The following is a 43,113-nucleotide window of genomic DNA, read 5'->3' on the forward strand; positions in this document are numbered from 1 at the left end:
CCGCCTTGTCCGGCTCGCCCCCCACCTGGCGGGTGATGATGCGCGTGATCAGCGTGCCGATCAGCACCGCCAGTACGAACCCGGCAATGATGAGGCCGATCATCACCCGCTTGATCTGCTCGACGATACGCGTCGATTCGCGGTTCACCTCATCGGCGACCTTCGTGTTGATCTCGACCAGCCCCGATGCCGCCGCCGCCAGCGATTCGAAGAGCGGCTTGGTCTGTGCTCTCACCAGATTATCGGCTTCATCCTTCTTGCCCTCCTGCAAAAGCTTCAGGACCTGGCTTGCCGAATCACGATAAGCCGGCGACGCCTTGTCGTACGCCGCCAGCAATCGCTTTTCCTCGTCAACGAGCTCGGTCTGCTTGTAAGCCGCCATCTCCTCGTCGATGGCCTTCTCCGACCCCCTGTTCTTCTCAATCTGCGAGGTGATTTCCTCGGGGGTATTGATCGCCAGACTGACGTAGATACGCCGATAGTGCTGGACCAGCTCGGTCTCGATATGACTCAGGTCGCGGATCGGCACCAGCCGGTCGGTGTACATGCTGCTCATCATCGCGTCGACCTGGCGCAATTGGTAGACGGCCACAACGCCGACCACGACGGTGACCAGGGCCACCATGAGAAAAGCAATGGTCAGTTTTGTGCCCAACCGCAGGCTCTTGAACCCATTCATCCTGTATCTCCGCTAGGTTATTCGCGACCGCCTTCCAGCTTAGAGCCTGTTTACGATCTTTTCACCGCAGCGCCGGGGGCGGGAAAGGGTCAGGCACCCGGCTTGGGACCCAAGCGATAACGGGTATTGCCAGCGAGTACGGCGCGGTGGATGGCCCTATCCGACTCGGCACCATGGGTGCGCTGTCGCGAAAAGAGCGTAAACAGGCACTTGGTAGAGCGGGGCGGACCCGCCTTGTCATCCACGCCCAAGCCCGGCACCGTGCATTACACTGGCGCCAAATTCACCGAGGAGCATCGCCATGATCATCCAGAGCCAGCACGTCGACCTTGCCACCGCGACCGGCCCCATGCGCACCTACGTGCATCGCCCGGCTGGTGATGGCCGCTATCCGGCTGTGTTGTTCTATTCGGAAATCTTCCAGCAGACCGGGCCGATCGAACGCGCGGCGCGCTTCCTGGCCGGTCATGGCTACGCCGTGCTGGTGCCGGAAATCTTCCACGAGCTCAATCCGGCGGGCACCGTGCTCGCCTACGACAATGCCGGCCGCGACAAGGGCAATGCCGACAAGGCCGCCAAATCGGTCGAGGGCTACGACAGCGACAACCGCGCCATGATCGACTGGCTGGCCAGCCAGCCCTGGTACTCGGGCCAGTTGGGTGCGATGGGTTTCTGCATCGGCGGGCATCTCGCGTTCCGCGCCGCGCTGCAACCGGAAGTGCGTGGCACCGCCTGCTTCTATGCCACCGATCTGCACACCGAGGTCATTCCCAACCAGCCCGGCCAGCACAGCATGGAACGGGCGAATGAGATCAAGGGTGAGCTCTTGATGATCTGGGGCAAGCAGGATCCGCACATCCCGGCCACCGCCCGCGCAGACGTCTATGCCCGGTTGGCCGCATTGGGGCTGACCTTCACCTGGCACGAATTCAATGGCCAGCACGCCTTCATGCGCGACGAGGGCGAGCGCTACGATGCGCAGTTGGCACGGCTCGGCTTTGAGCTCAGCTTCGATCTGTTTGCACGCACGCTGCGTTGAACGTCACCCGGCAGCGGCCACCCTGAGTCGCCGCGCCAACGCCAGGTAGCCCAGGGCGTGCGCCGTCTGCGCGGCCTCGCCCAGCGACACGGTCCGCGCGGCCCCCGCCACGGTGAGCCGGGACAGCGGCAGATAGGGCCGCACCCAGGCCAGATCGCTCCGGGTATCGGCCAGCACGGTGGCCTGACGGGCGACCAGCGTCCAATCGGCCTCGCGCAGGCCCAGCTCGATCAACCTGGCGTGATACTGCAGCCGGTTGTGGTACATGCTGTCCGCCAGCGTGTCTGCCGCCCGCGTCAACAGCACCGCGCGCTCGGCCACTGGGGAGAACGCGGCGCAGGTCGCCAGCGCCCATGGCCCCACGTAGAGGTGCAGCTGGCCGGCATCGACCGCCGAACAGGCGGCGCGTGCATGCGTCAGTGCGCCGGCCGCATCGCCCAGCTCGTATGCGGCGCGCGCGGCGGCTTCGTCGAACATCGGCAGGAAACGGCTTAGCCCCGCGCCCTCGGCGACCTGCCGCCCCTGCCGCAGGTACACGCCGGCTGCGTCGGCCTCGTCCATATCCAGCAATACCCAACCTGCCACCAGCGTGGAGAATGCCTCTGCCCGGCGGTGACCGATGCGCCGGGCAATATCGAGCGAATACAGCGCTTCTTCCAGGCAAGCGGTGACCTCGCCGAGGTAAAACAGCACCGAAGCCAACGCTGCGCGATTGGCCGCCTGTTCGGGCAGCAGGCCATAGCTGCCGCACAAGGCAAGGCAAGACTGGAACTGCGCTTGCGCGCCGGCGAAATCGCCTTGCGCATAGGCCGCATCACCCAGTCCCGAACGCGCGCGCGCCTGCAGCGCAAAGTCGCCAGCGGTGCGCGCGTATTCCAGCGCTTGCTGCTGCGCGGCCGCGCTCTCGGCTATCCGGTTGCGCGGAAAATAAGCTCGGCCACGCAACACATGCAGCCGGGCCCGCAACAGCGGTTCCGCCACCGCGCCGAGCTCCTCTTCCATCTGCGCCAGCGCCGCCAGCGCCTCGTCGAGCCGATCGAGCTGCAGCAGTGCCTCGATGCCGATCAGTCTCGCCTGCCAGGCTGGCGCACCCACCGCCTGCTCGACCGCCAGCTTGCCATGCATGATCGCAAGCGAGGGTTTGCCACGGCGCAGCTGCAATTCGGCCAGCAGCGTATACAGCACGCTGCTTTGGCGCGCATTCGCCGGCAGCGCGCGTGCCATGTCCAAGAGGCCAAGCGCACGCTCGTCGCGCAGCGTGTCGCACTCGATCCGGGCTGCCGCCAGCAATTCATCCAGCGCCCGTGGCTCGCCTCCCAGCGCCAGATGGCGCGCGCAGGCCACCGCATCGCGTTCGCGATACCAGTCGGCGAGACGCCGGTGCAGCGCGACACGCGTTGCCGCCGTCATCTGCTGGTACAACACTTCGCGCACCAATGCGCTGGAAAAGCGCCAGACTTCGCCGTACCGCACCGCAAGCAGCGGCCACGACCCGGCGGCGACGCCCCCCACCTGTTGCACCAGATCCGCCGGACAACCCTCGCCCGCAACCGCCATGACGCCCAGCGCGTAGCGTTCCGTCGGCGCAAGCCGCGCCAGTTCCGCCTGGACGGCAGCGCGTAACGACGCCGGCAAGTCGCCCTCCCCTGCTGGCTGCTGCGGCAAGAGGCAGGCCAGGAACAAGGGGTTGCCGGCGGACCGCACAATACATTGCTCCAGTTGCGGGTGCTCGGCATATCCCAGCTGGGCAGCCAGTATCCGGGCGTCGCCAGTCGAGAGCGGGGACAGATCCTGCGTCAGGCAAGGTACACACGCAGTCGCGGCGCGCGCCGCCACTTCGGCCGCCAGCGCGCCGCCATGGCGCAAGGTGGCCACCACCAGCACCGGATACGCGGCCAAGGCCGCCAGCGCACCGATAAGACTGCTCCAGAAATCTTCGCTGGCCCCGTGCGCGTCCTCGATCACCAGCAACTGCGGCCGTACGGCAGCATGCTGTTTGAAAAGGCCGATCAGCAGCTCATCGAGCAATTGCTGCACCCGCGCCGGATTCATCGCATTACGCATGCCCTGCATCAACGGCGAGAGCGCTTCACCTCGCAAGCTATGCAGCAGCGCCTGATGCTCCAGACTCCAGCCGTGGGTAGCCCGGTTCGGGCCGGCCCCGGCGAGCCGCAGCACCAGCCGCTGCGACAAGGTATCGTCGCCGCCGCGCGTCAGCCCGGCATGCAGGACATGGCAGGCGTAGCCCGTTGCCTGAGCATGACGCACACACTCGCCGGCGAGGCGGGACTTACCCACGCCGATTCCGCCACGCAACAACACCAGCGACGCTACCCCACCCGCGCCGGCTTCGATGCCAGCGCTGAGCCGCTGCCATTCAAGCGCACGCCCGACGAGGCGCGGCGACTGCGGCAACTGACTGGGCACGCAGCCGAGTACACGCCAGTCCTCGCCGCAGCACTCGAACAACAGCGTGTCACTCAATACCGCATGCACCGCAGAACTGGTCCGGATTTCGCCGGCAACCGCCACGGCGGCGTGCGGCAAGCGAGCCCCCCCGAACCCCTGGGCATCGCAGACGATATCGCCGTAATCGAGCCGGGCGCCCAGGCCCGAATGCTGCGACTGCAAATCGAGCAATACGTGCGCCGCATGAACGGGGGAGTCGCAGCCGGCGACATCGACCCCGAAAACAAAATACAGGCCGGACTCGTCCAGTGGCCGGCCGCCGGCCGCGGCCAGCTGCGCCACAAGCGCCGTCGTCGCCGGCTGGGCGAGGCGCACCAGCGGCAATGTCCGCGTCTCTGACCAGTTCGGCGGAGGCGGCGCAGCCGGCGCGACACCGCCCAGCAGTTCGGGCAAGGTGATCCCGAAGAAGCGCGCCAGATCGCTGGCTGTGCGCAGACTGACGCTGTGCCCGCCTTCGGCCCGCTTCAGCGTGGCGATCGACACGTAGAGCCTGCGCTGCACGCAGGCTTCCACCAGTTGCGATTGCGTCAGCAGCCGCTCACGCCGCAGGGCTGCGATACGCCCGGCGGGCAGGGTGATGGAACGGCCGGAGCCAGATTGGATGTCGGTCATGGCGAGGGGTGGAGACGTCGCTCTGCACGGCAACTGATCCCCAACTGATACGGCGTTGGTGAATCAGCGTATTTAACATGCTTACATGTCTTTGTCATGGATACGGGCTGATAAATCGATCGGCTCGGACGCCTCATGGGCCTGCATACCTTTCAGATCCTGGGTGTCTCCAGCCGGAAATTGCTCGGCCTGCAACAGCGATTGATCCAGTCGGGCTTCGAAGTGAACCCGACCACCACTGGCTTTCACGTTATCGCACCGCAACTGGCCGGCCATCTGTTCTACAACTCCGCCACCTACACGCTGTCGGTAGACCTGCGCGAAGTGCCCGACGGTGCCACGCCCGGCTTTCTGGTCGGTCTGTTCTACGACGAAATCAGCGCGCTGCCGGACAGCTGACCCGCGCCAACCCGATCGGCCGCGCGCGCCTCGCCAGCTGGATCACGCCCCCTTCGCGGTACGGCTCCGCCGCATTACAACCGCGTTCACGCAGCGTCCGTCGAGCAGGCAGACCACATCCTTGGCGCCAGCAACTTTTTGGCGGCGCCCCGCACCTGCCCCGCTTCCACCGCAGTGGCATGCGCCCAGCTGGTGCAGAGCAACAAAGCTGCGATCAACAGCGCTCTCATGTTGCCTCCTTGACATATAATCCGGTGTTTTGCGAACGGTTTCCGGGTCTCTTCATGCACGATCACTATCAGCCACGCGAGATCGAGCTCGCCGCCCAGACGAAATGGAACAAGGACAAGGTGTTTCAGGCCATCGAGGACGCCTCGAAGCCGAAATACTACTGCCTGTCGATGTTCCCCTATCCCAGCGGCAAGCTGCACATGGGCCACGTGCGCAACTACACGATAGGCGACGTGCTCTCGCGCTTCATGAAAATGAACGGCTACAACGTGCTGCAGCCCATGGGCTGGGACGCGTTCGGCATGCCCGCCGAGAACGCGGCGCTGAAGGGCGGCCGCGCGCCAGCCGAGTGGACCTACGCCAATATCGATTACATGAAGATCCAGCTGCAAAGCCTGGGTCTGGCCATCGACTGGGATCGTGAAGTCACCACCTGCAAGCCCGACTACTATCGCTGGGAGCAGTGGCTGTTCACCCGGCTGTTCGAAAAGGGCGTGATCTACAAGAAATCCGGCATCGTGAACTGGGATCCGGTCGACCAGACCGTGCTCGCCAACGAACAGGTGATCGACGGGCGCGGCTGGCGCTCGGGGGCACTGGTCGAGAAGCGCGAGATCCCGATGTATTACTTCGGCATCACCCAGTATGCCGACGAACTGCTCTCCGACCTCGACCAGCTCGAAGGCTGGCCCGAGCAGGTCAAGACCATGCAGCGCAACTGGATCGGCAAGAGCTTCGGCGCCGAGATCGTGTTCGACTATGACGTCGCAACCACCGGCGAGGCCGGGCAGCTCAAGGTCTACACCACCCGCCCCGATACGCTGATGGGCGCCACCTACGTGGCCGTCGCCGCCGAGCACCCGCTCGCCACCCGCGCTGCCGAGGGGAATCCGGCGCTGCAGGCGTTCATCGCCGAGTGCAAGGCCGGCTCGGTCGCCGAGGCCGACGTGGCGACGATGGAAAAGAAGGGCATGGCGACCGGCGAGTTCGTCATCCACCCGCTCACTGGCGACAAGCTGCCGGTGTGGGTCGCCAACTACGTGCTGTGGGGTTACGGCGAAGGCGCAGTGATGGCCGTGCCGGCGCACGACGAGCGCGACTTCGAGTTCGCCAACAAATACAGCCTGCCGATCAAGCAGGTCTACGCCGCCGAGGACCAAAACTTCGACGCGACCACTTGGGCCGAGTGGTACGGCGCCAAGGAAGGGCTGACCACCGTCAACAGCGGCAAGTACGACGGCCTGGATTTTTCTGGCGCGTTCGACGCCATCGTCGCCGACCTGGCCGCCAAGACCCATGGCACCCGCCGCACCCAGTACCGTCTGCGCGACTGGGGCATCTCGCGCCAGCGCTACTGGGGCTGCCCGATCCCCATCATCCACTGCCAAAGCTGCGGCGACGTGCCGGTGCCGGCCGACCAGCTGCCGGTGAAGCTGCCGGAAAACGTGGTGCCGGACGGCCGTGGCAATCCACTGGCGCGGATGCCCGAGTTCCATGAGACCACCTGCCCCAAGTGCGGCGGCGCGGCCCGCCGCGAAACCGACACGATGGATACCTTCGTCGAATCGAGCTGGTACTTCGCCCGCTACGCCTCGCCGCAGTTCGAAGGCGGCATGGTCGACAAGGCGGCGGCCGACTACTGGCTGGGCAATGGCGGTGTCGACCAATACATCGGCGGCATAGAGCATGCGATCCTGCACCTGTTGTACGCGCGCTTCTTCCACAAGCTGATGCGCGACGAGGGCCTGGTCTCTGGCGACGAGCCGTTCAAGAACCTGCTGACGCAAGGCATGGTGGTCGCGGAAACCTTCTACCGCGACGCCGGCGACGGTCACAAGGACTGGATCAACCCAGCCGATGTCGACGTGCAGCGCGACGACAAGGGCCGCACCACCGGCGCCGTGCTGAAGGCCGATGGCCAGCCGGTGATCGTCGGCGGCACCGAGAAGATGTCCAAGTCCAAGAATAACGGCGTCGACCCGCAGGAGCTGATCGAGCACTACGGTGCCGACACCGCGCGCCTCTTTATGATGTTCGCGGCGCCGCCCGAGCAGGGTCTGGAATGGTCCGATGCCGGCGTCCAGGGCGCGTTCCGCTTCCTCAACAAGCTGTGGCGCACCGTGCACGAGCAAGTGTCAGCCGGCGTCGTCGCCAAGTATGAAGGTGGCGAGTTGTCCGCCGAGTTGAAGGGCCTGCGCTTCGCACTGCACAGCGCGATTGCCAAGATCAGCGACGACTACGGCCGCCGCAAGCAGTTCAACACCGCCATCGCCGCGGTGATGGAGTTGCTCAACACCTACGGCAAGGCCAAGACCGACTCCGACGCCAGCCGCGCCGTGGCGCAGGAAGTGCTCGAAGCCGCAGTGCTGCTGCTCTCGCCCATCGTGCCGCACGCCTGCGAAGCACTGTGGTCCAGCCTGCGCCCGGGCACCGAGCTCCTTGCCCAGCCGTGGCCCAAGGCCGACGCCGCCGCGCTGGTGCAGGACGAGATCGAACTCGTGGTACAAGTGAACGGCAAGCTGCGCGCGCAGATCAAGGTGGCCAAGGATGCCAGCCGCGAAGCGATCGAAGCGGCGGCGCTCGCCGACGAGAACGTGCAGAAATTCGTCGAAGGCACGCCGAAGAAGGTGATCGTCGTGCCCGGTCGTCTCGTCAACATCGTCGCCTGAAGCGAAGACCATCCATGCGCCTGCTGACCATCGTCGCCCTTGCCTTCTTCCTCGCTGCCTGCGGCTTTCACTTGCGTGGGCAGGGGCCAGGCGGGCAGTTCCCATACAGCACCGCGTACGTGAACGGCTCGGGCCCGGTGGCGGCACAGTTGCGGCAGAACCTGCAGCTGCTGGGCAATGTCAGCCTGGTTGCTGCCGCCCGTAGCGGCGTCGCTCAGGTCGATGTGAGCAACGAGCGCACCGACCGCAAGGTCGGCGCGCTCAACAGCGACGGCCGGGTCTCCGAGTACCGCATGTTCTATGTGCTGACCTATCGCATCATCGCGCCTGGTGGCGAGGAGTTGGCCGGCAACAGCGAGCTGCGGATGTTCCGTGACTACACCTACGACGAGAACAACGCGCTCGGTAACGAGGCGCAGGAACAGATCCTGATCCGCGACATGCATCAGGCCGCCGCGCAACAGATCCTGCGGCGGACTGCCGCGCTGGCGCGACAGGCGGCAAGCACGCAGCCTACCCCGGTTCCCACGCCGCAGCCCGGGCTGCTGGATGCGCGCTGAAGACCTGCCACGCCAGCTCGCACGCGGGTTGGCGCCGCTCTATACCCTCCACGGCGACGAGGCCTTTCTCGCCATCGAGGCGGCGCAGGTGCTGCGCGATGCCGCGCGCGCAGCCGGCTACGGCGAGCGCGAAGTGCTCACGGTGGAGGCCGGCTTTTCCTGGTCGCAGCTGGGAATGATCGCCAACTCGTTCTCGCTGTTCGCCGAGCAAAAGCTGGTTGAGCTGCGCATTCCCACCGGCAAGCCCGGCGTCGAAGGCGCCAAGGTCATCGAGGCCTATGCCGCGAACCTGCCGCCCGACACCATCACGCTGGTGCAATTACCCAAGCTCGATCGCACCGCGCAGAACGGCAAGTGGTTCCAGGCGCTGGCCAATGCCGGTGAGGTGGTCGAAGCCAAGCCCGTCGAGCGTGCCCAGCTACCGGGCTGGGTCGCCCAGCGCCTGGCGGCGCAAGGTCAACGCATGAGCAGCGAAGCGCTCGATTTCCTCGCCGACCGGGTCGAAGGCAACCTGTTTGCCGCACACCAGGAAGTGCTCAAGCTCGGCCTGCTGCACCCGGCAGGCGAATTGACACTGGACGACGTGCAGCACGCCGTTGCCAATGTGGCGCGTTTCGATGTATTCCAGCTTGGCCATGCGCTGTTGGCGGGCGACGCCGAGCGCTTCGTGCGCATGCTGCAAGGCCTCAAGGCCGAGGGCGAGGCGCCGCACCTGATCCTCTGGGCCATGGCCGAGGAAATCCGTAGCCTGACCCGGATCGGCCAGGGCCGCAGCCGGGGCATACCCATGGCGCAGTTGCTGAAGGAAAACCGCGTCTGGGGTGAGAAGCAGCGCCTCGTCGACGGCGCGCTCTCGCGCGTGAATGCCGGCCGGCTGCGCGCCGCGCAGGCGCTGGCCACACGCATCGACCAGTTGAACAAGGGCATAGGCCAGGGTGAGGTGTGGGACGAGCTGCTGCAACTCGGGCTCATGCTAATGGGCCAGCCGGTCATCCGCAGCAAATAACCATCGCCGTCCAAGGACGGCACTGAGGAAATGTAGAACCCCGCCATGAAAGAACAGATCCTCGTCAATATCACCCCGCAGGAAACCCGCGTCGCCACTGTAGAAGACGGCGTGGTGCAGGATATCCATATCGAGCGCGCCAGCCAGCGCGGGCTGGTGGGCAACATCTACCTCGGCGTGGTCAAGCGCGTGCTGCCGGGCATGCAGAGCGCCTTTATCGAGATCGGGCTGGAACGCGCGGCCTTTTTGCATATCGCCGACGTGATCGAGCAGCGCCAGCACCCGAACGAGGTGCAGCGTATCGAGAAGATCGTGCACGAAGGCCAGCCGTTGCTGGTGCAGGTGGTCAAGGATCCGATCGGCACCAAGGGCGCTCGCCTCTCCACCCAGATCAGCATCGCCGGGCGCTTTTTGGTGTTTCTGCCGCAGGAACACCATATCGGCGTGTCACAACGCATCGAGAGCGGCGAGGAGCGCGAGCACCTGCGCGAGCGGCTGGAAAAACTGCTCACGCAAGACCATCACGGCTACATCATCCGCACCAGCGCCGATCATGCCACCGATGCCGAGTTGCGCGCCGACGTCGATTATCTCGACCTGATCTGGAGCGATATCCGCCAGAAGTCGCAGAAGCTGCCGGCCAAATCGCTGCTGTTCCAGGATCTGTCGCTGCAGCTCAGGGTGCTGCGCGATATGGTGGGCGAAGCCACCGACGATGTGCAGGTCGATTCGCGTGAGAACTTCCAGCGCATGACCGAATTTGCTGCCGCCTTCGTGCCGGACGTGCTGCCGCGTATCCAGCATTACGCCGGCGAGCGACCGCTGCTCGAGCTTTACGGGGTCGAGGCCGAGATCGAGCGCGCACTCAGTCGCCGGGTGAATCTCAAGTTCGGCGGCTACCTGATCATCGATCAGACCGAGGCAATGACCACCATCGACGTGAACACCGGCGGCTTCGTCGGCACGCGCAACTTCGACGACACCATCTTCAAGACCAATCTCGAAGCGACCCACGTGATCGCGCGCCAGCTGCGGCTGCGCAACCTGGGCGGCATCATCATCGTCGACTTCATCGACATGGATAACGACGAACATCAGCGCGCGGTGCTCGACGAATTGCAGAAGGCGCTGTCGCGCGACCGCACCAAGGTCACGGTGTCCGATTTCACCAGCCTCGGGCTCGTCGAAATCACCCGCAAGCGCACCCGCGAATCGCTGGCCCACGTGCTGTGCCAGCCCTGCCCCACCTGTCAGGGCCGCGGCGAGATCAAGACCGCCGAGACCATCTGCTACGACATCCTGCGCGAGATCATGCGCGAGGCGCGGCAGTTCAACGCCCGCGAGTACCGTATCCTCGCCTCGCAGAACGTGATCGACATGTTCCTCGATGAGGAATCGGCGAGCCTGGCGATGCTAGCCGACTTCATCGGCAAACCCATCTATCTGCAGGTGGAAACGGCGTATACGCAGGAACAGTTCGACGTGGTGCTGGTGTAACGGGCGCCTAGGTGCCTGTGCCGCTGGTTTCGCGACCGAGCACAGGCCCTAGCCCCCACCGCCCGCGCGCTTTAACATCCAGCCCATCGCGCCCATTCCGAGCCGGCCCATGATCCAGTTCCAGCAAGTCAGCAAGCGCTATCCCGGCGGTTTCGATGCCGTGAAGAACCTTAGCTTCGAGATCCAGACCGGGGAGCTGGTGTTCCTCGCCGGCCATTCGGGTGCGGGCAAGTCGACGCTACTCAAGCTGATCGCCGGCATCGAGAAGCCCTCGAGCGGCGCCGTGCTGGTGAACAACCAGAACGTGTCCCGGCTGGGCCGCAAGGCGCTGCCTTATGTGCGGCGCCATCTCGGCTTGATCTTCCAGGATCACAAGATCCTGTACGACCGCAGCGTGTACGACAACGTGCGCCTGCCACTCGATATCGTCGGCTTTGACGGTCGCGAGGTGAAGCGGCGGGTGCTCGCAGCGCTCGACAAGGTGGGCCTGTCCGGCAAGGAAAAGCTCAACCCGGTGGCGCTATCGGGCGGCGAGCAGCAACGGCTGTGCATCGCCCGCGCCGTAGTGCACCGGCCGGCCATCCTGCTCGCCGATGAGCCGACGGCCAATCTGGACCGCGACTACGCGCACGATATCCTGGAGCTGTTCAAATCCTTCCACCAGGTGGGCGTCACCTTGGTGATCTCGGCGCACGACGAAACGCTGATGGCCGATTACGGCCGCCGCATCCTGCGCCTGAAGCACGGCGAATTCACCGCGTGAGGCCGCAATGAAACACTGGATACGCCTGAATGCGCTAGCACTGCAGCGCACCGTCGCCGCCATGGTCCGTCACCCGCTCAACCACGGCCTCAACCTGCTGGTGATCGCCATCGCCGCGGCCTTCCCCTTCGGCTTCTACCTGCTGCTGAGCAGCGTGGCCGCCGTGACGGCCCAGCTGCCGGTTGAGCCGCAAATATCGGTCTTCCTCAAGCCTGCCGCCGGAAGCGCCGAAATCGGCGGCATCAAGGAGCTGCTGGCGCAGGACGAACGGGTAGCAAATGCCCGCTTCGTCGCCAAGGATGAAGCGCTCAAGGACCTGCAAGCCAAGGTCGGCAGCGACGACCTGCTGGCAGGGCTGACCGAGAATCCGCTGCCCGATGCCTTTCTCGTCACCACCCGCAGCGACGCCAGCGCTGCAGCACTGGATGCGCTGAAAACCGAACTCGCGGGTCGGCCCGGCGTCGACGAAGTACAACTCGATTCGGCCTGGGCCCAGCGGCTGGAGCGCCTGTTGGCGCTCGGGCGCGGCCTCTTGGAAGTGATCGTGGTGTTGCTGGCGGTGGCACTGGCGCTGATTACCGGCAACGCTATCCGCATGCAGATCCTGACCCGGCGCGATGAAATCGAGGTCGCCAAACTGATCGGCGCCACCGATGCCTTCATCCGCCGGCCGTTCATGTACGCCGCAGCGGTACAGGGGCTGATCGGCGGCCTGCTCGCCTGCGGCATCGTCGTGACGGCGCTGTACTGGCTCAACCCGGCCGTCACCGAACTCGCCAGTGCCTATGGTCAGCGCTTTGCACTGCACCTGCCCGGGCCACTGGAAATCGGCGCCGTCTGCCTCGTGACCACGCTGCTCAATCTCGTCGGCGCCTGGCTGGCCGTGTGGCGCCACCTGCGCCGCTTCTTCTGAAGCCGACGGCAAGGTGAATATGGGCAGTCCGGGCTATCGGCCCGATAGCGATAATTGCGCTACACAGGGCCGCGCAATCGGACTAAAATCAGTTCGAGTTAGTCCTATTAAAAACCGAACGGCAGCGTGAACTTTCCGAACGGCTTAGCACTCGAACCGTCCGAGTGCTAACATCGTTCCGGAACGTGCTACCGTTCAGGTTCAGGTCAAGGAGATACGTATGAGCTACAGTCTCACCCTTCCCGTCATCTCGGGCGGCAACAGCATTGAATCGTACATTCAACGCGTCAATGCCATTCCCATGCTGACCCAGGAAGAAGAGACCAGTCTGGCCACCCGCCTGCGTCGCGACAACGATCTCGAGGCGGCTGGCCGTCTGGTGATGTCGCATCTGCGCGTGGTCGTGTCCATCGCCCGCAGTTATGCCGGTTACGGCCTGCCGCAGGCCGATCTGATCCAGGAAGGCAATATCGGCTTGATGAAGGCGGTGAAACGCTTCGACGGTGATCGTGGCGTGCGGCTGTTCTCTTTCGCTGTGCACTGGATCAAGGCCGAAATCCACGAATACATCCTGCGCAACTGGCGCCTGGTGCGCGTGGCCACCACCAAGGCGCAGCGCAAGCTGTTCTTCAATCTGCGTTCGATGAAATCCAGCCTGTCCGCGCTGACCCACAAGGAGGCGCAAGAGATCGCCGACGATCTGGGCGTGAAGCGCGAGGAAGTGCTGGAGATGGAGCTGCGCATGAGCGGCCAGGACATCGCGCTGATGGCGGACGACGGTGATGACGACAGCTATGCGCCGATCGACTGGCTGGCCGATCACGACAACGAGCCGCTGGCGACGCTGGATCGCCGCGCCTACGATCGCCTGCAGTCCGAAGGCATCGTCGAGGCGCTCGATACGCTGGACGCGCGCAGCCGCCGTATCGTCGAGGCACGCTGGCTGGCCGATGAGGGCGAAGGCAAGACGCTGCACGACCTTGCCGCCGAGTTCAATGTTTCGGCCGAGCGCATCCGCCAGATCGAATCGAAGGCGCTGCAGAAAATGAAGCAGGCGCTGGTTCCGGCCTGAGCGCCCGTTTACGTTTCGTTCACGGCAGCGTCGTATCACTCGCAAAAGCCCGCACGCAGCGGGCTTTTTGTTGTCCGTCCGCGCCGTTCATCCCGCAATCGGCGCCGATAAGGCTACGTTGTTCAAGAAATGGGCTGGGACGCCGATAAAGCTGGGTAATCAACGTACTAACCCAACCATGCGCCTATTCACGCCACGCCAGCTCGGCCCCATCAGCCCCTATAGCGGCACCGATACCGCGTCGTCTCCCGCTCCGCAGCCGGAACGTCAGGAAGCGGTGCCGCCCGCCGCTGCGCCGGCCTGGGATGGCAACGAGCGCCGTAGCGGTGTTGATCGGCGCCAGCAGGGTAGGCGCCAGGCGCAACAGGGCACGCTGCTCGATACCCGTTGCGGGGGAGACCGGCGCCAGCAAGGTCGGCGCGCCAGCGATGCCTCGCCTTGGAGCCGGTTGAAAATCTGAGTTTCAGCCCAGTACCGCCAGCAAGGGCAGCAGTACCGACGCGCCCAGCTGCCGGCTGCGCTCGCCATTCCAGCCCACTTCGGGTCGCGGCCGGTTGGCGGTGTCCTTGAACGGCATTTCGATGGTGAAGGCGAGACAATCGAAGGCATCGCCCACCCAATTGGTCGCCAGCGTCAGCTGCTCCGGGCCGAACTGGTGATCCCCGTAGCCATGCTCCACCTGGAAATCCGGGCTGGCCGCGAGCCAGGCCGCCTTGAATGCATCCTGCAAGGCACGCTGCCTGGGCGAGAATGACGGATTGCCTTCGCAACCGGCGACGAAGTTGTGCGGGATGGACTCGTCGCCGTGCGCATCGAGAAAGGCATCGACGCCAATACGCTGCATCGCCTGGCGCACCAAGAGCACTTCGGGGCTGCGCTCCGGCGTGGGCGCCGCCCACTCCCGATTCAAATTGGCGCCGGCGGCGTTGGTGCGCAGATTGCCGCGCACGCTGCCATCCGGATTCATATTCGGCACGATGTAAAACACCGCTCGCTCGAGCAACGCGCGCGCCGGCGCATGCTCCGGATCAAGCAGCGCCTCGATCAGCCCCTCGGCAAACCATTCGGCCATGCTCTCGCCCGGATGCTGGCGCGCGATCACCCAGATATTGCGCTTGCCCTCGCCGGGCGTGCCTATGGTCAATAGGTCGAGGTCGCGCCCGTCCAGCGTTGCGCCCAGCCGGGTAAGCCGGCACAGGTCTGCGCCCTGCGCGCGACCCAACAGCGCCTGATGCCGCTCCCAGGTATACGGCTCGAAGTAGGCATACCAGACGGTATCGGCTTGCGGCACATGCTCGAACACCAGTTGCTCCTGCTCGATCCGGGTCGGCACGGTGAACCAGCGTTGCCGGTCATGGCTTGCCCGCACCGCGTAGCTCTCCCAGCCGCCGATGTACGCCGTGTCTTCAATGTTCTCGATCACATAACGGCAAGGCAGGCCGCGTACGCCGCTGGCGCGAAAATGGAACCACTGCTTGAAATCGGCGGCATTGTCCGGGCGCAGCGCAAGCCGGATATCGGCCGCATCGCCGGCATCGAGCACCGTGATGGCGCCGGAATCGAACTGGCTGGAAATCACGACCATGGCTTGCTCCAGGAAGGCTACAACCCGAGCACCTTGCCCGGATTCATCAGATTGTCCGGATCGAGCGCGCGCTTGATCGTGCGCATCAGATCGAGCTCGACCTCGGAGCGATAGTGTGTCAGCTCGTCGCGCTTGAGTACGCCGATGCCGTGCTCGGCCGACAGCGTGCCGGCGAGCTCGGCCACCAGCGCATAGACGGCGGCGTTGATCGCCGGTTCGTGTGCATACACACCCTTGCCGCGGTCGGCGAGGAACACGTTGTAGTGCAGGTTGCCATCGCCCACGTGGCCGAAGGCGACGATGTCCGCATCGGCAAACAGGGCCTTCAGTTCGACCTCGGCGCGCGCCAGAAACTCGGGAATGCGCGAGATCGGCACGCCAATGTCGTGCTTGATCGATACGCCGCGCCGGCGCTGCGCCTCGGGAATACCTTCGCGCAGCAACCAGAACGCGCGCGCGTCGCCCTCGGTCTGCGCGATCAGCGCGTCGTCAAAGCCCTGGGCGACCAGCGCCTCCATCAGCCGCTCCAGCAGTGCTTCGCTCTCGCCGGCGTCCGACAGTTCCAGCAACACGCTCCAGTCGGGCAGCGCGGTATAGGGGTGCGGCAACTCCGGGCAATGTTCGTCCAGCAGTTCCCAGCAACGTCGTGAGATCAGCTCGAACGAGGTGACGCGATCGCCTACCTCGTCCTGCAGTCCGCGCAGCAGCTTCACGGCGGCGGCCGGATCAGCGACGGTGACGAGGGCCGTCGCCGTCGCCGACGGCAGCGGGTGCAGCCGGAATACCGCCTGCGTGATCAACCCCAGCGTGCCCTCGGCGCCGATGAACAGCTGCTTGAGGTCATAACCGGTATTGTCCTTGCGCAAGCCGCGCAGGCCACTCCAGACGCGGCTGTCGGGCAGCACCACTTCCAGCCCCAAGGTGAGCTCGCGCATATTGCCGTAGTGCAGCACGTTCACGCCGCCCGCGTTGGTGCCCAACCCGCCGCCGACCCTGGCCGACGCGGCCGCGCCCCATTCCGCCGCGAACAGGCGGCCAGCCGCACGCGCGGCGGCCTGGACTCCGGCGATGGTCACGCCGGCCTCGGCGGTGATGGTGTTGTTGGCGGCATCGACCTCGACGATGCGGTTCATCCGCTCCAGCGACACGATAAGCTGGTGACCCGATTCGTCCGGTGTCGCCGCGCCGCACAGGCTGGTATTGCCGCCCTGCGGCACGATGGCGATGCCATGCTCGCCGCACAGCCGCACCAGCGCCGAGACTTCTTCGGTGCTGCGCGGTCGGGCCACCGCCAGCGCCACGCCCTGCCAGCGCCGGCGCTGATCGAGCGTATAACCGGCGGTGTCGTCGCCCAAGAGCACGCCGCCTTCGCCCAGCAACGCCTGTAATGTGTTCAGAAAATCCATGGTCGTATCTCGCGCCGGCGCGGCTCAGGCCAGGCGGTCGGCATGCAATTGCACAGTAGTGTGGCGCTTACAGCCAGAAATCATTGCGGGCGACGTGATGCGCCAGCACGCGCTGGAAATGGCCGGGGTCCTTGGCGAAGGTCATTTCGCCGGCGGCTGGGCGATGGAAATCGAGCAGGCGCGACGTCCAGAAGCGGATGGCAGCTGCGCGCAGCATGATGGGCCAACCGGCATTTTCCTCGACCGTGAATGGCCGCACCGCCTGATAGGCGGCAAGCAGCGCGCGCGCGCGCGCCGCGTCGATATCGCCATCGGGCAGCACGCACCAGTCATTCAGCGTGATCGCCACGTCGTACAACAGCACATCGTTGCAGGCGTAGTAGAAATCGATGAAGCCACCGACCGCGTCGCCGTTCATCAACGCATTATCACGGAACAGATCGGCGTGGATCACGCCCAGCGGCAGATGATCGAAGCGATGGCGCGACTGCACCGCCAATTGCTCGCGCAGCAGCTGCGCATCCTGCGGCGCCATGAACTGGTACACGTGCGCGGCGGTGTCCATCCACCATTGCGGCCCACGCGGGTTGACCATGCGCCCTGGATAGCTGGCGCCGGCACGATGCATCTGCGCCAGCATTTCACCGACCTGGGCGCACTGCGCCACGTTCGGGTTATCGACCACCGCACCGGGCAGGCAGGTCACCAACAGCGTGGGCTTACCGTTGAGGGTGTCGATGTACGCATCGTTGAGATTGGCGATCGGCGCCGCCACTGCAATGCCGTGGTGCGCGAGGTGCGCGAGCAAGTTCACATAGAACGGCAGCTCGGCGGCCGCCAGCGTCTCGAACAGCGTCAGCACGTAGCGGCCGTGCGTGGTGGTCACGAAGTAATTGGTGTTGGTGACCCCCGCGGCAATACCCTTCAGGTCGACCAGCGTGCCGATTGAATAGCGCGCCAGGAACGGCTTCAGGTCATCGGCGCAGACGGTGGTAAAGACGGACATGGCGGCAGGCTGTGGGGAACGGAGGCCGCCAGTTTACGCAAGCCACGCGTCGCTGACGATGGCGACGCGTCGATGCGGCGGATTTGCCGCTGCGCCCGGTACGCTCACCATTCGAACAGTACCCAGCGCGGCACGGCGATATTGGCGCCACCGGTATCCATGCGATCGAAGCGGCCATCACCCTCGCGATCGATCAGGTAGTACGGCGGGCCGATCTTGGGCGTGACCTTCATCATGTAGAGCTTGCCGTGCATGCGGTATTCGGCGATCGTGGCATCGTCCTTCTCGATGATGCGCACGTCCGGCTCGTCGATGACGGCACCGTCGGTACCTTCCGGTGGCATCGGCGGCGGCGGCGGGTCTTCGGCCGCCTGCACCAGCGGCGGCAGCGACGCGGACAACAGCAAGGCAAGAACCAGGGAACGGAACATCGGTTTTCCTTCGTTCAAAGGCTGAATTGCATTTCGCGCTCGGCCGCGCTCATTTCGAAGCCACGCGTTTCGTAGAAGTCGAAGATGGCCTCGACGATGGCACGTGGCTCGTCGATCATCTTGATCAGGTCCATGTCGCCCGGCGAAATCATCTTCTCGTCGACCAGCGTGGTGCCTATCCATTGCATCAGTCCGGTCCAGAATTCACGGCCCACCAGAATCACCGGGATCTTGCGCGTCTTGCCGGTCTGGATCAGCGTCAGCGCCTCTGACAATTCGTCCAGCGTACCGAAGCCGCCCGGCATCACCACGTAGGCGCTGGCGTGCTTGACGAACATCACCTTGCGCGCAAAGAAGTGGCGGAACGATTGCGAAATATCCTGGTAGGGATTGCCGCTCTGTTCGTGCGGCAGCTGGATATTAAGCCCGACGCTGGGGCTCTTGCCGTAATAGGCGCCCTTGTTGGCCGCTTCCATGATGCCGGGGCCGCCGCCGGAGATCACCGAGAAGCCGGCGTCTGACAGCAGCCGGGCAATCTCTTCGGTGAGCTTATAATACGCGTGGTCGCGCGGGGTTCGCGCCGAGCCGAAGATCGACACCGCAGGCTGGATTTCCTGCAGTCGTTCGGTGGCCTCGACGAATTCCGACATGATCTCGAACACCCGCCAGGCTTCGCGCGCACGGAATCCGTGCTTGTCCGCATTGACCGAGGGGTCGACGAATTCGGGGAGTTTGTCTTTCAGGCTCATCGGTATGCTCCCTATTTCTTACAATTGAGTATAGCAGGCGGCTTCGTGCCCGCTCTTCGCTGTTGCCCATCCGGCGCCGCGATAGCGACCGCCAGCCCCGCCCCAGGTCCGCATTCATGCCCACTTTGCTGTTGATCGACGGCTCGTCCTACCTGTATCGCGCCTTCCACGCCATCCGCGAGCTTTCCGCGCCCGACGGCACGCCGACCAATGCGTTGTATGGCTTCGTGAACATGTTGAAGCGCCTGCAAAAGACCACGCCGGCCGACTATATCGCCTGCGTGTTCGACGCCAAGGGTAAGACCTTCCGTGACGATCTCTACGCCGAGTACAAGGCCAACCGTCCGCCGATGCCGGACGAGTTGCGCGTGCAGGTCGAACCCATCCACACCGCAGTGCGTGCCTTCGGCATCCCGCTATTGTGCGTGAGCGGGGTCGAAGCCGACGACGTGATCGGCACGCTGGCCGTCGCCGCCAGCCGGCAGGGCATCACCACCATCATTTCCACTGGCGACAAGGATATGTCGCAACTGGTCGATGCGCATGTACGTATCGAGAACTCGATGACCGAGGAGGTGCTGGACGAGGCCGGCGTGAAGGAGAAGTTCGGCGTGCGGCCCGACCAGATCGTCGATTACCTCGCACTGATCGGCGATACCGTCGACAACGTGCCGGGCGTGCCCAAGTGCGGCCCCAAGACCGCCGTGAAGTGGCTGGACCAGTACGGCAGCCTGGCGGCCGTCATGGCGAACGCCGCTGAGATCAAGGGCGTGGTCGGCGACAACCTGCGCGCCACGCTGCCCTGGCTGCCGATGGCGCAACAGCTCGTCACCATCAAGCAGAATGTCGACCTGCGCGCCGAATTGCCGGGCGGCCTGCCGGAGCTAGCCACCGCACCCGTGGACTGGGCCACGCTGTTGGCGATGTTCCGCCGCTACAATTTCCGCACCTGGATACGCGAGGCGGAGCAGCAACTGGGCGATGCCGCCGCATCGGCCGCATCGGCCGCACCGGCGCCGGTTCCGACCCCGGCGTTGGGTGAATGCGGCGAGCTCGATTTCGGCGAAGTCACCGGCGGCGCGCCCGCCCAGGCCGAGCCCGCCGCAGTGGGTGCATCCGGCGATATCGACATTCCGCAGGTTGCCGAACGGCGCTATGAAGCGATCCTCACCGAGGCCCAGCTCGACGCTTGGCTCGCCAAGCTGAATACCGCCACAGTCACCGCGCTCGATAGCGAAACCACCAGCCTCGACCCGATGCAGGCACGCATCGTCGGCATGTCGTTCTCGGTCACGGCTGGCGAGGCGGCCTACCTGCCGCTGGCACATCGCGGCACCGAGGCACCGGAGCAGTTGCCGCTCGACGCGACCCTCGCCCGGCTCAAGCCCTGGCTGGAGTCAAACGAGCACAAAAAACTCGGCCAGAACCTCAAGTATGACCAGCATGTGTTCGCCAACCACGGCATCGTGCTCGCCGGCGTGGTCGACGACACGCTGTTGATGAGCTACGTGCTCGCCAGCCACGAGCGCCACAACATGGACGATCAGGCCGCGCGCGAGCTGGGCGAAACCACGATCAAGTACGAGGAAGTCGCGGGCAAGGGCGCCAAGCAGATCGGCTTTGACGAGGTCGGCGTCGATACCGCCACCGCCTATGCCGCCGAGGACGCCGACATCACGCTGCGCCTGGCTCAGGTGCTGACGCAAAAGCTGGCGCGCGCACCGCGCCTTGACACGCTCTATCGCGACATCGAGCTGCCGGTGCGCGACGTGTTGTTCAAGATGGAACGCCACGGCGTGCTGCTCGACGGGAAAAAGCTCGCCCAGCAAAGCCACGATCTTGGTCTGCGACTGATCGAGCTGGAAAAGCAGGCGCACCAGCTCGCCGGCCGCCCGTTCAACCTCGGCTCGCCCAAGCAGATTGGCGAGATCTTCTTCGACGAGCTCAAGCTGCCGGTGGTGAAGAAAACGCCCAAGGGCGCGCCCTCCACCGACGAGGATGTGCTCACCGAGCTCGCCAAGGATTTCCCGCTGCCCAAGGTGCTGCTGGAGCACCGCTCGCTGTCCAAGCTCAAGTCCACCTACACCGACAAGCTGGCATCGATGACCAACCCGGTCACCCGCCGCGTGCATACCAGCTTCAACCAGACCGTGGCGGTGACCGGGCGGCTCTCCAGCACCGATCCCAACCTGCAGAACATCCCTATCCGCACGCCGGAAGGCCGCCGCGTGCGCGAAGCCTTTATCGCCCCGCCCGGCCACAAGCTGATCTCCGCCGATTATTCGCAGATCGAGCTGCGCATCATGGCGCATCTGTCGGAGGACGACGCGCTGCTCAAGGCCTTCGCCGAAGGCCAGGACATCCACCGCGCCACCGCCGCCGAAGTCTTCGGCGTGCCGCTGGATGAGGTGAGCAGCGAGCAGCGCCGCTACGCCAAGACCATCAACTTCGGCCTGATCTACGGCATGAGCGCCTTTGGCCTTGCCACCCAGCTCGAGATCGAGCGCAGCGCCGCGGCGAGCTATATCGAGCGCTACTTCGGCCGCTTCCCTGGCGTGGCGCAGTACATGGAGCGCACCCGCAGCCAGGCGCGCGAAGAGGGCTATGTGGAAACGGTGTTCGGCCGCCGGCTGTGGCTGCCCGAGATCAAATCGGCCAATCCCGCCCGCCGCGCCGGCGCCGAACGCGCCGCGATCAACGCGCCAATGCAAGGCACCGCCGCCGACCTGATCAAGCTGGCCATGCTGGCCGTGGACGCCTGGATCAGTGAATCGGGCATCGCCAGCCGGCTAATCCTGCAGGTGCATGACGAACTGATCCTGGAAGTGCCGGAGACGGAAGTGGAACTGGTGAAGCTGGAGCTGCCCAGGCAGATGGCGAACGTGGCGCAGCTCAAGGTGCCACTATTGGCGGAAGTGGGAGTGGGGATGAATTGGGATGAGGCGCATTGAGCCCGGCGCTACAGCTCGCATTCAGTTAACTTGCTTTTCCTGAAATTTGGAGTCAGCATTAGGTGCTTTATCAGGGGATGCGAATGTTGGCAAAGTTAGCGCTATCGATGATGTTGCTCTTTACCATCGCGGCCGGGGCGCATGCGGAGGTTTTTAAGTGCAAAAACTCATCAGGGGCAATTGTCTATCAGGATGCTCCGTGCCCATCTGACTCATCCTCCAAACGAATAACCGGGCAAGATTGGACTGGCGGAACGGCCTCTTTCCGACCATATGTTCGAGCTGAGCGCAGGGCTTCTGCCGCTCGATGGCAAGAGCAAATGCTTGCTGGTCGGTCTGGCAGCTCCGTAAGTTCTTTAGGCACAGACGATGCCGAGCGCATCCGTGAGTGCAACTCGTTGTCAGCCTATAAGCGCTCGATCCAAAGCCATCAGCGCATCAACCCAAATCAGAATTTTCGTGATGAAAATACTTGGGTTGTAAAGCGCATACAGACGCTGAATTGCCCTACTACGTAGTTTATTGTGCCTTTGAGTCGAGGTCATGCGGCTGCTTCGGCGGGGTAGGCGACTCGTTTGAAGTTGTCTGGCGCTGCCAGAGTGACGAGCCCACTCAGATTCGTTTGATATCTAGCCGCTCTGCCACCAACCCAGGTAGATATTGCAGGGCAGCCAAGCGGCGCACACCGGGCGCGGTGGTGTAGCACTCGCCCTCAGCTGGACGGCCGAAGCCGCATCGGCGGCAGGCAACGCTGGCGTTGTAAGCAACAACAGTGCCATAGTCAGCCTGGCGATCAGGCAGCGCATCGCGGCCACCCCTCGCTTGCGGCAGATGGCAACGGGACGCGACACGCCGCTCCAGGTTGACCTTAGAGGCTTAATCCATGCGCCCGCTGCTTTGCTCCATCCTGCTCGCCTGCCTGGCCTGTGTGCCGTCGCGTGCCGATACCACGCTCAGCACGAGCTACCGCAATTGCATGGAGCAAGCGCGTGGGGTCACCGCCCGCGTGCTCGACTGCATGAACAGGGAATACGCGCAGCAGGATCAACGCGTGAGCGCGGCCTATCAGGTCCTGCTGGCGCAGCAGGGCAGGCCGCGCAAGGTACAACTGCACGATGCGCAGCAAGCGTGGCTCAAATTCCGCCAGGCCAATTGCAACTACTACGCAGATCCGAATGGTGGCAACCTGGCGAGGGTGATAGCCAGCGATTGTCTACTCACCGTCACCGCCGCCCGCGTCGCCGAGCTCGAAGGGCTGCTGCAATAGCGGAACATGTTATCGCGATGGCGCTACGGTTCCCTTGCTGCCCTGGACTCGAAGCTGCCCCGCTCGATCGCCAGCAGGTCGCCCCGGGAGATACCGAGATCAAGCAACTCGCGCGCGCCCATTCCCGCCAATTCCGCCAGTTCGCAGCGCAGGCGCCGCCGCGCGAGGTAGGCAGACCAGCGGGAACGCAACCATTTCGTGCATGCTTGCATGGTGGTTTCCCCAGAGTTCAAACATGGGAAAATATTAGACGCCACCACCCCCAATACCGAATGGGCATTTATTGGAAACGGGGCGCAAAAACGGTCAAATCATCGAAAGATCCGGAGCCTTACCGTGAATTCATCGCCCGAGCTCGATAACAAGGACTGGAAGATCCTCGAAGCGCTGCAACAGGACGCCAGGCAGAGCCTGTCCGCGCTGGGCAAGCGCATTGGTCTGTCGCAGCCGGCGGTGAGCGAGCGCATCCGCAAGCTGGAGGACGCCGGCGTCATCGAGGGTTATGGCGCGCGACTCAACCTGCAAAAGCTGGGCTACGGCCTGCAGGCGCTGATCCGGTTGCGGGCACGGCACGACGAGATCGCGGCCTTCATTGATACCTGCGCCACCATGCCCGAGGTGCTGGAGATGTACCGCATTACCGGCGAAGACTGCTTCAGCCTGCGCTGCGCCATCGCCCGACCGCAGGAGCTGGAACGGGTGATCGACCTGCTTAGCCGCTACGGCGCGGTGACGACGTCGATCGTGCTGTCCAAGCCACTCGACAAACCCGTGGGGCGTATCCCGGCGCAGCCGGGCCGCTAATGCCATCGCGCTTCCACCTGCAATGGTGCCGGGCCTGGCCACATCGCCCGCCATGACTTACGCAACACAAACCCGGAGCGGATTTTTCATGACAGCCCGGTTGCGATATCGTCACGCGCATCGCAGCTAACCCGTCTGGAAACCGGCATGCACATCGTCATTGGTCTGATCACCGCCATCGCGGGCCTGGTCTGGGCGCTGCATTCGCTGCAACGCGCTGGGCTCGACCTTAACGCATTCAATCCCTTTACCTGGCTGCACCGTCGGCAGTGGGCAAGAAAACAGGCCGCCCACCTCGGGCTCACGGTCAAGGAAGCCAAGGACATTGCTGCGCTGGCGCTGCTGCACACCGCCCGGCTCAAGGGTGAACTGACCCGCGAGACCAAGGCAGAACTGCTCGGCATCTACCAGAACACCTTCAAGACCGACGAGCGCGAAGCGCGCGACCTGTTCGACGCCAGCGCCTTCAAGCTGCGCGACGACCAGTTCCACCGGCACAGCCAGGCCTTCGCGCAGGCGCAATGGAAAACGCTGGATCAGGCGCAAGCGCAACAGATACTCGGCCAGATCGAACGCGTCGCGCAGCTGGAAGGCCCTGCCACCGCGCCCCAGCAGGCGTGGATCACCCAGCTGACCGCGAAACCTGCGACCGCCCCGCAATCGGGCTGGTAGGCACGTGGCCAGCGGCGCCGCTTATTTCAGCGTGCGCAATGCCACTTGCACGTTGGCGACGCCGTTGGATACGGAGATATCGCCTTCCTGCACGGTGACGTGCAATTGCATCGTGCGCTCGGCCAGGGTGCCGAGCTCGGCCAGCGTATCGGTGTCGAGGCTATACACGCGTAGATTGTCATGGCGCGCCGCCTGGCTGGCGATGCCCTGCCACCACACCTCGGCGCCACGGTTGCCATAGGCGTAGATGATGGCCTCGCTACCGGTATTGGCCGCCTTCTTCAGCCGCTTCTCGTCGGGCTGACCCAGATCGATCCACAGCTCGACCTCACCCACCAGATTGCGCCGCCACAGCGCCGGCTCATCCTCGTCGCTGATGCCGCGACCGAACTCCAGCCCTTCGCTGGCATTGAGCGCATACGCCAACAGCCGCAGCATCATGCGCTCGTCAGTTTCGGAGGGATGCTGCGCCACGGTGAGCGCATGCGAGCCGTAGTAGCCGCGATCCATATCGGCAACGTTGAGATCGGCTTTGAAGATGATGGATTTGAGGGCCATGGGGAAAGGTGCTCTAGGTATGAAGATGCTGTCGGCCTGCCAACGGCTGCCTCACAACAGTTTTTGGCGACGGCATGCTTCTACCAGATGACCGAACTGCTTGCCAGAAAAGTAGTAGACGAAGCCGATAGTCCGCCCATCTTTCAGCGTGAATGCCAGCTCCTGCTGATGCGCCTGGTTTGAGCTCCTGATGCTCAGGCGGGTCGCGGTCACGTCGCCCCAGCGAACCTCACCATTACGGCGTGAATGAAAGCCGGTCTCGGTGAGCATCACTTCATCGCGAGCGAACAGCCACGACACGGAGCCCCCTGCGACCATGGCCACGATTGCTGCCATGACGACAATCCAGATCGCCTCTTCCTCGAACTCAACCATGAGGATCCCGGCACCAAACAGGATGGCTATCATCACACCAAGTGACGAAATCGCGGCTTTCCAGCTACCCAGCATGGCCAGCACCAGTCGCTCAGGTATCGCCGCACTGAATTCTGCCGGGGCTTGCCGCCACAGCAAACGGGGCTTGGCCAGCGCTGCCTTCAGCGCATCCACGTCGCATGGCGGGTGCACCGTGTAATCGAACGAGCCTCGCGTGGTTTCCAGCCGTAACCGCTGGCTGGCCCCAGGCTGCGCTTCGCGGCTGGCCAAGTCGTGTTCGCTGAGCCACCACACGCGGACCCGCTGGATCTCGCTCAGCGGCAGAAAGCCCAGAACACGGCTACGCACCCCATCGGCAGCAAAGGTCATGCGTGCATGGCTGGCCCAAACGTTGAGCTGGCCCAACAAGGCGATCCAGACCAGCAGCGCAATCATGCAGGCGACAATGAACTTCAGCAGTTGCCAACTGGAGTCCATGGGTCCGGCAACCTCCCAGGCCCATGGCAAGGCCGCAAACGGCAGCAACAGCGCCAGCAGCATGGTTGCGGCATGCAGGGCACGGCGGTGATCGACAACGGTCAGGATCAGCATCGCCCGCATGCTACCAGCAAGCTGCTGCCATGAATGTGGCCGATACGCGCAGCGGACTTGCCATACCCAGATCATTCCCGCCGATCAAGCCATACCGGGAAGCCGGCTGGTATAAACCCGCCGGACCAACGCTGCCACGTTATGATGCTTGCACTTTCGCGCACAGATTGACGCTATGCACGCACCCATCCTGCAGCACCTGCTCCAGATCGATCGCAACGGCCCGCGCATGCAGCTGGGACGTGCGGGGCTGTTCCAGTTCCGCGAGGAAGTACGGGTGCTGCGCGCACCTTTCTTCTGGTCCTGCCTGATCGTAGTACTGGCCGGCGAGAAGGAGATCATCCGTAGCGACGGCGTGCTGCGCTGTCGGCCAGGGCACTGGATCGCCATCGGCGCCGGGCAGGACGTGAGCTTTCGCAACCGGCCCGACCCACAGCGCGGTTACTTCGCCGGTCTGTCGCTCGCGGCGGACCCAGCCTGGATGCGGCGCTTCACCGAGCGCTACGCCGCCGACCTGCCTGCGCGGCTCGATCCTGCCCCGGTATTCGAACCGGATGCCCTGTGCTGGAAGACGCTGAACGACTACGTGGAACAGGTGCTGCTGCCCCAGGAAAGCCCGCTGGACGAGGCGCTGGCGGAACACCGCTGGCAGGCGCTGTGGCTGGCGATGGCGCGTCAGGGCGTGGGGCGCGATCTGGTCACGGTGGCGCCGGAAAACTGGCGCGAGCGCGTGTTGCGCCATATCGGTGCCGATCCGGCGGCAGACTGGAAAATGACCGAGGTGGCAGGGCGGCTATGCCTGAGTGAGGCCACGCTGCGCCGCCGCCTGGCGCTGGAGCACACCACCTTTGCCGCCATCCTGGCCGACGCGCGTATGGATCGCGCGCTCTATCTGGTGATGAAGACACCCCAGCCCGTTCAGCGCATCGCCGAGGCCTGCGGCTACACCTCGCCATCGCGCTTCACCGATGCCTTTCGCTCGCGCTTCGGCCTGACGCCCACAGCCTTGCGGAGCGCGGCCTCGGCTCAGCCCGCACAAGCGAGCGCCGGCTAAGCAAGCACTCGAGATTGAGCGCAGCGGGCGAGCGATTGCGCGCTGCGGGCGAGACGTGGCGCGCCGCAGATTTTATCGTGTGCTCACTCCCTTCAGATCCGAGGAACCCATGATGAAACGCCTGCTGCCCCTGCTCTTCGCCACCTTGCTGCCACTCGCCCACGCTGGGGACTTCAAGCTCGGCAGCTCCGACGTGCCCGCCGACGGCAAGCTCGCCGAAAAACAGGTCTACATCGGCTACGGCTGCAACGGTGGCAACCAGTCGCCCGCACTGCAATGGTCGGGCGTGCCGGCCGGTGCCAAGAGCCTGGCGCTGGTGCTGCATGATCCGGACGCCCCGGTCAGCGGCGGCTGGTACCACTGGACGCTGTACGATGTGCCGCCCGCCACCACTGCACTTCCCGCCAACGCCGGCAACAGCACTGGCAGCAAGCTGCCCAAGGGCGCAAAGCAGGGTCGCACCAGCTTTGGCGGCAACAGCTTCGGCGGTGCCTGCCCGCCCATCGGTCATGGCGTGCACCACTACAACTTCACGCTGTACGCGCTGAAGGTAGCAACGCTGCCGCTGGCCGAGGACACCCCCCCGGCTGAGGCCGAAGCGCAGATCAAGGCGGCGAGTCTCGGCAGCTCCAGCTTCACGGCCACCTACCAGCGCTGAGCGCCGCTTCCGTACTTCGCGCTGGAATCCGCGCATAGCTGCCCCAGGAACCCGGCCCAGCCGGGTTCTCGCCTGTTTAGGCGGAGAAAGGCACGGCGGCGCTCCCTGGCCGATTCCCCCGCACGCTCTGCGCTTTTAGACAGACCGAGGCGTTACCACCGCGAGGGCGCCCCGCAGTCGCTCGTCCGTGGCACAGATGGCATCCCGCAGCACGAGCTGCCCCGGGGACACAACAGGATCCAAGATGCCACCATTCGTTTCCTGCTGTTTCCCGATCGCCGCACCTACCGGGATGAAACCACCGGCAACAAGCTCTAGACTGGCGGCTTCAGCCAAGTCGGGAGCCGCCATGCACGTCGTCATCTACCACAATCCGCGCTGCAGAAAATCGCGCGAGACCCTCGCCCTGCTGGGCGAGAACGGCGTCCAACCCGACGTCGTCGAATACCTCGCCACCCCGCCCGATGCCACCACGCTGGACCATCTGCTGACGCTGCTGCAGCTGGAACCGCGCCAGCTGATGCGGCAGAAGGAAGACGAATTCGTCGCGCTGAATCTCGCAGATCCTGCGCTCGATCGCGCCGCGCTGATCGCTGCGATGGTGGCGCACCCCAGGCTGATCGAGCGCCCCATCGTGGTCGTCGACGGCAAGCGGGCCGCCCTCGGCCGACCGCCGGAACAGGTGCTGGCGCTGCTCGGTCGCTGAATGCCTTATCGCATCGCAGCGGCAATTCGTCGCCGCATGGCCTGTTTCGTCGCACGCCCGCAGACGGCTCGCCCGTCGCCGACCAGACTGCATCTCGTGATTGTTCAAGGAGCACACCTGATGCACTACTTCCCCATGATCGGCGCAGCAACCCTCGCGGCGGCCCTGACCGCCCTCAACGTCCAGGCGGACAGCCCATTGCCGGCGTCCTGGACATTCTGGCAACAAGGCAGCGGACACTTCGCCGCGGTGCTCGATCACCGCACTGCGTTGTCGAGTACCGGCGCGGTCCAGCTGCGCTACCTCGACGGCGATTCATCCAACAGCTTTGGCGCAGCCCACCAGGACGTGGATGCAGCACCTTTTCGCAGTCAACGCCTGCGCTTCTCGGCCAAGGTCAGAACTCAGGAAGTGCTCGGCTGGGCTGGGCTGTGGTTGCGCGTCACCGATGCCAATCAGCGCGTCGTTGCCTTCGAGAACATGTTCACCCGCGGAATCAAACACAACGAGGACTGGGCTCGCCACGACATCGTGATGGACATCCCCGCCGCCGCTGCCCAGGTGCAATACGGCCTGATCCTGAGTGGCAAGGGGGTGAGCTGGCTGGATGAGCCAGAGCTTGCCATCGTCGGTCGGGACGTCGCGCTCACGCGCATCCCCTGGGAGCCCACGTCCGGCGGCGCCTGGGTGGAAAGCCCTCCCGAGGAACCGGCGCCGTGATGCTGGCAGCGCACGTTTTATCGTGCCCCCCGGCATGGCGGCCGGGTGTGCCGCCATGAACCCGGCCATCGTCCTGCTCGCTGCGATGCTGGCCTACCTTTTCACGACCGCATCAACCTGGCACAACACCGTCTTGCTTGCCCCCTGGACCAGCCGCGATGTCGGTACCGCCCACTATGCAGCGCAAATCGATCATCGCAATGCACGCACCGGACCCGGGGCCAAAACGCTTTACTACCACGGTGGCGCCATCAGCCAGACGAGGGGTCTGTCCAGTCATGGCGTCATCGAACAGGTCATCTCGGCCCGCAAGTTCGCCGGGCAGCGCATCCGTTTCTCGGCGCAACTACGCAGCCGCGGCGCGGATGGCGCAGCCGGATTGTGGCTGCGGGTCGATCAGCAAGGTGGCCGTTGCCCGGTCTTCGATGACATGCGAGGCCGCCCGATTGTGAGCGACGGCGATTGGCAGCCACGTCACATCGTGCTCGACATCCCTTCCGATGCAGAGCGCATCAGTTTCGGGGCCTACCTTGCCGGCAAGGGCCAGCTTTGGATGGATGAAGTGAAGTTCGAAATCGTGAACAAGAACGTCTCCCCCACACGCATCATCTCGCACGCCACCGGTGCCGCAGCGCGCAGCTACGCGCATAGCGCGAAGGGCTGGTTGCCCTGCGTGGATGGGCAAGGGAAGCACTGATGCAAACAACGACATCGGCCCTTCCCGGCATTCTCGGCAATTTCAGTCTGCGTACTTGCCTGATCAGCACCCTCCTCGCTGCGCTTTGCACCGCCATGGCCTGGTGGTATTTCGACGCCAGACTCTGGGCTGCAAGCTTCGTGCTGCTGCTGGGCGCGTGGCTGACTACCGGATTGGTGCTCAGCGCCCTGAGGGCCTGGGCAGGGCCTGATCCTGGCCTGCTGCCGGTCGGGCTCGTCGTCCTTACCGTCAATCTACTTGGCGCTGGGCTGGCCGCGACCGCCCACCAGACCATGGTGCAGGACGAGGCAGTGCGGCAATGGCCCTTCACATACACGTTCTGGGCTGCGGCACTCGCGGGCTGGCTCTGGCTGCTGCCCGGGCTGTGGCGCAGTCAACGTGTCGCCGTCGAGGCCAAACAGCAGCAACAGGCTCTGGCTCAGGCACGCGTCGAGCGGCTATTGGCCGAAGCGGAATTACGCACGCTGCAGGCGCAGGTTGAACCGCATTTTCTCTACAACACGCTGGCCAATGCCCGCTATTTGACGCGGCATGATCCCGAGCGCGCGGGCATGATGCTCGATCACCTGATCGCCTATCTGCGGACCAGCCTGCCCGATTTACGCGGCCCTGTTTCCACGGTGGCGCGCGAGCTTCGGCTCGCCGAGCATTACCTCGCTATCATGGCGATCCGTATGGGTGAACGGCTCAGCTACCACGTTACCGCGCCGGAGCGGCTGCTGACGCATTCAATGCCGCCACTGATGCTGGTCACCCTTGTCGAGAACGCGGTCAAGCACGGCATCGAGCCGAAGGCTGGCTGCGGTTGCATCGCCATCGGGATTTCGCAGGAAGACGGCATGCTGACCGTCGAAGTCTGCGATGACGGCATGGGTATAGGCGAGCCCCTGGGAAGTGGGCTGGGGCTCGTCAACATCCATCAGCGCTTGGCTACGCTGTATGGCGGTCGCGCCACGCTCTCGCTTTCACCCAGCCCCGGGGGCGGAACCCAGGCACGTATCCACTTGCCGCTGGAGCACAGCGCATGAACGCTCGCATCCTGATCGCCGACGACGAACCGCTGCTGCGGGCGCAAATGCGCGAAACGCTGGCGCAGCTCTGGCCGAATGCCCAGCTGGTCGGCGAGGCGGAAGACGGCCCCGGCGCACTAAGTCTCGCCAATACGTGTCAACCCGACATCGCCTTTCTCGACATCCGCATGCCGGGGCTGTCCGGGATCGACGTGGCAAGGGCCCTGTCCGGGCGTTGTCACGTGGTTTTCGTCACGGCCCACGATGAATACGCAGTCGCGGCCTTCGAGGAAGGCGCCGTCGACTACGTGCTCAAACCCGCAGATCCGGCCCGGCTGGCGCGCACGGTGACGCGCTTGCAGGACAAGATCAACACGCCGCCAGCGGACTTGACGCCCCTGCTGGCACGGCTCACGCCCATCGCCCAACGCGCCGCGACTTGGCTGCAAGCCTCCGTGGGCAATACCATCCATTTCATCACGCTTGCCGAAGTGATTTATTTCCAAGCCGAAGCCAAGTACACGAAGGTGGTGACCGACCGGCTGGAAGCGCACATCCGCAAGCCGATCAAGGAACTGGCTGCCGAACTTGGCAGCGACCGCTTCTGGCAGATACACCGCGGCACCCTGGTCGCGGTGGAGCGTATTGCAGCCGTGCAACGCCATGGCGACGCAATGCAACTGCTACTGCGCGATCACCCGACACGGCTCACAGTCAGCCAGGCCTACCAGCATTGCTTTCGATCGCAATGAGCGAACTCCCGAGCATGTGGCCTGCAGCAAACGATTCAGCCTAAGCATGACGGCTAAGGCATCGAACTTGAGATGTAGTCTTGGCGCCAGCGGCGCAGAGTTTAGATACCGGTTCCGCCCGGCAACCAAAACCCCGCGCCGCTGGCGCTGACACGATGAAACCAGCCATGACTCCAACTGCGCCGCCCTACCACGGCAGCTGCCTGTGCAGCGGCGTGAAATACCAAGTCACCGCCGCAATCCGCGCGGTATCGCATTGCCATTGCACGATGTGTCGCAAGGCGCACGGCGCCGCTTTTGGCAGCTACGGCAGCGTGCCAGGCGACGCCCATGTTTTCATCGCGGGTGAGGAGCTGCTGCGACGTTATGCCTCATCCGCCCAGGCCACGCGGACGTTCTGCTCGGTCTGCGGCTCGCCCATGCTGTGGCAGGGCAAGGGCCACTACGCGGATTGGGTGTCGTTTCCGCTCAGTACCCTCGATACGCCCTACCTCGCGCCGAAGCAAAAACACATCCACACCGCCTCAAAGGCGCCTTGGTACGACATCGCCGACCATTGGCCACAGTCCATGTAATGACCGAGCCCTCAAAGCCAAACATCGATGGCGCGATCAGTCGCTGAGCACCGGCCTGCCCCATCGGGCTGTGCGCACTGCGGCTATCCCCGCCGGCAACTCCGAATGTAATCAAGTCGCGGAAACTCACGCTTCAGGTAGTTGGCGCCATCGGCTGCGGTGATGCGCGCCGGGTCCGGGCCCTTGCCCCAGGGCGGCATGTCGCCGTATTCGGTGTTGAGCTGCGCCACCGTAGCCAGCGTGTCGGGCGTGACGGTGCCGATCGGCGTCTCCCACGCGGCCTTGCCGAGCGCGTCCACCGTTGCGCCCAGCGTGATGAAGAGATGGCTGGAGCGGCTGTTGGCGCCGCCGCCGGCAAAGCTCACATAGCCCTGGCGGAACGGCAGTGGGGCCTGGCCCGGCGTGTCGTCGGTGATGGTCGGGTAGTCGCGCCCGCCCGGCTTGTAGCCGAACTGGCACAGGAAACCGGCCACGCAGCGGAACAACGGCATGTCGTTGAAATGACCGTCGTCGACCAGCTGCAGGAAGCGCTCAGCCCCCTTGGGGCTCCACTCCGGCTTGACCGCGATATCGAGCGGGCCACGCGTGGTGTCGCAACGCACGGTGATTGCGCTGTTGCTGGCGGTCGCTGACGAAGCTTGAGGCGTTACTGCAGGCTTGGCAGCCGTTGCGGCCACGGTGCTGGGCTGCGCCTGTGATGGACTACCCGCGTCCAGATTGGCGTAGTACCAGCCGGCCGCCAGCAGCAGCGCAGCAATGACGATCCACTTCATGTTTGCTCCATCCGGGGTCACGGCATCTAGTTGGCCGAGTGTGGGCGACAGCCTGCCCGTGCCGCTGCAACCCGGCAAGCATCACTATCAGCGGTTGTTGCGCGGAGCCGGCGGCAACGCGCCGGGCCGGTGCCGCGCGCAGACACAAGGCGGCGTCGCGCGGCGGCCAGGAAACGCTTTATGCTGCAGCCCTGCCCGCTACCCTTGGCCAACGCCATGCATCCGCTGAAGAAACTGTTCGATCACGCCCGCCAGTACCGCCGCAACGCCTGGCGCGCCAGCGCCTATTCGGCGATCAACAAGCTGTTCGACATCCTGCCCGAGGTACTGATCGGCGTGGCGGTGGACGTGGTGATCAGCCGCGAGGCGTCGTTCCTTGCCAAGTTGGGCGTCGTCGATGCGGGCCAGCAATTGCTGCTGCTGGGCGCACTGACCGTGCTGATCTGGGGGGGCGAGTCGTTGTTCGAATTCCTCTACACCCGCGAATGGCGCAACCTGGCGCAGAACCTGCAGCACAGCCTGCGGCTGGAGGCGTATGCCCACGTGCAACGGCTGGAACTGGCGTGGTTCGAGAACCGCTCCAGCGGCAAGCTCTTGTCGGTGATGAACGACGACATCAACCAGATGGAGCGCTTTCTCAACAGCGGCGCCAGCGCCATCCTGCAGGTGCTGGTGTCGTCCGTGCTGGTGTCGGCCATCTTCTTCGCGCTGGCGCCCAAGCTGGCGCTGATCGCGCTCGCGCCGGTGCCCTTCATCCTGATCGGCGCCTTCTGGTTCCAGCGGCGACTGGCGCCGCGCTATGCCGCGGTGCGCGAGGCCGCCGGCGCGATCAACGGCCGCATCAACAACAATCTGCACGGCATCGCCACCATCAAGAGCTATGCCGCCGAGGATTTCGAGACCGCCCACGTGCGCGCGGCGAGCGAGGACTACGTACGCACCAACGCCGCGGCGATCGCGCTATCCGCCGCCATCACCCCGGTGATCCGCATGGCCATTCTGGCGGGCTTCGTCGTCACCCTCGTCTACGGCGGCTGGCTGGCGCTCGCGGGCGAGATCGCCGTTGGCAGCTACAGCGTGCTGGTGTTCCTCACCCAGCGCCTGCTGTGGCCGTTCACGGGCCTTGCCGAGATCGCCGATCTTTACCAGCGCTCGATGGCATCGATCACCCGGGTACTCGATCTGGTACAGACGCCCATCGCCATCCCCTATGCCGGGGCCGCGCTGCCGCACGCGGCAGTGCACGGCCAGATCCGCTTCGAGGGGATCCAGTTCGGTTACGACGCACAGCAGCAAACGCTCGCCGGCATCGACCTCACCTTGCCAGCCGGCGCCACCATCGGCTTCGTCGGCAGCACGGGTTCGGGCAAGAGCACGTTGATCAAGCTGCTGCTGCGCTTTTACACGCCGCAACAGGGGCGCATCCTGCTCGATGGCAGCGACATCGCCGGCCTCGCGCTGCAGGATTTGCGCCGCGCCGTCGGCTACGTGGCGCAGGAACCCTTCCTCACCGACGGCAGCATTGCCGACAACATCGGCTACGGCGTGCCGGATGCGAGCGAGGCCGACATCGAAGCCGCCGCGCGCGCGGCCGAGGTGCACGACTTCATTGCTGGCTTGCCACAAGGCTACGCCACACCGGTGGGCGAACGCGGCCAGAAGCTGTCCGGCGGACAGCGCCAGCGCATTGCGCTCGCGCGCGCCATCCTCAAGAACCCCCCCATCCTGGTGCTGGACGAGGCCACCAGCGCCGTCGACAACGAAACCGAGGCCGCCATTCAGCGCTCGCTGTTGCACGTGGCGCGCGGCCGCACCACGCTGGTGATCGCGCACCGGCTATCCACCGTGCGCCATGCCGACATGATCCATGTGCTGGAACAAGGCCGCATCGTCGAATCAGGCACGCACGACGAGCTACTGGAGATGGGCGGCGCCTACGCCGCGCTGTGGCGATTGCAGACCGGCGAAAGCCTGGAGGCCTGAAGCCCGGAGCGCCGATTCGGGTAACCATGAACACCGCCCAGCCACCCGGCTTCGATGCAGACACCCACCAGACAACCGCTTTCGATGAATCACCTCAGCTTTGTACAAGGCGGATGTGTCGTCTTGAGAATCGACGTCCCCCCCGGCACGCGCCTGATTGATGTCATCCGCCAGGAAACGCGGCGAGGATCGCTATCGCTGCCGTGGCGCTGCGCCCAGGGTACGTGCGGCGCCTGCGTGCTCAAACTTTCCAGATCCCAGGGTCCGTCCCCGCCGGTGGTGCTTGGCCGACTCGAGCGCAATGTGCTGATCCGGCAAGGGCAGCTGCCTGCGGATGCACCGCTGGAACAACCCGATACGCCGGCTACGCCGCGTCTTGCATGCCATGTCGCCGTCGATAGCGACCTGATTGTTTATTTCTAAAATTTATATAAAAACAAAATATCGGTATTTCACAGAATATAAAGCGCGCTGCCACACTGCATCCTGTCTCGATTCCGCATCGCCCCAGGGAGCATAACAATGTCACTGCGCCAAACCGTCCTCGCTGTCACCCTCGCCCTCACCGCCGCCAGCGGCTGGGCCGCCTCTGTCGAACTCCTGAACGTGTCGTACGATCCGACCCGCGAGCTCTACCAGGACTACAACAAGGCCTTCGCCAAGTACTGGAAGGCCAAAACCGGTGACGATGTCACCATCCGCCAATCGCACGGCGGCTCGGGCAAGCAGGCACGCTCGGTGCTCGATGGCCTGGAAGCCGACGTGGTCACGCTGGCGCTGGCCTACGACATCGACGAGCTGAACGAGAAAGGCAAGCTCCTGACACCCGACTGGCAGAAGAAGCTGCCGGACAACGCCAGCCCCTACACCTCGACCATCGTGTTCCTGGTGCGCAAGGGCAACCCCAAGAACATCAAGGACTGGAACGACCTCGTCCGCTCGGACGTGAAGGTGATCACCCCCAACCCCAAGACCAGCGGCGGTGCGCGCTGGAACTACCTGGCGGCCTGGGGCTATGCGCTCAAGCAACCGGGCGGCAACGATGCCAAGGCGCGCGAATTCCTCGCCAAGATCTTCAAGAACGTGCCGGTGCTCGATACCGGTGCCCGCGGCTCGACGGTGACCTTCACCCAGCGCGGCCAGGGCGACGTGCTGCTGGCCTGGGAAAACGAAGCGGTGCTGTCGATCAAGGAATTCGGTCCGGACAAGTTCGACATCGTCGCGCCGTCCCTGTCGATCAAGGCCGAACCGCCGGTTGCCCTCGTCGACAAGGTGGTCGACAAGAAGGGCACCCGCAAGGTGGCCGAGGAATACCTGAAGTATCTGTACTCGCCGGAAGGCCAGGAAATCGCCGCGCAGAACTACTACCGCCCGATCGACAAGACCATCTACGCCAAGTACGCCAAGCAGTTCCCGAACGTGAAGCTGTTCGATATCGACGACGTGTTCGGTGGCTGGGGTAAGGCGCAGAAGACCCACTTCGGTGATGGCGGAGTATTCGACCAGATCCAGGCCGCCAACGCCAAATAAAGGGAATCGGCTGCGCAATCCGCCCGCAGCGTCGGGGGCTCCGCGCCATCCTCACGTACATCCAGTACGTTCCGGTGGCTGTGGTGCCTCCTCCTCACGGTCGGATCGCTCGCTCGATTCGAACTGTCCGCTGATCACTGCTGCGAGTTCCAGCAACCGCGGCATCATCCTCAGGAGTATCGACATGACCTTGCGTTTAGGCGACATCGCCCCCGATTTCACCCAGCAATCCTCGACAGGCGAGATCCGGTTCCACGAGTGGGCCGGCGATCACTGGGTGGTGCTGTTCTCGCATCCAGCCGATTTCACCCCGGTATGCACCACCGAGCTTGGCAAGACCGCCAAGCTGAAGGACGAATTTGCCCGCCGTAACGTCAAGGCACTGGCGATCAGCGTCGACCCAGTCGAATCGCACCTGAAGTGGATCGCCGACATCAATGACACCCAAGAGACCACGGTGAACTTCCCCATCCTGGCGGACGCCGACCGCAAGGTATCCGAGCTCTACGACCTGATCCACCCGAACGCCTCGACCACCGCCACCGTGCGCTCGGTGTTCGTCATCGATCCGGCCAAGAAGATTCGCCTGACGCTGACCTACCCGGCCAGTACCGGCCGCAACTTCAACGAGATCCTGCGCGTGATCGATTCGCTGCAGCTCACCGAATACCACAAGGTGGCCACGCCCGCCGACTGGGAACACGGCGACGACGTGGTGATCGTGCCGTCCTTGCAGGATGAGGCCGAAATCGCCCAGCGCTTCCCCAAGGGCTATCGCGCGGTGCGCCCCTACCTGCGCCTGACGCCGCAACCGAACCTGTAATCCGCTTTTCCTCCTGGAGCACGACTCAAGCCAGGCTTGGGGTCTGTCATTGCCGACGGCCCCCGACCTGGCTTTTTTTGTCACTGCCATCGCCATGAACGATACCCTGCGCCCGCCAACCTTCCCGGTCCCGCCCGAAATCCGCCGTGACTGGCCCCGCAGCCAGTTCAGCATCGACGCCATCGAAGGCGTGGTGACCGAGGCGCTGGGGATGCGGTTGGCCTCCGCCTTCCAGCCCATCTTCGCGCCGGATGGCAGAACGGTCTTGGGTGAGGAAGCACTGCTGCGCGCGAGCCTCAGGCGCAAGCCGCTGGCACCGCCCAACGCCTTTGCCGCCGCGCGCGCGAGCGACGTGTTGGTGGGGTTCGACCGGCTGTGCCGCACGCTGCACCTGATCAACTTCGCCACCTACGCCCGCCCCAACCGCACGCTGTTCCTCAACGTGCACCCGGAGCTATTGCCGGCGGTGGAGGCTCACGGCGTCTACTTCGAGCGCATTCTGGAAAGCCAGGGCTTCAAGCCGGCCGACGTGGTGCTGGAACTGCTGGAGAGCGACGTCACCGCGGCCGAACCCGAGGCGCTGACCCGCGCCGTCGCCAATTTCCGCAGCCGTGGCTATCGCATTGCGCTCGACGACTTCGGCCATGGCCACGCCAACCTGGACCGGCTATGGGCTACCGCACCCGACTACGTGAAGCTCGATCGCGAGCTGTTGCGCCTGGCTGGGCGCGATGAAAAAGCCGCGCGCGGCTATCGCCAGCTGGTGGCACTGCTGCGCGACACCGGCGCTCAGGTGCTGGCCGAGGGCGTGGAAACCACCAACGAGCTGGCGCTGGCGCGCGATGCCGGCGTCGACGGCCTGCAAGGCTACCTGCTGGGCGAGCCCGGATACCGTCATTGATGGGCCGATCCATCACCAAGGGAGAGATAGATGGACCGCGTTGAACAATTCATCGCCCAGGGCGGCCGCCTGCTGATCGTGCCGGGCTGGCGCGATTCGGGCTACACACACTGGCAAAGCCGCTGGCACCGCCGTTATCCGGGCAGCGAGCGGCTGGTGCAGGCCGACTGGGAACACCCGCACGCGGCGGACTGGGTGGCGGCGCTGCGTCGCAAGATCGCCGAATCGGATGCCCCCACGCTGCTGGTCGCGCATAGCCTGGGCTGCATCACCGTCGCGCACTGGGCGGCGCTCGCCGGCAGCAATCACCCGGTGGTTGCCGCGCTGCTGGTGGCACCGGCCGACGTGGCACGGCCGCATGCGCCGGTGGAGTTTCGTGGCTTTTTGCCGTTGCCACACCGGCGCCTACCCTTCCCGTCGGTACTGGTCGCCAGCGACAGCGACGATGCTTGCAGCGCCGAGCGCGCCAGCCACCTCGCCAGCACCTGGGGCAGCCGGCTGGCCATGCTGCGCGGCGTGGGCCATATCAATGTGGAGTCACGGCACGGACCCTGGCCCGTGGGCAGGCAGTGGCTGCGCCGCATCGCCGCCGAACACGTTACGCAGCACACCGAACCGGCACTGGCGATCTGACGCGCGCGCTCGGCACTCGGTCCCGTCACGACGGGATCGCGCGGCCGCTTGCGCGCATACGCTTTTACGGCCAACTCCGGCGCCGTGAACGACGCCACCACGCCAGCTTGGCGCGGTGGCACTGATCCACGTCCGGCGGAGGCTGAAAAGCGAGCATAAGGCTGCAACGGCGCTCGGGCGCGCTGCACGTCCACGTCCACGTCCACGTCCACGTCCACGTCCACGTCCACGTCCACGTCCACGTAAAAGTACGTTCGCCGTGGCCCATATGCAATTCAGGTTATATCAATCCAACTACAAAGTATTTTATGGAATAAAAATCGGTCTTTATATTCACTCCAGACCTTTGATGTGCGGAGTGTGATCCATGACCACCGTTGTACTGCTGGCCGGCAGCCCCGGCGAGCGTTCCCGTTCTACCACCCTGCTGCAACGCGCTGGCGCCCTGCTGGCGAGCTACGGCGTCGTCACCCAGACCTTCGGCCTGACCGACTTCCCCAGCGACGACCTGATCTACGCGCGCTGGGATAGCCCCGCCATCCGCCGTTTCACCGAAACGCTGGCCGCCGCCGATGGTCTCGTCGTCGCCACCCCGGTCTACAAGGCCGCGTACAGCGGCGCGCTCAAGGCGGTGCTCGATCTGTTGCCCGAACGCGCGCTGGAGCAGAAAGCTGCGCTGGCACTGGCCACCGGCGGCAGCCCCGGCCATTTGCTGGCGGTCGACTACGCACTGCAACCGGTGCTCTCCGCCTTGAAGGCCCGCCATATCGTCGGCGGCGTCTATGCCACCGATCGCGACTTCAACCCGCAGGACGACGGCAGCTACCAGGTCACCGAAGAGATCGACTCGCGACTGCATCACGCTGTCGGCCGCCTGATCGCCCACCTGCCCAACCCGGGCAGCGTGCAACTGCACCCCGAGGAGCTGTCGCGCCAGGTGGCCGCAGCCCGCATCAGCATCTGACCGCTATATCCGAACCCCATACCAAGACCGAGGAGCCCTGCCCATGCTGTCCCGACTGATCAAACCCTTGCTGATCGCCGCCGCGATCAGCCTTGCCACCGGTGCCGCCGCCGAGGAGCTGCGCGTCGGCTTCCAGAAATACGGCACGCTGACCGTGCTCAAGGCACGCGGCACGCTCGAAACCCGCCTGAAGCCACTGAGCTTCACCGTGCGCTGGGTCGAATTCCCGGCCGGCCCGCAATTGCTGGAGGGCCTGAACGTCGGTGCCATCGATTTTGGCACCACCGGCGAAGCACCGCCCATCTTCGCCCAGGCCGCCGGCGCCAACCTGGTCTACGTCGGCAACGAGCCGCCGGCACCGATCTCCGAAGCCATCGTCATCCCCAAGGATTCGACCCTCAAGTCGGTGAAGGAACTCAAGGGCAAGAAAGTGGCGCTGAACAAGGGCTCCAATGTCCACTTCCTGCTGGTGAAGGCGCTGGAGGAAGCAGGCCTCAAGTGGACCGACATCACCCCCGTCTACCTGCCGCCGGCCGATGCGCGCGCCGCGTTCGAGCGCGGTTCGGTCGATGCCTGGGTGATCTGGGATCCGTTCCTCGCCGCTGCCGAGAAACAGCTGGGCGCCCGCACGCTGCGCGACGGCAAGGGCCTCGTCGCCAACCACCAGTTCTTTCTCGCCGCCCGCCCGTTTGCCGAGAAGAACCCCAAGGTGCTCGCCGCCGTGCTCGACGAGCTCGACAAGACCGACGAGTGGGCGGCAAAGAACCAGGCCGAGGTGGTGAAGGAAATCGCGCCGCTATTGGGCTTGCCGACCGACATCGTGCAACTGGCCGTCGCCCGCTACAGCTACGGCGTGGTGCCGGTGACGCCCAAGGTGGCCGACGCCCAGCAGAAGATCGCCGACGTGTTCCATGAGCTCAAGCTGATCCCGAAGCCGATCAAGGTGAAGGACGCGCTGGTCTCGCAGAAGTAAGGATCACGCCATGAAGCGCCTCCTTGCTCCCCTGTTGGCCCTCGCGCTCGTCGCGGGCACCGTTCACGCCACCGAAGTACGCATCGGCTACCAGAAAAGCTCGCTCAATCTGATCGTGCTGAAAAGCCGGGGCATCCTGGAAAAGCGGCTGGCCGAGGGCGGCCACACGGTGAAGTGGCACGAATTCGCCGCCGGCCCGCAGCTCTTGGAGGCGCTGGCCGCGGGTTCGGTCGACGTGGGCATGACCGGCGATACCCCGCCGATCTTCGCCCAGTCCGCCGGCTCGCCGTTGGTCTACGTCGGCTTCGAGCCACCCAAGCCGCAAGCGTCGGCCATCCTGGTGCCGAGCGACTCGCCGATCAGGAAGCTCGCCGACCTCAAGGGCAAGCGGGTGGCATTGCAGAAGGGGTCGAGTGCGCACTACCTGCTGGTGCGCGCGCTGGATAAAGCTGGCCTCAAGTGGGAAGACATCCAGCCCGCCTACCTGACCCCGGCCGAGGCGCGCGCCGCGTTCGAGCGCGGGGCTATCGATGCCTGGGCGATCTGGGATCCGTTCTACGCCGCCGCCGAGAAAACGGTGAAGCCGCGTGTGCTGACCACGGGTGAAGGCCTGTCGGCCAACCAGTCGTTCTACCTCGCCGCCAAGCCATTCGCGAACAAGGAAAGCCGCTTGCTGCAGATCGTGTTCGACGCACTGACCGACAACGACGATTTCCTGGAAAAGCAGCCGGCCGAAGCGGCCCAGGTGCTGTCGCGCGCCGTCGGCCTCGATGTGCCGACCTTCGAGCGCGTGATCGAGCGCCGCCCCAGTTTCAAGGTCACCTGGCTCACTCCGCAGGTGGTGGCCGAGCAACAACGCATTGCCGACCGCTTCGCCGAGCTCAAGCTCATCCCGAAGCCGGTCACCGTGAAGGAAATCGTCTGGCAGCCTTAGTCGGATCGCGGCTCCCCCAGCGGGTTCGCCCGTTGCCGCACCGAAACCGGCCCCAGTCGCAACGACAACAAGGATAACGATCATGAAACTGTTCTGGTTCCTCCCCACCCATGGCGACGGCCGCTACCTCGGCACCCAACACGGCGCTCGCACCGTCGATCATCGCTACCTCGCGCAGATCGCCCAGGCGGCCGACCGCCTCGGTTTCGAAGGCGTGCTGATTCCCACCGGCCGCTCTTGCGAGGATTCCTGGGTAGTGGCTGCGTCGCTCGCGCCGCTGACCGAACGCCTGAAGTTCCTGGTGGCGATCCGCCCCGGCATCATTTCGCCCACGGTCTCGGCCCGCCAGGCCGCCACGCTCGATCGCATCTCGAACGGCCGCCTGCTGATCAACGTGGTGACCGGTGGTGATCCGGACGAACAACACGGCGACGGCAGCTTCCTCACCCACGCCGAGCGCTACGAGGTGACCGACGAGTTCCTGCGCATCTGGCGCGGCGTGCTGTCAGGCGAAGCCGTCGACTTCGAGGGCAAACACCTCACCGTGAAGAACGCCAAGACGCTGTTCCCGCCGGTGCAGCAACCATATCCGCCGCTGTGGTTCGGCGGCTCGTCCGAACCCGCCAAGGCGCTGGCCGCCGAGCAGGTCGACGTCTACCTTACCTGGGGCGAGCCGCCGGCCGCCGTCGCCGAGAAGATCCGCGAAGTGCGCGAACTCGCCGCAGCGCAGGGCCGCACGGTGAAGTTCGGCATCCGCCTGCACATCATCGTGCGTGAAACCAGCGAGGAAGCGTGGAAGGCGGCCGACGAGCTGATCCAGTACGTGACCGACGACACCATCGCCGCCGCGCAGAAGGCCTTCGCGCGCTTCGATTCGGAAGGCCAGCGCCGCATGGCCGAGCTGCATGGCGGGCGCCGTGACCAACTCGAAATCCACCCCAACCTGTGGGCCGGCGTCGGCCTGGTGCGCGGCGGCGCGGGCACGGCCCTCGTCGGCAGCGCCGAGGAAGTGGCGGCGCTGGTGAAGGAATACCACGCGCTCGGCATCGAGACCTTCATCCTCTCAGGCTACCCGCACCTGGAGGAATCGTACCGCGTGGCC

Annotated in this window: 44 protein-coding genes; 33 read left to right on the forward strand and 11 right to left on the reverse strand. The window is 64.7% G+C overall.

Annotation, left to right across the window (positions count from 1 at the left end; translation table 11 throughout):
• Nucleotides 1-679, reverse strand: a 679-nt coding sequence (locus tag NLI84_RS12315; RefSeq protein WP_255990574.1) for an MCP four helix bundle domain-containing protein, incomplete at its 3' end; no start/stop codon positions are given.
• Nucleotides 680-980: 301 nt separating this feature from the next.
• Between NLI84_RS12315 and NLI84_RS12320 the strand changes: the two genes are divergently transcribed.
• Nucleotides 981-1,718: a dienelactone hydrolase family protein gene (locus tag NLI84_RS12320; protein WP_255990575.1), complete on the forward strand. Its 738-nt coding sequence runs from the start codon at nucleotides 981-983 to the stop codon at nucleotides 1,716-1,718.
• Between the two features lie 3 nt (nucleotides 1,719-1,721).
• On the opposite strand, the gene NLI84_RS12325 is transcribed toward NLI84_RS12320, so the two are convergent.
• Nucleotides 1,722-4,799, reverse strand: coding sequence for an AAA family ATPase (locus NLI84_RS12325; RefSeq protein ID WP_255990579.1), 3,078 nt, complete (start codon nucleotides 4,797-4,799; stop codon nucleotides 1,722-1,724).
• Nucleotides 4,800-4,934: 135 nt separating this feature from the next.
• On the opposite strand from NLI84_RS12325, the gene NLI84_RS12330 reads away from it, so the two are divergent.
• The 9 genes from NLI84_RS12330 to NLI84_RS12370 all read left to right on the forward strand — a co-directional run bounded on the left by NLI84_RS12330 (nucleotide 4,935) and on the right by NLI84_RS12370 (nucleotide 14,369).
• Nucleotides 4,935-5,198 (forward strand): hypothetical protein, encoded by a 264-nt coding sequence (locus NLI84_RS12330; protein ID WP_255990581.1) that lies wholly within the window; start codon nucleotides 4,935-4,937, stop codon nucleotides 5,196-5,198.
• 284 nt (nucleotides 5,199-5,482) lie between these two features.
• On the forward strand, nucleotides 5,483-8,098 hold the full coding sequence (gene leuS / locus NLI84_RS12335) for a leucine--tRNA ligase (protein ID WP_255990582.1): 2,616 nt from the start codon (nucleotides 5,483-5,485) through the stop codon (nucleotides 8,096-8,098).
• A 14-nt stretch (nucleotides 8,099-8,112) separates the two neighbouring features.
• Nucleotides 8,113-8,658: an LPS-assembly lipoprotein LptE gene (locus tag NLI84_RS12340; RefSeq protein WP_255990583.1), complete on the forward strand. Its 546-nt coding sequence runs from the start codon at nucleotides 8,113-8,115 to the stop codon at nucleotides 8,656-8,658.
• Entirely contained in the window at nucleotides 8,648-9,664 is a 1,017-nt protein-coding gene (gene holA, locus NLI84_RS12345; RefSeq protein WP_255990585.1) for a DNA polymerase III subunit delta, read from the forward strand. The genes NLI84_RS12340 and holA overlap by 11 nt, the downstream gene beginning before the upstream one ends.
• 45 nt (nucleotides 9,665-9,709) lie before the next feature.
• Nucleotides 9,710-11,161, forward strand: a complete 1,452-nt coding sequence (gene rng, locus NLI84_RS12350; protein WP_255990590.1) for a ribonuclease G — start codon at nucleotides 9,710-9,712, stop codon at nucleotides 11,159-11,161.
• A gap of 109 nt (nucleotides 11,162-11,270) precedes the next feature.
• Complete coding sequence (ftsE, locus tag NLI84_RS12355; protein WP_255990591.1) at nucleotides 11,271-11,924, forward strand: cell division ATP-binding protein FtsE; 654 nt, start codon at nucleotides 11,271-11,273, stop codon at nucleotides 11,922-11,924.
• A gap of 7 nt (nucleotides 11,925-11,931) precedes the next feature.
• Nucleotides 11,932-12,837 (forward strand): permease-like cell division protein FtsX, encoded by a 906-nt coding sequence (gene ftsX / locus NLI84_RS12360; RefSeq protein ID WP_255990592.1) that lies wholly within the window; start codon nucleotides 11,932-11,934, stop codon nucleotides 12,835-12,837.
• 220 nt (nucleotides 12,838-13,057) lie between these two features.
• Complete coding sequence (gene rpoH, locus NLI84_RS12365; protein WP_255990593.1) at nucleotides 13,058-13,909, forward strand: RNA polymerase sigma factor RpoH; 852 nt, start codon at nucleotides 13,058-13,060, stop codon at nucleotides 13,907-13,909.
• Nucleotides 13,910-14,087: 178 nt separating this feature from the next.
• Complete coding sequence (locus NLI84_RS12370; RefSeq protein WP_255990594.1) at nucleotides 14,088-14,369, forward strand: hypothetical protein; 282 nt, start codon at nucleotides 14,088-14,090, stop codon at nucleotides 14,367-14,369.
• 3 nt (nucleotides 14,370-14,372) lie between these two features.
• Here NLI84_RS12370 and NLI84_RS12375 read toward each other — a convergent pair whose 3' ends face one another.
• The 5 genes from NLI84_RS12375 to NLI84_RS12395 form a co-directional block, all read right to left on the reverse strand.
• Nucleotides 14,373-15,494, reverse strand: a complete 1,122-nt coding sequence (locus NLI84_RS12375; RefSeq protein WP_255990595.1) for a M14 family metallopeptidase — start codon at nucleotides 15,492-15,494, stop codon at nucleotides 14,373-14,375.
• A 17-nt stretch (nucleotides 15,495-15,511) separates the two neighbouring features.
• Entirely contained in the window at nucleotides 15,512-16,900 is a 1,389-nt protein-coding gene (locus NLI84_RS12380) for an FAD-binding oxidoreductase (protein WP_255990597.1), read from the reverse strand.
• Between the two features lie 67 nt (nucleotides 16,901-16,967).
• A complete protein-coding gene (locus NLI84_RS12385) occupies nucleotides 16,968-17,906 on the reverse strand; it encodes a homoserine kinase (RefSeq protein WP_255990599.1) in 939 nt (312 codons plus the stop codon).
• Nucleotides 17,907-18,010: 104 nt separating this feature from the next.
• Nucleotides 18,011-18,337 (reverse strand): DUF2782 domain-containing protein, encoded by a 327-nt coding sequence (locus tag NLI84_RS12390; protein ID WP_255990601.1) that lies wholly within the window; start codon nucleotides 18,335-18,337, stop codon nucleotides 18,011-18,013.
• Nucleotides 18,338-18,351: 14 nt separating this feature from the next.
• Entirely contained in the window at nucleotides 18,352-19,086 is a 735-nt protein-coding gene (locus tag NLI84_RS12395) for an LOG family protein (protein WP_255990602.1), read from the reverse strand.
• Nucleotides 19,087-19,202: 116 nt separating this feature from the next.
• Between NLI84_RS12395 and polA the strand changes: the two genes are divergently transcribed.
• From polA to NLI84_RS12405, 3 genes are all read left to right on the forward strand, one after another.
• Complete coding sequence (gene polA, locus NLI84_RS12400) at nucleotides 19,203-22,037, forward strand: DNA polymerase I (protein ID WP_255990604.1); 2,835 nt, start codon at nucleotides 19,203-19,205, stop codon at nucleotides 22,035-22,037.
• Between the two features lie 110 nt (nucleotides 22,038-22,147).
• On the forward strand, nucleotides 22,148-22,555 hold the full coding sequence (locus NLI84_RS19255) for a DUF4124 domain-containing protein (protein WP_373316954.1): 408 nt from the start codon (nucleotides 22,148-22,150) through the stop codon (nucleotides 22,553-22,555).
• 365 nt (nucleotides 22,556-22,920) lie between these two features.
• Nucleotides 22,921-23,304, forward strand: a complete 384-nt coding sequence (locus NLI84_RS12405) for a lysozyme inhibitor LprI family protein (protein ID WP_255990606.1) — start codon at nucleotides 22,921-22,923, stop codon at nucleotides 23,302-23,304.
• Nucleotides 23,305-23,327: 23 nt separating this feature from the next.
• On the opposite strand, the gene NLI84_RS12410 is transcribed toward NLI84_RS12405, so the two are convergent.
• Complete coding sequence (locus NLI84_RS12410; protein WP_255990611.1) at nucleotides 23,328-23,516, reverse strand: YjiS-like domain-containing protein; 189 nt, start codon at nucleotides 23,514-23,516, stop codon at nucleotides 23,328-23,330.
• A gap of 124 nt (nucleotides 23,517-23,640) precedes the next feature.
• On the opposite strand from NLI84_RS12410, the gene NLI84_RS12415 reads away from it, so the two are divergent.
• Both NLI84_RS12415 and NLI84_RS12420 read left to right on the forward strand, forming a co-directional pair.
• Nucleotides 23,641-24,108 (forward strand): Lrp/AsnC family transcriptional regulator, encoded by a 468-nt coding sequence (locus NLI84_RS12415; protein WP_255990614.1) that lies wholly within the window; start codon nucleotides 23,641-23,643, stop codon nucleotides 24,106-24,108.
• 147 nt (nucleotides 24,109-24,255) lie between these two features.
• A complete protein-coding gene (locus NLI84_RS12420) occupies nucleotides 24,256-24,780 on the forward strand; it encodes a hypothetical protein (RefSeq protein WP_255990616.1) in 525 nt (174 codons plus the stop codon).
• Between the two features lie 21 nt (nucleotides 24,781-24,801).
• Here the strand turns inward: NLI84_RS12420 and NLI84_RS12425 are convergent, their stop codons facing one another.
• The gene (locus tag NLI84_RS12425; RefSeq protein WP_255990618.1) at nucleotides 24,802-25,338 is read right to left on the reverse strand and encodes a YaeQ family protein; all 537 of its coding nucleotides are present in this window, start codon (nucleotides 25,336-25,338) and stop codon (nucleotides 24,802-24,804) included.
• Nucleotides 25,339-25,389: 51 nt separating this feature from the next.
• Nucleotides 25,390-26,304 (reverse strand): hypothetical protein, encoded by a 915-nt coding sequence (locus NLI84_RS12430; protein WP_255990619.1) that lies wholly within the window; start codon nucleotides 26,302-26,304, stop codon nucleotides 25,390-25,392.
• 175 nt (nucleotides 26,305-26,479) lie between these two features.
• Here NLI84_RS12430 and NLI84_RS12435 point away from each other — a divergent pair, with 175 nt between their 5' ends.
• The 8 genes from NLI84_RS12435 to NLI84_RS12470 all read left to right on the forward strand — a co-directional run bounded on the left by NLI84_RS12435 (nucleotide 26,480) and on the right by NLI84_RS12470 (nucleotide 32,497).
• Nucleotides 26,480-27,358: a helix-turn-helix transcriptional regulator gene (locus NLI84_RS12435; protein ID WP_255990620.1), complete on the forward strand. Its 879-nt coding sequence runs from the start codon at nucleotides 26,480-26,482 to the stop codon at nucleotides 27,356-27,358.
• A gap of 112 nt (nucleotides 27,359-27,470) precedes the next feature.
• The gene (locus NLI84_RS12440) at nucleotides 27,471-28,016 is read left to right on the forward strand and encodes a YbhB/YbcL family Raf kinase inhibitor-like protein (protein ID WP_255990622.1); all 546 of its coding nucleotides are present in this window, start codon (nucleotides 27,471-27,473) and stop codon (nucleotides 28,014-28,016) included.
• 349 nt (nucleotides 28,017-28,365) lie between these two features.
• Complete coding sequence (arsC, locus tag NLI84_RS12445; protein ID WP_255990623.1) at nucleotides 28,366-28,722, forward strand: arsenate reductase (glutaredoxin); 357 nt, start codon at nucleotides 28,366-28,368, stop codon at nucleotides 28,720-28,722.
• A 120-nt stretch (nucleotides 28,723-28,842) separates the two neighbouring features.
• Nucleotides 28,843-29,442 carry a hypothetical protein gene (locus NLI84_RS12450; protein WP_255990625.1) on the forward strand — a complete coding sequence of 200 codons (600 nt, stop codon included), beginning with the start codon at nucleotides 28,843-28,845 and terminating at the stop codon, nucleotides 29,440-29,442.
• Between the two features lie 55 nt (nucleotides 29,443-29,497).
• Nucleotides 29,498-30,139 carry a hypothetical protein gene (locus tag NLI84_RS12455; RefSeq protein ID WP_255990626.1) on the forward strand — a complete coding sequence of 214 codons (642 nt, stop codon included), beginning with the start codon at nucleotides 29,498-29,500 and terminating at the stop codon, nucleotides 30,137-30,139.
• Nucleotides 30,139-31,188: a sensor histidine kinase gene (locus NLI84_RS12460; protein ID WP_255990629.1), complete on the forward strand. Its 1,050-nt coding sequence runs from the start codon at nucleotides 30,139-30,141 to the stop codon at nucleotides 31,186-31,188. Before NLI84_RS12455 ends, NLI84_RS12460 begins: the two co-directional genes overlap by 1 nt.
• Nucleotides 31,185-31,922: a LytR/AlgR family response regulator transcription factor gene (locus NLI84_RS12465; protein ID WP_255990631.1), complete on the forward strand. Its 738-nt coding sequence runs from the start codon at nucleotides 31,185-31,187 to the stop codon at nucleotides 31,920-31,922. Before NLI84_RS12460 ends, NLI84_RS12465 begins: the two co-directional genes overlap by 4 nt.
• Nucleotides 31,923-32,089: 167 nt before the next feature.
• Nucleotides 32,090-32,497: a GFA family protein gene (locus tag NLI84_RS12470; RefSeq protein ID WP_255990632.1), complete on the forward strand. Its 408-nt coding sequence runs from the start codon at nucleotides 32,090-32,092 to the stop codon at nucleotides 32,495-32,497.
• Between the two features lie 83 nt (nucleotides 32,498-32,580).
• Here NLI84_RS12470 and NLI84_RS12475 read toward each other — a convergent pair whose 3' ends face one another.
• On the reverse strand, nucleotides 32,581-33,270 hold the full coding sequence (locus tag NLI84_RS12475) for a peptidylprolyl isomerase (protein ID WP_255990633.1): 690 nt from the start codon (nucleotides 33,268-33,270) through the stop codon (nucleotides 32,581-32,583).
• Between the two features lie 180 nt (nucleotides 33,271-33,450).
• On the opposite strand from NLI84_RS12475, the gene NLI84_RS12480 reads away from it, so the two are divergent.
• The 10 genes from NLI84_RS12480 to ssuD form a co-directional block, all read left to right on the forward strand.
• Nucleotides 33,451-35,253 (forward strand): ABC transporter ATP-binding protein, encoded by a 1,803-nt coding sequence (locus NLI84_RS12480; protein ID WP_255990634.1) that lies wholly within the window; start codon nucleotides 33,451-33,453, stop codon nucleotides 35,251-35,253.
• A gap of 84 nt (nucleotides 35,254-35,337) precedes the next feature.
• Nucleotides 35,338-35,676, forward strand: a complete 339-nt coding sequence (locus NLI84_RS12485) for a 2Fe-2S iron-sulfur cluster-binding protein (RefSeq protein ID WP_255990635.1) — start codon at nucleotides 35,338-35,340, stop codon at nucleotides 35,674-35,676.
• Nucleotides 35,677-35,775: 99 nt separating this feature from the next.
• A complete protein-coding gene (locus tag NLI84_RS12490) occupies nucleotides 35,776-36,783 on the forward strand; it encodes a sulfate ABC transporter substrate-binding protein (RefSeq protein ID WP_255990637.1) in 1,008 nt (335 codons plus the stop codon).
• A gap of 184 nt (nucleotides 36,784-36,967) precedes the next feature.
• Entirely contained in the window at nucleotides 36,968-37,606 is a 639-nt protein-coding gene (locus NLI84_RS12495) for a peroxiredoxin (RefSeq protein ID WP_255990638.1), read from the forward strand.
• A gap of 94 nt (nucleotides 37,607-37,700) precedes the next feature.
• Complete coding sequence (locus NLI84_RS12500; protein WP_255990639.1) at nucleotides 37,701-38,507, forward strand: EAL domain-containing protein; 807 nt, start codon at nucleotides 37,701-37,703, stop codon at nucleotides 38,505-38,507.
• 30 nt (nucleotides 38,508-38,537) lie between these two features.
• Nucleotides 38,538-39,140: an RBBP9/YdeN family alpha/beta hydrolase gene (locus tag NLI84_RS12505; protein WP_255990643.1), complete on the forward strand. Its 603-nt coding sequence runs from the start codon at nucleotides 38,538-38,540 to the stop codon at nucleotides 39,138-39,140.
• A gap of 367 nt (nucleotides 39,141-39,507) precedes the next feature.
• Nucleotides 39,508-40,104 (forward strand): NADPH-dependent FMN reductase, encoded by a 597-nt coding sequence (gene ssuE, locus NLI84_RS12510; RefSeq protein ID WP_255990644.1) that lies wholly within the window; start codon nucleotides 39,508-39,510, stop codon nucleotides 40,102-40,104.
• A 43-nt stretch (nucleotides 40,105-40,147) separates the two neighbouring features.
• Nucleotides 40,148-41,077, forward strand: coding sequence for a sulfonate ABC transporter substrate-binding protein (locus NLI84_RS12515; protein ID WP_255990646.1), 930 nt, complete (start codon nucleotides 40,148-40,150; stop codon nucleotides 41,075-41,077).
• A 10-nt stretch (nucleotides 41,078-41,087) separates the two neighbouring features.
• Nucleotides 41,088-42,011 carry a sulfonate ABC transporter substrate-binding protein gene (locus NLI84_RS12520; protein WP_255990647.1) on the forward strand — a complete coding sequence of 308 codons (924 nt, stop codon included), beginning with the start codon at nucleotides 41,088-41,090 and terminating at the stop codon, nucleotides 42,009-42,011.
• A gap of 82 nt (nucleotides 42,012-42,093) precedes the next feature.
• On the forward strand, nucleotides 42,094-43,113 hold a 1,020-nt coding region (ssuD, locus tag NLI84_RS12525; RefSeq protein WP_255990648.1), incomplete at its 3' end, for an FMNH2-dependent alkanesulfonate monooxygenase.

Origin of the sequence: Chitinolyticbacter albus (genome assembly GCF_024437655.1) — a bacterium.
Lineage (GTDB): Bacteria > Pseudomonadota > Gammaproteobacteria > Burkholderiales > Chitinibacteraceae > Chitinolyticbacter > Chitinolyticbacter albus.

Excerpts from the sequence above, each read along its gene's own strand:
- NLI84_RS12320 (WP_255990575.1), top strand. The coding sequence starts at position 981 with ATGATCATCCAGAGCCAGCACGTCGACCTTGCCACCGCGACCGGCCCC.
- NLI84_RS12325 (WP_255990579.1), bottom strand. The coding sequence starts at position 4,799 with ATGACCGACATCCAATCTGGCTCCGGCCGTTCCATCACCCTGCCCGCC.
- NLI84_RS12330 (WP_255990581.1), top strand. The coding sequence starts at position 4,935 with ATGGGCCTGCATACCTTTCAGATCCTGGGTGTCTCCAGCCGGAAATTG.
- leuS (WP_255990582.1), top strand. The coding sequence starts at position 5,483 with ATGCACGATCACTATCAGCCACGCGAGATCGAGCTCGCCGCCCAGACG.
- NLI84_RS12340 (WP_255990583.1), top strand. The coding sequence starts at position 8,113 with ATGCGCCTGCTGACCATCGTCGCCCTTGCCTTCTTCCTCGCTGCCTGC.
- holA (WP_255990585.1), top strand. The coding sequence starts at position 8,648 with ATGCGCGCTGAAGACCTGCCACGCCAGCTCGCACGCGGGTTGGCGCCG.
- rng (WP_255990590.1), top strand. The coding sequence starts at position 9,710 with ATGAAAGAACAGATCCTCGTCAATATCACCCCGCAGGAAACCCGCGTC.
- ftsE (WP_255990591.1), top strand. The coding sequence starts at position 11,271 with ATGATCCAGTTCCAGCAAGTCAGCAAGCGCTATCCCGGCGGTTTCGAT.
- ftsX (WP_255990592.1), top strand. The coding sequence starts at position 11,932 with ATGAAACACTGGATACGCCTGAATGCGCTAGCACTGCAGCGCACCGTC.
- rpoH (WP_255990593.1), top strand. The coding sequence starts at position 13,058 with ATGAGCTACAGTCTCACCCTTCCCGTCATCTCGGGCGGCAACAGCATT.
- NLI84_RS12370 (WP_255990594.1), top strand. The coding sequence starts at position 14,088 with ATGCGCCTATTCACGCCACGCCAGCTCGGCCCCATCAGCCCCTATAGC.
- NLI84_RS12375 (WP_255990595.1), bottom strand. The coding sequence starts at position 15,494 with ATGGTCGTGATTTCCAGCCAGTTCGATTCCGGCGCCATCACGGTGCTC.
- NLI84_RS12380 (WP_255990597.1), bottom strand. The coding sequence starts at position 16,900 with ATGGATTTTCTGAACACATTACAGGCGTTGCTGGGCGAAGGCGGCGTG.
- NLI84_RS12385 (WP_255990599.1), bottom strand. The coding sequence starts at position 17,906 with ATGTCCGTCTTTACCACCGTCTGCGCCGATGACCTGAAGCCGTTCCTG.
- NLI84_RS12390 (WP_255990601.1), bottom strand. The coding sequence starts at position 18,337 with ATGTTCCGTTCCCTGGTTCTTGCCTTGCTGTTGTCCGCGTCGCTGCCG.
- NLI84_RS12395 (WP_255990602.1), bottom strand. The coding sequence starts at position 19,086 with ATGAGCCTGAAAGACAAACTCCCCGAATTCGTCGACCCCTCGGTCAAT.
- polA (WP_255990604.1), top strand. The coding sequence starts at position 19,203 with ATGCCCACTTTGCTGTTGATCGACGGCTCGTCCTACCTGTATCGCGCC.
- NLI84_RS19255 (WP_373316954.1), top strand. The coding sequence starts at position 22,148 with ATGTTGCTCTTTACCATCGCGGCCGGGGCGCATGCGGAGGTTTTTAAG.
- NLI84_RS12405 (WP_255990606.1), top strand. The coding sequence starts at position 22,921 with ATGCGCCCGCTGCTTTGCTCCATCCTGCTCGCCTGCCTGGCCTGTGTG.
- NLI84_RS12410 (WP_255990611.1), bottom strand. The coding sequence starts at position 23,516 with ATGCAAGCATGCACGAAATGGTTGCGTTCCCGCTGGTCTGCCTACCTC.
- NLI84_RS12420 (WP_255990616.1), top strand. The coding sequence starts at position 24,256 with ATGCACATCGTCATTGGTCTGATCACCGCCATCGCGGGCCTGGTCTGG.
- NLI84_RS12425 (WP_255990618.1), bottom strand. The coding sequence starts at position 25,338 with ATGGCCCTCAAATCCATCATCTTCAAAGCCGATCTCAACGTTGCCGAT.
- NLI84_RS12430 (WP_255990619.1), bottom strand. The coding sequence starts at position 26,304 with ATGCTGATCCTGACCGTTGTCGATCACCGCCGTGCCCTGCATGCCGCA.
- NLI84_RS12435 (WP_255990620.1), top strand. The coding sequence starts at position 26,480 with ATGCACGCACCCATCCTGCAGCACCTGCTCCAGATCGATCGCAACGGC.
- NLI84_RS12440 (WP_255990622.1), top strand. The coding sequence starts at position 27,471 with ATGAAACGCCTGCTGCCCCTGCTCTTCGCCACCTTGCTGCCACTCGCC.
- arsC (WP_255990623.1), top strand. The coding sequence starts at position 28,366 with ATGCACGTCGTCATCTACCACAATCCGCGCTGCAGAAAATCGCGCGAG.
- NLI84_RS12450 (WP_255990625.1), top strand. The coding sequence starts at position 28,843 with ATGCACTACTTCCCCATGATCGGCGCAGCAACCCTCGCGGCGGCCCTG.
- NLI84_RS12455 (WP_255990626.1), top strand. The coding sequence starts at position 29,498 with ATGAACCCGGCCATCGTCCTGCTCGCTGCGATGCTGGCCTACCTTTTC.
- NLI84_RS12460 (WP_255990629.1), top strand. The coding sequence starts at position 30,139 with ATGCAAACAACGACATCGGCCCTTCCCGGCATTCTCGGCAATTTCAGT.
- NLI84_RS12465 (WP_255990631.1), top strand. The coding sequence starts at position 31,185 with ATGAACGCTCGCATCCTGATCGCCGACGACGAACCGCTGCTGCGGGCG.
- NLI84_RS12470 (WP_255990632.1), top strand. The coding sequence starts at position 32,090 with ATGACTCCAACTGCGCCGCCCTACCACGGCAGCTGCCTGTGCAGCGGC.
- NLI84_RS12475 (WP_255990633.1), bottom strand. The coding sequence starts at position 33,270 with ATGAAGTGGATCGTCATTGCTGCGCTGCTGCTGGCGGCCGGCTGGTAC.
- NLI84_RS12480 (WP_255990634.1), top strand. The coding sequence starts at position 33,451 with ATGCTGCAGCCCTGCCCGCTACCCTTGGCCAACGCCATGCATCCGCTG.
- NLI84_RS12485 (WP_255990635.1), top strand. The coding sequence starts at position 35,338 with ATGAATCACCTCAGCTTTGTACAAGGCGGATGTGTCGTCTTGAGAATC.
- NLI84_RS12490 (WP_255990637.1), top strand. The coding sequence starts at position 35,776 with ATGTCACTGCGCCAAACCGTCCTCGCTGTCACCCTCGCCCTCACCGCC.
- NLI84_RS12495 (WP_255990638.1), top strand. The coding sequence starts at position 36,968 with ATGACCTTGCGTTTAGGCGACATCGCCCCCGATTTCACCCAGCAATCC.
- NLI84_RS12500 (WP_255990639.1), top strand. The coding sequence starts at position 37,701 with ATGAACGATACCCTGCGCCCGCCAACCTTCCCGGTCCCGCCCGAAATC.
- NLI84_RS12505 (WP_255990643.1), top strand. The coding sequence starts at position 38,538 with ATGGACCGCGTTGAACAATTCATCGCCCAGGGCGGCCGCCTGCTGATC.
- ssuE (WP_255990644.1), top strand. The coding sequence starts at position 39,508 with ATGACCACCGTTGTACTGCTGGCCGGCAGCCCCGGCGAGCGTTCCCGT.
- NLI84_RS12515 (WP_255990646.1), top strand. The coding sequence starts at position 40,148 with ATGCTGTCCCGACTGATCAAACCCTTGCTGATCGCCGCCGCGATCAGC.
- NLI84_RS12520 (WP_255990647.1), top strand. The coding sequence starts at position 41,088 with ATGAAGCGCCTCCTTGCTCCCCTGTTGGCCCTCGCGCTCGTCGCGGGC.